The sequence below is a fragment of the Streptococcus sp. HMSC065H07 genome (genome assembly GCF_001837325.1).
Lineage (GTDB): Bacteria > Bacillota > Bacilli > Lactobacillales > Streptococcaceae > Streptococcus > Streptococcus salivarius_H.
Genome location: NZ_KV832013.1, coordinates 1 through 56,623 on the forward strand (window position 1 = coordinate 1; position 56,623 = coordinate 56,623).

Here is a 56,623-nt window from a genome sequence, read left to right on the forward strand (position 1 = left end):
CTACCCAAAATCGGTAAAATTGTTTATGCCATATTATTGTAACACCTTATCAAAAAAATCACTATGTAAGGTGTTGGTTTTGTGTACACTTTTTACACTAAACTTTAGCTCAAAAAAAGACAATTTCCTTCGTTTGACATATGGAACTCAAACTATTTTTCATCAAATACCTTGATATACTTGACAAATGGTAGAAAAGGACTTAGTCTTGTACAATAAAGAACTAAATCCCTTACTCAAATTATCTTTCTAACTTTTTAGGCTAAGTATAATAACCTCTGATAACTTTTATTTTTACCTACTTGTTAACTTTTATAAAATACAAATTACTTGGTCCTATCGACGAATCTATTTGAGAAATAGAAATCATACCTTTATTCAGATTAAATTTCGACGTAGAGTGGTATTCCCATTTATTTTTATTTTTCTCCGATCTACTATAAAAATAAATTTTTGAATTTTTCTTATTTATAGTTCCCTTAGCAGAGTACCAAGAGATGGTCTTAGAGCTTTCATCTACATTATAAAACTTATCCTTTTCATAATAATCTTTTTCCTTTTTAAAATCACTTTCTTTAAAATATTTAAGACTAGTAATCATCTGAAAAGAATTTCCCTTAATTACAAGTTCAACATTATATTCCCCACTTGGATAAGAGTACAATGATTTTCGGCTATTATCAGTTAGTGTCCACACACCATCTACACTATTCTTAATCGAATAGACATAATATGCTCCAAATGAAATTGCAGAGATTACTAGAACGACCAATAAACTACAGATTACCAATCTATTCTTTCGTTTAGTCTTAATTGGTACCTGAGAATTATATTTTGAGTAATTAGCCAAATTATTTTGATTGTAATCTTTTTCCATAGATATCTCCTTTGTTATATATTCTTAATTATAGCATAAACAATTTATCTAGAATGCAAACAATCAATACAGATTAAAAATAAATTTATTAATAATACATTCAATTATTCACAATTCTTTTAGAACTTACAATGTTTCTATCTCAAAAATAGATTTTAATAACTTCATACCAAGTAAATAATCTAACTGATAGTAAAAAATTAAATATTTAAACCAAAGTTTTTTAGTTTCGATTAGCTTCCTCGTAGTATGGTTTCAACTTATAGAACCCATCAGCGAGTTCTTCTACCAACTCTTCCATTGTTTCACTAGCAGTCACTGTCACATCATACTTGACTAACACCTTACGAACACGACCATCTCTAACTGCTTCTTTAAGCATCTGGCGATTCTCTTCAGTTCCTTCCACACGATGACTGACACCATCTTCTTGAGCAAAATAGTAAAGTGGAAAAGCAATCGGTAAGTCTAGGACCTTATGTTGCTTAGCTAGAGTGGTATCTGATTTTTTACGTTCGACAAAGCTAACTTCTACTGAAATCCCCCATTTTTCAGGCTGACCATAAAGTCGAATCGCCATAGCAACATCGTCTAAACTATCCTCAGGGGCCCTGTAATAGCACCAAAAGTGCGGGCGACATATTTGTGCCTGATTGGCCCAATTACTGACACGATCCATCTTAAAGGGTGCCAAACGCTCCTCTAGAAGTTTTGCTAAAGTCTGCATCTCCTTACGAGCTGCTTGACCAAGCGCCTTGAGGTCTTCCATCTCTTCCTGATGTGGACCGGCTTTTTCAGGTTTGATATACTTAACTCCCTGTTTTGACAAATAAGCTTGAACATTTTCTAACATCGTTTTCTCCTTACAATGATAAAAGACCAACCCATAAAGATTCTATTCTGGTTGGTCTCTTTTTTATTTACGTTTACGAGCAATCAAATGAATTGGTGTTCCCTCGAAACCAAAGGCTTGACGAATTTGATTTTCCAAGAAACGCATGTATGAGAAGTGCATAAGCTCTTCTTCATTGACAAAGATAACAAATGTTGGTGGTTTAACCGAAACTTGTGTACCATAGAAAATCTTAAGGCGTTTTCCTTTGTCAGTTGGTGTTGGGTTGATGGCAATGGCATCCATGATAACATCATTCAAAACAGCCGATGAAATACGACGATTTTGACTCTCACTGATGCGTTTAATCATCTCTGGCAACTTGTTAAGACGTTGTTTCGTCTCAGCCGATACAAAGATAATTGGTGCATAGCTCAAAAATTGGAACTGATCACGGATATCTGCTTCCCAGTTAGCAACGGTATGATTGTCTTTCTTAATCGTATCCCATTTGTTAACTACGATGATAATCCCTTTACCAGCTTCATGGGCAAAACCAGCGATACGCTTGTCATACTCACGGATACCTTCTTCGGCATTAATAACCATAAGGACGATATCAGAACGGTCAATAGCACGCATTGAACGCATGACAGAGTATTTTTCTGTGTTTTCATAAACCTTACCAGATTTACGCATACCAGCGGTGTCAATCATGGTATACTCTTGACCTTCACTGTCCACAAAGTTTGTATCAATGGCATCTCGAGTCGTACCAGCAATCGGGCTAGCAATCACTCGGTCCTCGCCCAAAATGGCGTTAATCAAGCTTGATTTTCCGACGTTTGGACGTCCAATCAAACTAAAACGAATGATATCTGTATTTTCTTCTTCAACTTCTGTTGGAAGATTTTCAACGATAGCATCGAGAACATCCCCTGTACCGATACCGTGAACAGATGAAACTGGATAAGGATCACCAAGACCTAGAGAATAAAAATCATAGATATCTGCACGCATCTCAGGGTTATCCACTTTATTTACCGCCAAGATAACTGGCTTGTTGGTCTTATAGAGAATACGAGCAACGTACTCGTCCGCATCTGTCACGCCTTCCTTACCTGAGACGACAAAGACAATAACGTCAGCTTCAGTCATGGCAATGTCAGCTTGGTGCTTAATTTGTTCCATAAATGGTGCATCAACATCATCGATACCACCAGTATCAATCAAGCTAAACTGGCGATTAAGCCATTCAGCAGAGGTATAAATACGGTCACGTGTTACCCCTTCAACGTCTTCGACGATAGAGATACGTTCACCCGCAATTCGGTTAAATAGGGTCGATTTCCCAACGTTTGGGCGACCCACGATAGCAACTGTAGGTAATGTCATATGTTTAAGTCCCTGATTAAATAGGGATTCCTTTCTTCATTTAGCAGTCTCACTTCCACCAAGGAAAGCAAACTCTCTTATTCTTTATTATTAATAGATTCAACTTAACGGCGATTAACACCCTTCAAGTGAACCTCTTTGGCAAGAAAACGAATACGCTCCATCACACGTTTGGCCTGCCAAGTCTCGTCTCCTTGACGTCCATTGGATAGCTTAGCTTCTAGATCCGCAAAACTATAGTTAGACGTAAAGAAGGTAGGCAGCTCCTCAATCATGCGATGCTGGAGTATAACTTGCAAAACATCATCTCTAATCCAAGAAGAGAATTGTTCTGCACCAATATCATCTAGAACCAAAACTTCCGCCTGTTTGACAGCATCAATTTGCTCCTTGACAGAACCATCCTTGATTCCATTTTTAACATCAATAGTAAATGATGGGTAATGAATAATGGTCGTCGCAACCTTCTTGGTCTCTGAAAGTTCATGAGCCATAGCAGCCAACATGAAGGATTTTCCAACCCCCATGTCTCCGTAGATATAAAGGCCTTTCTGGTCTGGACTAGGGTAATTCGCCACAAAATCCACGAGACTCTCAAAGGTATCAACACGAGCCACATCATCTAGAGCAATGTCCGCAAAGGTAATCTTACGATAAGACTGAGGCAGACTCACCAAATTAATCCGTTTAGCAATAGCCTGCTGTTCTTGTTGCTCTTTGAGCTGACGCGTCTCCTTATAGGTGACATCAGCGTAGCCTTCATTCATGGTCAGAATCGGTTCATACCCTTTGGCAATATACGAGGCATCACCTTCCTTTACCTTACGGCATTCCACCAGGAATTGATTAAACTTAGGAAGACTACGCTTGATTTCATCCTGGCTTAGGCTATGCTCTTGAATAAAGCTAGCCACTCTTGGATCCGCTAAAATTTGCTTCGTTAAATCTGTTGCATTGCCAGACCCATGATGCCCTGTTCGGTTTAGGGTTTGTCCAACTCTTTCCATAGGCTACTCCTTTCCTTTTTCTAGTTTTGCCAAAGCTCGACGTCTAATTTCATCCAACTTGGCCTGATCAGCCTGACTGGTTTGATTATCATAATCTGGATTACTCCAGCTCGGCACATTTGTTTTCTTCTTAGAATCAGCTTTTGCTTGCTGTGATTTCTTATCGTAACCACTACGCAAAGCTAAAAGCCCCTGTTCAGCAGTGACGATATTCTTAAAAGCAAAGTCGTTGGCAAGTTTAGAGATATACTCTCGATTCACATTCGTCGAACGTGTCCGTCCCAAACTGTAGGCAACCATAAGGTTAATGACCTCATCCATAAAGCCTCTTTGTGCCAAATCCGTGAGAATCTGCTTCTCAGAATTAGTCACAGTCCCGCTTGGGCCTTTAGCACTTTGCAAGTAATCTATAGGCTTTTCGGACCTAACCGCTTTAAGAATCTTTTTCTCCGTCTCCGTCAAAGCAGAATCACCACCCAATGTTTGAGCTTGAGCCTGTTCTAATTGCACCTGCATACGCTTGACAATAATCTGGTGGTTCACGGCTGTCTTTTTCGCTAAGAGATAGGTATCATACCAATTCATGCCATGAGTCTCAGACAATTTATAGATTTCTGGCACATCTGTCTTTTCATCTGTAAATACAAGCCCATCAGCCTGCATACGATTCCTGAAACTGGTTAAATCAAATGAATTTTTAGGCTTGATTTCAGACACAGATTTTTGAGCCAAACGCTCATCGGTAAAGACATCCGAAAAACGTTTAGATAAATCTAGCAAGCCTTGTAGACCTGCCGGTTTCAAAGCGTCTACTGCTGGTTCACTAATCTTTTGCTCGAGAAGTGAACTATAAACAGCATGTTTTAGAAACTGCTCAATTGATAAGGGAGACTTAAGCTCTATAACATAAAAACCTTGGGGTGACTGGTAAAAAGCCAAGAGATCTACTGCTGTCAGAACCGCCAGTGCTTCCTGAAGGGGCTGCATTCCAAAGTTAAGGTGGTTCAGAATAGCTGCAAACTTATGGCGGTGATTACCATTGTCATAAAAAGCCACGAAATACTGGTAGAGAGCATATCCCTCACTCCCAATAATAGGATAATAGCAACGCATCAAACTTGCCTGATCGGGAACGATAACCTGATTGCCAACATAGACAAATTCTTCAATAGGTCTCATTTTTTAGACTCTTTTTTCGCACGTACAGTTTTGGTGATTTCTTGAAGTAACTCTTCAATCTCATCAACATCTTTGAAAGAACGGTAGACACTAGCAAAACGTACATAAGTAATTTCATCAAGGTCAGCGAGTTCTTTCATCACTAAATTCCCAATGACATCACTATCAACCTCTCCATCATGGTTACGGCGAATATTTTGCTCAATACGGGTGATGGCATTTTCGATATCCTCACTAGAAACCGGACGCTTCTGAGCACTCATCAAGATACCATTAAAAATCTTATCGCGAGAGAATTGTTCACGAGTACCGTCTTTTTTGACAACCAAAAGTGGAACTTCTTCCACACGCTCAAAAGTTGTAAAACGAGCATGACAAGAATCACACTCACGACGACGACGAATGGTATTCCCATCCTCTGCCTGACGGCTATCGATAACACTAGATTTATTATGTTGACATTTTGGACAACGCATGCACTTCACCACCAATCTTTGAAATTCGGTACTCTATTTTACCATAAAAACACACAAAAAGCACGCTCTAAACGAGGCGTGCTCACGACCAAGAATCACTCTAAGACTCTTATAAATTGATTTAAAGCTCAAGTTGAGGTGTCGTCGTTTCTCCATCCGCAAATGGAATGTAAAGGTCGAAACGTGTTCCAACACCAAGTTCAGAACTAACATCGATACGGCAGCGATAAGCTTCCACAATTTGGTAAAGGATTGACAAACCAATACCGACACCAGATTGCGTTGTCGTACGATTACGTGCCTTATCTGAACGATAGAAACGTTCAAAGATATGCTCAATATCTTCTTTAGAAATCCCTTCACCATTATCTTGTACTTGTACCAACATTTCATCTTCTAGAGCCTTAATTGTAACCTGGATTTCCTTGTTAACAGGAGAATACTTGACCGCATTATCAATCAAAATAGTAATCGCCTGTTCAAAGTGTTGGCTGTAAATCTGTGCTGGACGCTCTGAGCTCTCAAAATCATTGAGATAGAATTGGTAATCTTCATGCAAGACACGGAAGTTACCAATAACCGTACGGATTGAAGAATTCAAATCACACGTATCATTTCTATGATTTTCAAATGATCCTTTGACACGGATAGAATCCAACATATCATTAATCATAATCGTCATACGGTTGGCCTCGTGACTTGCAGCCTCAAGACTCTCCTCAAGAATCTCAGGGTCATTTTTACCCCAACGTTGCAAGAGGTCCATATGGCCCTTGATAACCGCAATCGGCGTACGTAATTCATGACTGACGTCACTCAAGAAACGCATCTGCATCTGATTATTTTCTTGGATTTTATCCATCATACGGTTAAAGTTAACCGCCAAATCACCAATTTCATCGTGACTTTCAATCTTAGAACGAAGTTCCAAATCACTTGGCGAATCGGTGATAACTCCCATCGTTTCGTGCAACTGTCTCATCGGACGAAGAATAGATGTCAAGACAACCACAGTTGCTGCGATAACTAGGACCGTCATCCCCACTTCTAGGAAAATCAATAAGAAAATCAAACGCTCTTTCAGAGCATAGTAGAATTCCAAATCATGGAAAATCTGGGCATAACCAACGATGGTCTTTTTATCCTTACCGTAAATTGGAACTTGTAGTAAGAAACCACGCTTTCCTTTATAGGACACTGACTTCAGTTTGTTTACTTCAGACATGCCTGGAGGAGAGTCTGTGTTTTCCTCAGAAGTAAAGATAAACGTTCCCTTTTTGTCATAAACAAAAACAGATTGGTTAGAAAATAATTTATTAGAAATTGCAACTTGACCATCCAAAGAGTGCTTTTCAGAAAGCACACCATTAATGATTGATGCATAGATATTTTTAGGCGAATAAAGGGCCGCTAAAAGCGGTTCTGGACTCAACTCTTCATCAGAATCCCAGTCCTTTTCGATATAAGTAACAACTTTCGAAATTGTGTTATTTACATTTTGACGTTCACGTTGCAAAAGAAGCGTATTGGCCGAGAAAACAACAACCAGAGTGAACATCGACAATACAAGAAAGAAGACCACAGCAGTTGTCATGGTCAACTTTTTTCTAATGGTTACTTTACCAAATAATTTATCTTGTAATTTACTCATTTTTCACGGATAACGTAACCCATTCCTCGCACTGTTTGAATGTATGATTCCTTACCTGGAACATCGATTTTTCCACGCAAGTAACGAATATAGACATCTACAACGTTTGTTTCGATTGCATCATCATATTTCCAAACTTGAAGCAAGAGTTCCTCACGGGTCATCACTTGGTTCATATTGCTCAAAAGTGTGTTCAACAAATCAAACTCACGTTTTGTCAATGGAATTGCTTCATCACCACGAACAACTGTACGGTTTTGAACATCCAATTTCAAATCACGATAAGTTGACGCTTTAGCTGGTGCATTCTTAGCAGCTTCGATATCTTGGCGACGGAAGGTTGCTCGAATACGTGCCAATAGTTCTTCAATCGCAAAAGGTTTTACAATATAGTCATCAGCACCACGGTCCAAACCAGCAACAATGTCCATGATTGAATCGCGGGCTGTCATCATCATAATATAAGTATCTTTTTCTTGTTGGAGACGACGTGTTACTTCAAAACCGTCCATCTCAGGCAACATAAGGTCCAAGAGAATAAGATCGAAATCTTTCTCGAGTGCCATTTCAAGTCCTTCACGTCCGTTGTCTGCTGTCACAACGTCGTATCCTTCGTGTTGAAGTTCAAGAGAGACAAAACGAGCAAGGTTTTTCTCATCTTCAACAATCAAAATGCGTTTGCTCATAATAAGTATTTACCACTTTCTTAAAATTTTTTGACTTCTATTTCCCTTAAAAAGTCTGTAGATTTACCCTATAAATAAATCCGAAAATTAACTTCTAATGATATAATAATACAGATTTTTAAAATTGTCAAACATTTTTAGTTTATTTTTTTGAATTAATTTTCGTCAAATAGACCGTTCAATTGGGCAAAGGGATTACTTGCCTCTTTTTTCTCCTGTTGAAGTGCGGCAAAGTCCTCTTCTGACAAGACTTCCCAGTCATTCCCTGAGAGCGAAATTTTTCCTGATTCTTCCTCAGGTGTTAATACTCTCAAAGGAATATTAAGAAGAATATTATCTAGAATACTCTCATCAAGATTAATGGTATCCCCATCCAAGATAAGAACTAGATTTTCTTCGACTAATTCCTTTTGAAGAGCAGCATCTGCCTCTTGTATAAAGGTTTCTGAAACCGGATAGTTAAAGCTAAGTGTCACAGGTTCAAGTGAACGGCTAGATGGCAAGGTAATATCATAGCTAAGTTGATAGTCCAAAAGGTACAAGCCATTATCATAGGCTACCTGACCACTTGCTTGAATCTGTTCAAGATTTAAAACTTGATCATAGCGTTCTTTAATAGACTCCAACAAAGAAGGTGCTTCGGTAAAGGCGAGCCCCTCTGGAGACTTTCTAACTTCTGAAAGATAAATCATTCTTAATCCTCAAATTAAATTTCCCCATAGGGATCTATTTTCAATCCACAAGACCATAATCCCCTACATTCACTTTTCATTAGAGAGCATGATTATGATTTTAGACTTAATTAGTATTATATCAAATTTTTAAGAAAAAATAACACCTTTAATATTACATATTTCTTAAACTTAGAACTTTTTTCAAAGCTAATGAGAAACTTACTCAGACCCAGTTTCCATCTGTCCTATAGAGTTAGATGAAAGCTCTTAATTATGGTAAAATAAGAGCATTGAAACTAGATAAAAGGAATATATAATGACACCTGAAGATTTTTACAAGGCTCTGAAAGAACTGGGGTTCGATCTCAGCCAAAAACAAAAAGACCAATTCCAACGCTACTTTGAACTTTTGGTAGAATGGAACGAAAAGATCAACCTTACTGCAATCACAGAAAGAGACGAGGTCTACCTCAAACATTTCTATGATTCTTTGGCTCCTGTTCTTCAAGGGCATATTAAAAATCAAAGTATTCGACTTCTGGATATCGGAGCTGGAGCTGGATTTCCAAGTCTCCCTATGAAAATCCTTTGCCCTGAGCTTGATGTGACTATCATCGACTCTCTTAATAAACGCATCAATTTCCTCAATCTCTTGGCTGATGAACTTGAGCTCAGCGGTGTTCACTTCTATCATGGACGTGCAGAGGATTTTGGACAAGACAAGGCCTTCCGTGCTCAGTTTGATATTGTTACTGCCCGTGCCGTCGCACGCATGCAGGTTCTCTCAGAATTGACTATTCCTTTCTTGAAGGTTGGTGGACAACTTATTGCACTTAAAGCTGCAGCAGCTGATGAAGAGTTAGCCGATGCTAAAAATGCCTTGAACTTGCTTTTTGCCAAGCCTATTCTCAACGAGAACTACAGACTGCCAAATGGGGATGGACGTAATGTCACTATTGTCGATAAGAAAAAAGAAACCCCTAATAAGTACCCACGTCGTGCTGGAATTCCTAACAAGAAGCCGCTATAACGTTTATCCAAGGAGGTGTCTTACTCCTTGGATTATTATTTACTCTTATGATAACTCGGAGGTTTTCATTGATCAATCGTCTTTCTGTCACGCAAAAGCTTGTGCTCAGCTTTGTCTTTGTCATTATAGTGGGGAGTATTTTACTTAGCCTTCCTATAAGCCACTATGCTAATAGTCCAGAAACAAGCTACCTGGATCATCTCTTCAATACTGTGTCAATGGTCTGTGTAACTGGACTTTCTGTTGTCCCGGTCAGTAAGGCTTACAATGGTCTCGGTCAAATTTTCTCTATGCTTCTCATGCAGACGGGAGGACTTGGGCTCGTCTCTCTTATAGCCTTTAGCACCTATACCCTGAAAAATAAATTAGGACTGAGTGATCAAGATCTCCTTCAATCCGCACTTAGCAGGGATAACCAAAAAGATTTGAAAGCTTATCTTTTTAAGGTCTATAAAATTACTTTTTCTATTGAAGCTTTAGCAGCCCTTGTGATTATGACTGATTTCATTCCTCGTTTTGGACTTGGTCATGGCATTTTTAATAGTCTCTTTCTAGCTGTCTCTGCCTTTTGTAATGCTGGATTTGACAACTTAGGTTCTAACAGTTTACAGGATTATGCAACCAATCCAACCATTAACCTTGCTGTAGCTTTTCTCATTATGTCTGGAAGTTTGGGATTTGCAGTTTGGATTGATTTGATTCAACTATTGCGACGTTATATTAAAGATCGTCCTAGGAACTGGAAATTAGCTTGTAGGCCTTTCAGCAATCAAAGCCGTCTTGTTCTTATAAGTACAGGCTGTCTCCTCTTGGGAGGAACACTACTTGCTTGGTTACTGGAAATGGATAACTCTAAGACAATCGGTACTCTCAATGTCTGGCAACAACTTCTGGTGAGTTTCTTTCAGACTGTAACCATGCGTACCGCTGGCTTTGCAACTATTTCCTATACCAATGCCGATTTCTCCACAAATCTTCTTTTTATGATTCAAATGATTATTGGGGGTGGTCCTGGAGGAACTGCGGGTGGTATCAAGGTGACAACTGCCTCTATCATGTTCCTGCTTTTTAAGTCAGAGCTATCTGGTAACTCGAGCGTTGTTTTTCGAAATCGTATTATATCTAATAAGACTGTTTTGCAAGCATTCACAGTTATCCTCTTTTTCTTAACAATGCTATTTGTCGGCTATGTTATTTTGCTGGAGACTAATCCTACACTATCGCCCCTAGGCCTACTTTTTGAGAGTGTGTCAGCCATTGCTACCGTTGGTGTTTCAATGGATTTGACCCCTAATCTAAATACTCTAGGACGACTCGTTATCATGTCTCTGATGTTCATTGGCCGTGTTGGACCTATCACTGTTCTCTTGAGCTTGATGACAAAAAAAGAAAAGCATGTCTCTTATGCCCCAACTGATATTTCAGTTGGCTAAACAATTTTATTCATTGACAATATTCTGAAAGGATTTTATATGAAAACACAAATTATTGGGGTCCTCGGTTTGGGAATCTTTGGACAAACCATTGCAACCGAACTCTCCTCTTTTGGACAAGACGTTATTGCCTTAGATAATAACTCTACAACAATTGATTCCCTTGCTGATCAGGTGACTAAGGCCGCTGTTGGTGACATTACTGACATTGACTTTCTTCGTTCTGCTGGTATTGATACTTGCGATACAGTCATTATCGCAACTGGAGAACACTTAGAATCTTCTGCACTGGCGCTCCTGCAATGTAAAAAACTTGGCATTACAAATATTATTGCTAAAGCTATGAATAACAATTATGAGGAAGTCCTTTACGGAATGGGGGCCAACTTGGTCATCACTCCTGAGCGTAGCACAGCAAAAGACTTGGCTTCAAACATCCTCCGTTATAACATTTCAAATGTTTTTCATTTAGAGGACGACGTGGCTTTAATTGAACTTAAAATTCCAAAAGAATGGGCTGGAAAGTCCTTGCATACATTAAATCTAAGACAAAATTATAACGTCAACGTTATTGGTTTTAGAGATGAGCAAAATGGCAAGTTAAACACTCACTTTGACCCAAGTAAGAAACTACCTGACGAAGGAATCATCCTAGTTGTCGCCGACAATCGGACACTAGAAAAATTTGATTATTTAGGCTATTTGAAATAACAAAAAAACGTTCCAATCTCGTTCATCTGGACAAGACGGGAACGTTTTTTATTATGCTTAATGACAGATTTTCTCTGTGCTAAGAGCATTATCCCCATGGATTATAAAAACGACCATGATTGAAGAAAATTAATCCAATACTAATCCCCAATATAAGGATAGCTGATAGGATGACAAGGTAATCTTGTTTCATCAAAGATTTATGAACATACCATGTACGTTTTTTGTAGCGACCAAATCGTCGTAATTCCATAGCTGTCGATATGGTATCAATACGTTCGAGTGAAGAAAAAATCAGTGGAAGAACAATTTGAAGATTCCCGCGAATGCGTTTGACCAATCCCACCTTTTGCGACAAATCCAAACCACGAGCCTCCTGAGCCTTTCGAATCGTAAAGAATTCTTCTTGAACATCTGGAATATAACGCAAGGTTAAACTCACGGAATAGGCAAATTTATAAGGAACCCCAATTTGATTTAGGCTAGCCGCAAACTGACTCGGATGAGTGGTCATAAGAAAAAGAATGGCAAGAGGGACCGTTGAAAAATACTTGAGCAATAGATTTGCAAGGTAAAAAAGCTCCTGACTGGTTAGATAGAAACGCCACCAGCCTTCAATAATAACTGTCTTAGCCCCATAAATTTCTTCACCATAGCCAGGTGCGAAAAGGTAGACCATAAGTAAATTAAAGAGAGCAATCGATCCAATAATCTTAACAACGAATGAAATATCTCGCCAACGAATCTTGGCCAAATAAAAGAGATAAATAGAAAGTAAGCCTACTGCTAGAATAAAACGTGGGTCATAGGTTGCCATACAAGCAACTGAAACCAAGATAAAGAAAAGCATCTTACTTGCCCCAGACAAATCATAGAGGAAACCTTGACCTGACTGATAACCAATTAAACGATTAGACATTAGGGCCTCCTTTTTCGATATAATACTGGGTTACTTCTACTGGATCACTTGACAATTTCTGACCCAAAGTATAAAGAGATGTCTGCTTGAGATTAGCTGACTCAAGTAAATCCTTCTGATTAAGAATTGTAACAGGATTGTCGTCTGCAATGATTTTCCCCTCAACCACAACGAGACAACGATCACTATATTCCAACATGAGCTGCATGTCATGGGTAATCATCACAATGGTATGGCCTTGCTTCTGAAGACTGTCCAAGAAATTCATGATATCCGTGTAAGTCTTGTAATCTTGACCAGCTGTTGGCTCATCCAAGATAATGATTTCAGGTTTCAAGACCAAGATAGACGCAATGGTCACACGCTTTTTCTGACCAAAGGAAAGCGCAGAAATAGGCCATTTACGAAAACTATAGAGGCCACAAGTCTTCAGGACCTCATGAACACGCTCTTCAACCTCAGTTTCTTCGATTCCTCGCAAGCGTAAACCTAGAGCCACTTCATCAAAAATCATAGTTTGGCTAATCATCTGATTAGGGTTTTGCAAAACAAAGCCTATACGCTCTGAACGCTCAGCAATGCTATCCTGACTGATATCCTGACCCTTGTAAGTTAATTTCCCTTGACTAGGGACAAAACCGCATAGAGCTTTAGCAAGCGTCGACTTTCCAGCTCCATTTTTACCGACAATCGCTAGTCGCTCACCTTTTTTCAAGCTAAAAGACATATCCTCTATAATCGCTGGATTATCCCCATAGGAAACGCTAAGCCCCTCAACCTTCAAAATAGAATCACTTGAACTGTCTCTTTTATCTTTCAAAACTCTATCTGGCAGAACAAGGCCAGATAAGTCTAAAGCATCCAATTGACTAAGATTTTGTGCATCTCTTGTGTCAAATCCTAACTGACGTAAAACCGTCACATATAGAGGTTCGCGAATCCCATTTTCCAGTAAGAGAGTACTTGATAAAAGCTCATCTGGGCTACCGTTAAAGAGGAGAGTGCCATCATTGACCAGTAAAATCCGGTCAACAGGACGATAAAGAACATCTTCTAGACGATGCTCAATAATAATTGTTGTAGCTCCCACCTCTTTGTGGATTTTATCAATGAGGTCAATGGTTTCCTGTCCTGATTTAGGATCTAAATTTGCTAGAGGCTCATCAAATAAAAGAATAGGACTCTCATCAATCAAGACTCCAGCCAAACTAACTCGTTGTTTTTGGCCACCTGATAAGTCTTGAGGGCGGTGATTCAAAAGAGAAGTCAAGTCTAGACGTTCAGCCCAGAGAGCTACCTTATCCTTCATCTTACTTTGATTAGCACAATCATTTTCCAAGGCAAAAGCCAAATCCTCGGCTACTGTTAAGCCAATAAACTGACCATCTGGATCTTGCAATACCGTAGATACTAACTGTGACTTATCATAGATAGATTGCTTGAAAATATTCTGTCCAGCTATCCTTACCTGGCCTTGTGCCTGGCCTTTATGGATATTAGGTATGATACCATTGAGACACTGAGCCAGGGTCGACTTTCCGCTACCAGAAGGGCCTAGAATGAGCACTTTCTCGCCTTTGACAATATCAAAGCTGATATCTTTAAGCGTCGCTTCTGCTTGCGCATCATATTGAAATGTAAACTGATTAAAACTAATGTATTTATCCATGTTTCTACTAAAAAAGAGAGGAGGTATCAATGCAAACTGACAGTCCTACTCTCCTATGATTCATGCTAGTCTTTGGTAAGACTACCAGATTGTGTACGTGAGCCAGCATAGATTGCAAGAAGGAGGGTTCCTCCGATTGCAATTGTAATAAAGTTAGCTACGCCAGCTACAAAACTTTGTGCATAAAGATATGACCAGGCTTGTGCGAATTGGAGTCTATCACCAATAGGGGTAACGATACCATAGGCAATAAGGAGGGCCAATGCTTGTGCTAGGTTAAACCAAATCATACTCATCAAAGAAAACTTGCCAGTTGTCACATCATATTTTTTGTTGAATAGACCAATTACAAGACCTGTAATGGCACTTGCAAACACCCAAGCCCATGAGATATTTCCGTATTGAATACCATCTTTAAGCGCATGCCCAATAAAGCCCATAAAGAAACCTGTAATGGGCCCAAAAATTACTGAGAATAGGGCTTGAACAGCATACTGAAGTTGGATGCTGGTATTCCCAAAAATAGGAATATTAACAAACATACCAATGATAATAAAGAGTGCTGCACCAATACCTGTCGCAACTACTGTACGAATTGAATTATTTTTCATAATCTTACTTTAATCTCCTAAACGTTTAATTTCAATGTGCCAGTTAGACCCTACACCAACATTATAAGCCTTAGCAAAAGACCCTTGGTTAATGGCTAAGCCAACACGATAGAGGGAATTGATATAAATAATTGGCTGACCGATACGAACATCCGCAAAAGATTTCCCATAGGTAACTTGATTTTGGTAGACCAACATATCATTGTTAAAGATGGTCACCTCGAATCGATCACCAAAGTTTGGTTCCAAGGCATAAAAGTCATCACGTGTGATAGAGGTCCAAAGAGAGCCGAAACGGACGTCCAAAATGTCAATTGCACCACGAACCAAATTATCCTCTATGATGGTTTCAACCACTGGAAGCTCTAGAATTTTGTCCACAGGTAACTCAGGACCTACTTCTCCAAAACCGATATGACCAGAAGCTAATTTGGCACCTGTATAGGCATAAACATCACGACCATGGAAGGTATAAGATAGCTCCGTATTACTACGACGATTCTCAACTTCTGAAATTTCACGGACAGCAACGATACCGACATCCTTCTTGATATAAGAAAGTGTTCCGTTATCTGGTGTGACGATATATTGCCCCGTCTTTGTTAAGGCAACCACACTTTTACGTGATGAGCCTACACCCGGATCAACTACCGAAACAAAGGTTGTTCCCTTTGGCCAGTACTCGACAGTCTGAAACAGACGATAAGAAGCTTCAAAAGTGTTGTAGGGAGTAATATCATGTGTAAGGTGATGAACTCCCAAACTTGGTTCTTCTTGAAGGGCCACACCAATCATGGCTGAAACAGCACCGTCAACCAAACCAAAGTCTGATTGAAGCACCAATAAATTATTAGTCATAAATGTTTCACCTTTTCTCTTTGAACGGTTTATTTTACCATATTTTATGGGCTTTTTAAAGATGATAGATTCTTGAGCTAGCTATAGTCTTTGACTATGTTTTCTCCAAAATCAAAAAGCCAGCCAAATAGGCCGACCTTATACAATTAGCTATGCTTTCTTCCAACAGCTCTTTTCTGCTACTGCTGTAAAGAGAACGTCTGTTGAAGAATTAAGGGCTGTTTCACAAGAGTCTTGGATGACACCTACGATAAAGCCGACACCGACAACTTGCATGGCCAAATCATTTGAGATACCAAAGAGGCTACATGCTACTGGCACTAATAGGAGGGATCCTCCAGCAATACCTGAGGCACCACAAGCAGAAATAGCTGAAACCACGCTAAGAATGAGTGCTGTCGCAAAGTCGACCTGAATTCCCAAAGTCGTTACTGCAGCAAGCGTTAAGACATTGATTGTCACGGCTGCTCCAGCCATATTAATAGTTGACCCCAATGGGATAGAAACCGAATAGGTATCAGGATTCAAACCAAGATCCTTACAAAGCTGAAGGTTAACTGGAATATTGGCTGCTGACGAGCGAGTAAAGAAGGCTGTAATCCCAGAGTCTTTCAAACAACGGAAAACTAGTGGGAAAGGATTTTTGCCCATCATCACAAAAGCAATGATTGGATTAACAACCAAGGCAACAAAGGCCATTGTTCCCACTAAAACTAGGATTAGGACACCATAATCTGCCAAAACACCGACACCATTCTCAGAAATAGTATTAAAGACAAGACCAAGGATACCAAATGGGGCCAAGTTGATAATCCAACGAACGATTTGCGAAGTCACTTCTGCCAAGGTATTAAGCAAATCCTTCGTGTGATTGCTAGCTGTTCGCATGGCAAAACCAAAGACAACTGCCCATACCAAAACACCAATATAGTTAGCTTGAGCCAAGGCATTGACAGGGTTATCCACCATCTTAAGCAATAAATCTTTAAAAACTTCTCCCACACCTTGAGGTGCTGTCGCTTTAGTCGCTGCAGCTGCTCCCAACTTCAGAGAAATTGGAAAAATATAGTGAGAAATAACTGCCGTCAAAGCAGCCGCAAAGGTCCCAAAGAGATAAAGAACAATAACTGTCTTCATGTTGCTTTGTTGACCTTCTCGCGTTTGGGAAAGGGCATTGGCAACCAAGGCAAAGACCAAAAGTGGGGCAATTGCCTTCAAACCACCAACAAACATGTCTCCCAAGAGACCAATAACCGTAAACTTAGGAACAAGCAAACCAAGCACAGCACCCACTACCACACCAATGGCAATACGCTTAATTAGACTGGTTCTATTCCAAGTTGAAATAAAACGTTTCATAACTCATTAACTCCTTTTTTATGGTTAGCTCAACCATAAAGCATTCGATAGCTTCCATACTATGATAAATATCTGAAATCGTCAAGACATGAGAAAAGCCTGTAGCAAACAGGCTCTCAAATCCTATTTATGACTTAATTTACGAGTCAAGAAATCACCCAAGAATTGGATAAGGAAAATCAAAATCAAAATCAAGAAAGTTGCCAAAATGGTAACTGATGTACTTGAACGGTTATATCCATAGTAGATGGCGATGTAACCTAGACCACCTGCACCGATAGCACCGGCCATTGCAGTCTCACCGACTAGGGAAATCAGAGTTACGGTTGATACACGAACCAACTCAGGTAGACCTTCACCAAGGTAAACCTTAATCGTATCCCAAAGTGTTGCACCACTTGCTTGTGCTGCTTCAATAACGCCACGGTCAAGATCTGCAAGCACCACCTGTACTTGACGTGCAAAGAATGGGAAGGTTGCAGCTGACAATGGAACCAAGGCCGCTGTCATACCGAGGTTAGTCCCCACGATAAAGTAAGTGAATCCTTTCAAAATCGCCAAGAGGATAATGAAAGGAATGGCACGGAAGATTGAAGTGATTTTATCCAAGATTTGGAAAACAAATTTATTTTCAATAACTCCACGAGGACCTGTCAATACCAAGAAGAGCCCCATAACAAGACCAAGAAGTCCCCCAATGATGAAGGAAATAACCGTCATGTAGAGAGTCGCATAGATGGCGTCTGGCCAAGAGTTAACCCCCTGCATACCGATACGATAAATATCTGGAAAGTTTTGTTGAATCCAATCTGCCATTATTGGGCTCCTTTCTTAAGTACTTGCAAGCTGACACCTGCATTTTCAATCGCTTTTTGAGCAGCAAGAACCTGATCCGCTTCACCATCCAAGACAACGACCAATTCACCAACAGGAGTATCACCTAGAATCTCAACGTTACCATAAAGGATGTTACTTGAAACTCCGTACTCTTTGAAAAGTTCGGTCAAGAGTGGCTCATCTGTTGAAGAACCAGCATATTTAAGTTGAACGAGAAGGGCTGAGCTTGGTAAGTTTTTCACCAAAGGTTGTGCATTAATCTTAGCCAAGGCATCTTCAATCCCTGCTGCAGTTTCAATAAATTCTTGTGTCAAATCTTCTTGAGGATTTGAGAAGATATCAAGAACACTGCCCTCTTCCAAAAGTTGACCATTTTGCATAACGGCAACACGGTTACAAATATCTTTAACAATTTGCATTTCGTGAGTGATCATAACCACCGTCAAACCAAGCTTTTTATTCAAATCCTGCAATAGTGAAAGAATTTGCTTAGTTGTTTTAGGGTCAAGAGCTGATGTAGACTCATCTGAAATCAAGATTTCAGGATCATTAGCCAAGGCACGCGCAATCGCTACACGTTGTTTTTGACCACCTGACAATTGTGCAGGATAGTTTTCCGCACGATCAGCCAAATCAACCAATTCCAAAAGACCACGAATTTTTTTGTCTTTCTCTTCATTGCTTAGTTTAGAATGACGAAGGGCAAAGGCTACATTTTCATAAGCCGTCTTTTGAGCCATAAGGTTAAAGTGTTGGAAAATCATCCCAATCGTTTGACGTTTCTGACGTAATTCTTTTGTCGACAATTGGACCTTACCATCTGCAAAAGTCACATCTTTACCGATAGTGATTTTACCAGCGGTAGGCACTTGCAAAAGATTGATTGCGCGCACAAGGGTAGATTTACCAGCCCCTGAATAACCAACAATTCCGTAAATATCACCTTTTTCAATCTGGATAGACACATCCTTAACCGCTTGAATAGTGCGGCGTTTCTGCGTAAAGGTGATATCAATATTTTTCAAATCAATAATGACATTACTCATAACTTGCAATTAACTCCTTAATTAGTTCAATGTGGGTGTAGTAATCTGCTAAGCTGACATTTTCATCCCCACCATGGTCACGACTGTTAGCATTCCCTATACCAAAGGCTGCCATAGGAACACCCAAAGCTTGATGAATCATATGCATAGGCCCTGTACCTGCTGCTGTTGGAAGCACAGCAACGCCCTCTTCATAAAAGCCTTTTGCTAACTCAATAACATTGACAATAGCTGGATCAGACATATCACTACGATAACTTTCTTCACCAAGAGTGAAGGTCACCTTGATACGGTCAAATCCTTCTTTTTTGAGGTGTGCCTTGATACACTCCAAAACGTACTCAGGTGTCAAGCCAGGGACCAAACGCATCTCCATCTTAGCTCTGGCTTGAGCTGGTAAGATAGTCTTAACCCCTTGCCCCTGATAACCTGTTGAAATGCCTTCAATGGAAAGGGCAGGTTCAAAATAGTAAGTTTTTAAGAAAGCTCGGCGGTCACTTTCTAAAATGGGTAGTTTTAAGCCGTAAATCTTACGGAGACTATCTGCATTTTCAATGGCATAAGTTTCAATAAGATCCATCTCTCGTTCGTTTGGTTGGACAATCTTTTCATAGATACCGTCGATAAGAATACGTCCCTGATCATCTCTCATGCTTGAAATAGCATTGAGCAAGTACCATGAAGCCGATTCAATCACGGCACCAAATTTAGAATGAATATCAACGTCAGCACTCTCGACAGACAAATCAAAGGTAATAATTCCCTTGTTGCCCCCTGTGATTTCCACTTGACCTTTACTATTTCGATTTCCTTGCTCCCAAACCAATAGGTCTGCTGGAAGAAGGTCATCTCGGTATTTTTCCAAATATTTTTCAAGGTCGGTTGAAGCAGATTCTTCAGCTCCTTCCATCATAAACGTAATATTTACAGGAAGATCGCCAACCTCTCGAATATATTTCCGAAGAGCTGTCAAACGAGCCGTGATGTGGCCCTTATCATCATCAACACCACGACCATACATGTAGCCCTTACGAACTGTCAGACGGAAAGGTTCATCTGTCCATGGCTGATCATTATCCGCAGGAACCGTATCATAGTGTTGATAGAAAATAATTGTTTTCGCATCTGGATTTGGACTCTTGAATTTTGCCAAGACAAAAGGTGCCGTATAGGTCTCGTCAATTGTCACCTCTGCGCCAACACCAGAGAAAATCTCACCAAGGTAAGCAGCCACATCATAGAGACCAATATTTTGAGCAAAAATAGATTTTTTAGAAATCAAAGTCCGCAAGACTTCAAAATAGTGCTGAGCAATTTCATCGTTACGGAATTTTCGTAACTGCTCTTCTTCACTTGAAAATGCCATCAAATCGTCTCCTTCATACACGACAAAATGGCGTGCTCTCACACGCCCTCTGTCTTTAGCTTATTTCTTTGAATTAGCTTTCAATTGATCTTGTGTTGGGGCACCTTTCCATGCTGGAAGGTCAACCTTGTTAGATGCATCATAGATGATTTGTGCTACTTCATCGTTTTGGTAGGCTTTAATCAAAGTCTTGATAGCATCAGCTTTATTTGATTTTTCCCAATCTTTATTAGCTGCAATGATGTTAACCCAATCTTTCAAATCTTGACTTGGTTCTTCTTGGAAGAGAGTTGTATCATAGTTAACGTTTTGTTGTTGTGCGTATGAGTTATTAACAACCGCTGCATCTACTGATGAAAGCGTTTGGGCAGCTTGTTCAGCTGAGATTTCTTTGATGTCCAATTTCTTTGGATTCTCAGAAATGTTCTTGATAGTTGCCAATTCACCATCTTTAACATCCAATTTAATCAAACCAGCTGTTTGAAGAAGTGTCAAAGCACGGCTTTCGTTTGTACCATCGTTAGGTACTGAGATTGTAGCTCCTTCTGGAAGCTCTTTAACATCTTTATACTTAGCTTTTCCGTTTTCAGTACCTGAGAAAAGGTGGATTGGGCTAAGAAGTGTGTCAGCTGCCGCAACAACATCACCTTTATTTTCTTTGTTCCAGTTGTTCAAGAAATAAATGTGTTGGAAAGCATTAACATCGATTTCACCGTTTTTAAGGGCTTCATTTGGTTGGTTGTAGTCTGTGAACTCTTTCAACTCGATAGTAACACCCTTGTCTTTAGCCAATTCTTTGACTTTATCCCACAATGGCTCAGTTGTATCATCCAAAGTCATGATACCAACTGTCAAAGTTTTATCATCTTTAGCTGATTTATTACCACCAGCACCACAAGCAGCCAAAGCTACTGTTGAAGCGACTGCCAATCCCGTAATTCCAAGAATTTTTTTAAGTTTCATAATACTCTCCTTTGAGATTGATTGTTTTTATTGTAACAGAATTCACTAAGCTTAACTAATACTTAAACATAATCAAGGTGATAAGAAAATACTATCACCTCAAAATATCAATTGTTTGACAAAGAAAAAGTAGAAAACCAATAACGATTTTCTACTTATATTTGTTAATAATGTGACAAACGCTCAATTACTTGCTGGTTATTGAGCACTTCCTGGGCAGGAAAGAAATCAGCTTTGCCATCTTCAAAAAGAAGAACATCAGCCTTTTCATGATGAAGGTGCTTAAAGTGATGAGCAGACATGATAATGGTTTTCCCAGCTGAATGAAGCTCATGTAGAAGTTCCCTAAAAAATTCTTCATATTCTTTCGAGAGATTATTGAAGGGTTCATCAAGAATATAGACATCTGGATTCGTTACCATGATACTGGCAAAGGCCACTTTCTTCTTTTCTCCACCAGACAGTTGATAGGGAACGCGATCCCTTAAATCTTCAATTTTCAGTAGGGATAGTGTGTCTTGGACCCGCTGTGAGACTTCTTCTTCGGTCAGACCTAGCTGACGAGGACCAAAAGCAATCTCATCATAGACAGTACTATTAAATAATTGACTATCCACATCCTGAAAGAGGATTCCGAGGCGACTATAAAAATCTCGTTTTTGACGTTTGTCCTTCAGCCATTCTTTGAGGTCCTTCCCTAAGAAAAGAATACGTCCAGATTCTTCCTGCTTGAAGCCGGTTAATAAACTGATAAGACTCGATTTCCCAGTCCCGTTTTCTCCCATCAACATCACATATTGTCCTTGTCTAATCTCCAAATCAAGACCAGTAAAGACCTTTTTTTGTTCATAGGCACAGGCCACTTGATTCAATTGAAACATCTCATCCTCCTAACAGAATCTGTCCTAAAATCACTGCTACTAGACTTATCAAGGCCAGCCAGTCCTTCCATGTGAATGACTGTGATGACTTGACATACTCACCAACAAAGCAACGTGCTTCCATGGCTTGAGTCAGTTCCTCACCATAGCGTATGGCTTTAAGGTATAAAATTCCCCAGATATTACTTCCAATCCGGAAACGATGATTGCCACCAAAGCTTCGCGCTTCAATCCCTTTGAGCAAATCCATTAATTGTTTTCCAAAGACATCGATATATTTTATGGTGATATCTAACTGGAGCAGAACAAGATCAGGAAAATGCAACCCTTTTAATGCCGCTAACATCTCACTTATTGTACTCGTCTCTGAATAATAAGCAATGGCTACGGCAATCAAAGGAAGTCTAAAAAGAAAGAGTGATTGACCTCCACTAAGTAAGAGATGCGGTAGATAAAGAACTAAAGGAAAAATCAACAACACTACAGTCTTTTTCAAGGTTCTTACTAAAATAGAATGCGGTAAAAAAGCCACTCCAGCTCCTAAAAACAAGGCTAGAATCCACAAAACTGTGAGATTTCGGCTAATTCCTACTGAAATAAGTAAGAAAAAGAGAAGTAAAACCTTAGCCGTTGGATGAAAGACTGATGCTACTTTTAAAGGATGCGTTTCAAACTTTTGAAGAAGAGCTTCCAGATGGTGACGATTCCGGATAAGAAAGTTATTTCTACCGACTTTAGTGACTATCGGGCGCTCTTCCGACATCCATTCTGGCAGAATCATTTTTCAACCTTTCTACCGAAAATCAAGCGATAGAGGATGAAGAAAATCAAAACAGCAGAAGCAGCGCTCAAGACATAACCCAAGACTTCTGGAACGCCTGCGATACTATAATCTGGGAAGAGGGCATTAAATGAGAAACCATTCAACATTCCTTTTGGCGCTTGGGCTTCCACATGATAATGAGCCAATTTTTCTACCAACTCTTTGACATCCCATTCCGCAAAAGCTGTTCCCGTCGCCAATAAACCAAGTGGTGTTAGGATAATCAAGGCTAGGATAAAGAGCAATAAAGGACGTAGTTTTTTAGTCGTTAGTTCCTGAGTATTATCAATATTCAAACGTTCAATGAATTCTTGAACACCAGCTGTGAAGAATCCTTCTACCAGACCGATGAGGAGGTGAGTCAAGCCCATTACTGGAAGTGTCACTCTCAAAGGGTATGGATTGTAAAGCGGATTACCACTGCTATCTTTAAAGAGAATAGGCTGAATTCCAAGTAAAACTGCAACAGTCAGAGCCGCAGCTACAATCCCAATATAACCTCCAAAAAAGCTGGCAATTATCCTGTTCTTTGTCCACTTATTCAAGAGTTTATAAACAGCATAACCTACAAATGGCATAACAACGGCCATACAAAAGGCATTGGCACCAAAGGCCAAGATTCCACCATCACCAAAGAGCAAGGCCTGCATAGCCAGGGCTACACTAACTGCTAAACAGGAAGCCCAAGGTCCCAACAATATAGCAATTAGTACTGCCCCAACAGCATGGGCACTCGTTCCACCCGGAGCTGGAAGATTAAACATCATGATAAGAAAGGACAAGGAAGTCCCGATTCCCAACATAGGAATCGTTTTTTTATCCGTATCAACTTTAACCTTTACCTCCTTGACAGCCTTATACCAAATAGGCAACATAACTGCCCCCATTGCCGCACAAGTCATAGGGCTTAAGTAATTTTCAGGAATATGCATTTTTTATCTCCTCATATCATTTTTTCTCAAATTCAAAGGGGTTAATCCATGTATTTCTTGTCTAAAATAGTCTGCACAGGCATAAATGACGCGACGATTATCCTCGGCAGTTTTTCCTAAGATACGTAACACCAGACCCGGGATATCTAAGGATGAAATAGCAAAATCAGACTCTAAATTCAGATTTTCTAAGTGCTTCTGCAAAGCCTTAACAAAAGCCTCGTCAATATTTGGTGACACCATTACCAAACTATTGTAATTACGCCAGCCTTCAAAATAACCAAGTTTAAACATATCTTGTTTCTGAGGTTCTAAGAGAGTCTGATCGCTATAAACAAGCTCATTATCTTGGTAAATTTGTGTCAAATTACGAAAATAATGGTATTGAAACGGTAAATCCTCATGAGACCAACCTGCCGTTACACCATCTGAATAAATCAAGTGGGCAGACTTATCCATATCAATACGACTTGTTTGAAAATAGCGTGATTTTAAATAGGGAATAACTTCATCAGCCATGTACTCCAAATAACTATTTTCTTCAAGTGTGATGGACGTATTCTGTTGTGTCAACTGTCCTTTCTCACACTTGTAAACATAGGTAGGTGTTTGAGTTGTCACCAAGGCATGAGCATCTTTATTAACATCAATGGTCACTTGATACTGCTCACCCTCGACAAAGCCCCCACCCATATTAATTAGGAAATAGTAAGGAACGCCATTGGCATCTGAATTATCTGCCGATACTCGAGAGTTGCCTTCTTGGTATTTCTTGTGGGAAATTGTACGACCATTTCGGTTTGAAAATCCAAGATGGACAAAACCATCGTAAACTTGTGTCATCTTACAAGTCCTCTAGTAGGAAATTCTTACGAATCCATTCTTCTACTTCCTTAACATTGTCATCATTATTCAAATTTGTGAAAATGAAAGAATCTTCGTTACGGAAATGAAGGGTATCTTCACGCATACGGTCTAGGTTGGCTCCAACATAAGGTGCAAGATCAGTCTTATTAATCAAGAACAAATCACTCTTAATCATCCCTTGACCAGCCTTACGTGGGATTTTTTCACCCTGAGCAACGTCAATAATATAAATGGTAAAATCAACCAAATCAGGGCTGAAGGTCGCAGCCAAGTTGTCTCCACCACTTTCAAGGAAAATAACATCCAAATCATGGTTAAAGCGTTCTTGAAGAGTTTCAATCGCTTCAAAGTTCATAGAGGCATCCTCACGAATCGCAGTATGAGGACATCCACCAGTTTCTACACCAATGATACGGTCTTCGTCTAAGCTTGAATTTTTAGCCAAGAAAAGGGCATCTTCTTTTGTATAGATATCGTTAGTAATAACTGCTAAATTTAAGTCGGACATACGTCGTGTAAGACGCTCAAGCAAAAGGGTTTTACCTGAACCAACAGGTCCACCAACTCCAATAATTACAGTACGTTTTGTCATTGTTTTTTCCTCTCAACCTTGTTGATATTTTAGGACATGAATAGGCGGAATACCTGTGTTTCATGTTTCATCTGAGCTAATTCAAGACCAGGCGTATTGGCCCCAAGGTAGGACGCATCCAATTCTTGAATTTCTTGTGTCATTTTTTCTAATTGTGAAAAGCTACGTAAAACAATCTCTTGTCCAGCAAACTGTCCAAGTGGAATGGCACGAACAGCATTTTGAACCATCGTCGAAATCACGCTATAGCCGTAAAGTGCAATGGCTTCACTACATCCCAAGCCCTTGTTAAAGACATAGAGCGCAAAGACAATAGCTGGATTGCCAAAGACCTCACCCTTACGTATTTTGGACTGATAGTCATCCAATACCGGAATAGCATGGAGCCTTTGAATGAGTCGAAGCATTTGCTTAGCAATCATCTTAGTCCCCTGTCTTGTTTCACGCGCTTGCGTCGAAACTGTCAAGACCTTATCATAATGCCAAACCTGCTCTATGTTATCTGTAACCATAGCATCATAAACCAGTTTGATTACAAGACCTTCACCATATTTAAACTGACTAGCTAAATAGGCTTCTTGCCACTCTTCGTAACCTTTATCATCTGTTACAGTGTCTTCACGCAGATAATTTTCCATCCCAAATGAGTGGTTAAATGATCCAATTGGAAAGGTTGAATCGACAATTTGCACAATTTCAAGATAATCTTGCAAAGACACATTAGCAAAGGGATTAATGTTCATGGGCAGTTAAATTCACATGGCGTAGGGGTTTATCAAGGACCACTTCTTCAATCGTGTAGGCAATCTCTTTTTGAGTCAAGACTTGCTCTACAACTGGGTCAACCTCTAAATAAATCTTGGCATCTTTCACCTCAATCGGTTTATGAGTATTCCCAAGAATGTGAGCTGTGATTCCCATTTCATCCATATCTTTAGGTGAGATGACAATCAAATCCTGTGACTCAACACCAATAGCTAGGACATGGTGATCATCGATGAAAAAGGCAGATCCATTTTGCAATTTTTGTCCCTTATCAAGACGAATACCAAATTCATTCCCATGATCACTCTTCACACGAATAATTTTTTTGTTAAGGTCGTCACTCGAAAGAATGACTGTTTCAATATGGTATTTATCCACATCGATATCTTTAACAAGAGCATCTACTTTTGTAAAAATCATACTTTTTCCTTTTCTATTACATTTTAAAAGTCTAGCATCATACTCATATAGCAACTTAATAAAGTGCTAAAAACGTTATGGCTGTAAAATACAAAAGAGGTTGGAGGAAGAATTCCAGCCTCATGTATATAGCGTTTTCCTTAGAACAAGAAATAACGTTGAGACAATGATGTCGTATGGATTGGCTCACAAGTAACCAACTCATCATCAATAAAGACATCAAAGGTCTGTGGATCGATACGGATTGTTTTTGGAGCGTAGTCATTAAGCTTCATATCACGCTTAGTCAAGTTACGTGTATTCTTAACAGGAAGAACAATCTTATTCAAACCAATTTCTTCTTTGATACCGTGATCATAAGCATATTGAGAGACAAATGTAAGATTTGTTTCATGAACCGCTTGACCGTAAGCACCGTATAATTTACGCATGATACGTGGTTGAGGTGTTGGAAGACTTGAACCAGCGTCACCCATAACACCATAAGTTAACATACCACCCTTAAGCACCAACTTAGGTTTTGCACCAAATTGTGCTGGTTCCCAGATAACCAAATCTGCAAATTTACCAACTTCTACAGAACCGATATAGTCTGCAATACCATTGGTGATGGCAGGGTTAATTGTATATTTAGCCACGTAACGTTTGATACGGTTATTATCGTTAAACTCTGAATCCCCTTCAAGTGGACCACGCTGAGCCTTCATCTTATCAGCTAGTTGCCAACAACGCATTGCTACTTCACCGACACGTCCCATAGCCATGGCATCTGAAGTCATGATACTAAGGGCTCCCATATCGTGAAGAACATCTTCTGCAGCCACAGTTTGTTTACGAACACGTGATTCGGCAAAAGAGACGTCTTCTGGGATTTTTGGATCCAAGTGGTGACAAACCATAACCATATCTAACAACTCACCAATAGCATTTGTAGTATATGGGTTAGTTGGGTTAGTTGATGATGGCAAAATATTTTCCTTACCTGCAAAGACCATAATATCTGGAGCGTGCCCACCACCAGAACCTTCGGTATGGAAGGTATGGACGGTACGACCTTGGAAAGATTCCAAAGTATTTTCCATAAATCCACCCTCATTCAAAGAGTCGGTGTGGACCGCAAAAGAAACATCGTATTTATCCGCAACTTTAAGGGAATTATCAATTCCTGCGTAAGTCGCACCCCAGTCCTCGTGTGTCTTAATTCCTGCTGCACCAGCTTTAATTTGCTCTTCAACCACTTCAGTCTCAGAACCAACACCTTTGGCAAGGAAACCAAAGTTAGCAGGCATATCGTCAACAGCTTGCAACATACGAGTAATATGGAATTTACCTGGTGTACATGTTGTTGCATTACTACCGTCAGCGGGACCAGTACCACCACCAAAGAGGGTCGTAATTCCATTATCCAAACCAAATTCAGGAAGGTCAGCAGAAATATAATGTACGTGGAGGTCAATACCACCGGCAGTCACAATCAAACCTTCTGCTGCAATGGCTTCTGTACTAGCACCCACAACAAAATCCACATTGTCCATTGTATCTGGGTTACCACCACGACCAATAGCAACAATCTTACCATCACGAATACCGATATCTGCTTTAATAATACCTGTATAGTCAATGATGGTTGCACCTGTAATAATGGTATCAACAACTGATGGATTGTCACGTGTTTCCGTAGCACTAACACCCATACCATCACGCAAAACTTTACCGCCACCGAACTTAGATTCCTGTCCATAAACAGTAAAGTCTTTTTCAATGGCTGCAAAAAGATTGGTATCTCCAAGACGTACGCTATCACCTACAGTTGGTCCATAGTGTTGAGCATACTCTTCACGATCCATTTTAAAACTCATCGATTTGTCCTCTTTCTAGTCTAAGAAACCATTGACCTTGTTATTGAAACCAAAAATACGACGTTTCCCTCCAAAGTCAATAAGTTGTACTGTTTTCGTTTCACCTGGCTCAAAACGAATGGCTGTACCCGCTGGAATATCTAGACGTTTGCCTCGCGCCTTTTCACGATCAAATTGAAGACCAGCTTCGTTTGCTTCATAAAAATGGTAGTGAGAACCCACTTGAGCAGCACGGTCACCCACATTTTTCACTTCAAGACTAATGGCTTCGTAACCACCGTTATAATCAATTGGCTCACTCGCCACATGGTATTCACCTGGAATCATTACACTTCTCCTTACTGAATAGGATCATGAACAGTAACCAGTTTTGTACTGTCCGTAAAAGTAGCTTCAACTTGAATCATTGGAATCATTTCTGCAATACCTTCCATAACATCTTCACGTGTTAAGAGATTGCGAGCCTCATCCATCAGTTGGGCAACAGTTTTACCTTCTCTTGCACCTTCAAGCACATAGTCAGTGATTAAAGCAACTGCTTCTGGATGATTCAATTTGATTCCTTTGTCTTTACGTCGTTGAGCAATCATAGCCGCAAGGCTAATCATCATTTTTTCCTGCTCGCGCATTGTCAATTGCATCGTTTTTCCTCCTTAAATCAATGCTTACCACTTGCCCCAAAGCATCAAAAGCCCTGGAATCCAAGCTGTTACAATTCCTTCAAAAATAGCTAGGTAAGGGACAAATTTTCCTAGGTTCTTCTTAAGGTTAATTTCAATAAAGGCAGTTAGCCATAGAATACCCCACAAGAACCAAATAATACCATACCAAGCATTACCACCATATCCAGATGTTAAGCAAAGAATCCCTGCTGGTATCGTATTAATTGCCACAAACAAGCTAAACCAGCCGTACAAACGTTGATCAAAATCAAAGATTGTATTGATAGCTGAATAAAGATATGTAAAAGCAAACAAAAGACCTGTGGCACTACCATAAAACCATTCAGCGCCTTTTCCTGTGCAGGCTCCATAAGCAATGACAATAATGTTGAGAATCAATCCCAAACCACCTGTAAAGATATTCATAACAACATTTGATTTGTCGGGAATACCTTCCAAGCGATGAAATCCATTACTCATTAAAACCATGCCAACATAGAGTAGGATAACACCTAACATAAGAACCTCCTAAGTTTTTTATGTTAATATCATACTACTTTGACAACACATGTCAACGAATTTTCAGAAATTTTGCAACATTTAGATGGTAGTCAATCTAACATAAAGTGTCAAAAAATGACATCACCTTTAGTGATCCTCGATTGAAGTCCTTTGCTCAATCCCAGATAAACAAACAGTTAATCTCTAAAAAACTATCTTTAGCATTTGACAGTTTCTGACAATATAACCCGTACAATCTATCATTCAATGTGAGCACAATATTTTTTACTCACCTATTTTTCCAACTCAGTTCTCCAGACCTAAGTCCATAGACCTATTTTTAGTAATTTTACAGTTGGGTGACAAAATCGAACATTTTTTATGATAAAGTCTTTTTTGGACTAACATCCAAAAGGAGAATTATGATGGAAACAAATAACTATACTACTAATTTACAGCTAGTCTCCCAGGAATATTCCGACGAAAAGACTAGTCTTCAAACCAGAACCAAGAAACTCTTGGAATATTTTTCACCAAAAGACATTTGGAAAATTAAGGGACTGATTGTCGCCTGTCTCGTGGCCTGCTTCCTATATGTCACTTACTTGACCCATTTTTCCTTTGCCTTTCCAGCAACCCTTGTCTTAATCAGTACGATTGAACTGGGCTGTCGTCTATTAGGTGGAAAAGCAAAGGGAATGCGACTTAAATCGGCAATATTTATGGTCACTAGTCTACTACAAGGTTTACAAATTAGTCTTTGGGGTCTGCACGACAACTGGGGAAGCGCTCAGATTCTTTGCCTTTATGCGAGTATCCTCCTTTACTTAATGGCACGTACTGGACAAAGTAGTCAAGACCGTTTGGGAATTATGGTTTGGCTAGACCTCATATACACTAGCTGCATCTTCCCACTGAAATATTTCTTTATCGGAGCCTGGACACTACTCTATAAAACATCACCTAAACAAGAGCTCTCTGAAGAAGAAAAACATGCAGTTCAGAACCACAAATGGATGATTCTCATTAGTATCATGATTGCCTTGGTACTGACTGTATTCGCTGCTAGTCAGCTTAGTCAGGTCTTGCCTGCTTTCGGACAACTCTGGCAACAGTTCTTCCAGACACTTGCTACTCTACTTGATTTCACTATCACCTTCAAGGATAACGGATTATTGTTCTCTCGTTTAATAACCAGTATCCCTCTGGCTCTAGGACTTTTTGCTCAACTCATTGCAACCTATTTGGCAAAAGAAAAGCCACTTAGTCAAAAACGATTTGAAGGCCGTCTTAAAACAACCCGTCAGTTTCCAAAAGTAGCAGCTTATATCGTACTCGGAAGCCTCTGCCTTAATTATGCCCTATTCATATTAACTGCCACTAGTCAAATGGTAGAACTCCTTTCTCTCAACCAAGTCAACATTCCAGCCCATCAAGCCTCACATATTGCTGTTCAGGGCTTCTGGCAATTAGTTCGAGTCTCTACCCTTAACTTGGGAATCCTAGCTGGACTTTATATTTTTTCTAAAGAAAACTTCTTCACCCACAAGGGGCTTCGTTTGTTGAGTACCCTACTCTTTACTTTTGCTAGCCTCTTTGCCCTTATCGCCGGCTGGAAACTCTTTGGCGTTTATATAGCACTCTATGGTGTAACGCCACGTCGCTTACTATCAGGTTGGTTTGTCACAGTACTCTTTATTTGGTGTGTCCTAACACTTATTAGACTTTATAAGCCTATCCAGGCAACCCGTCTCGCTGTATTTTATGCAACTATCAGCTTCACCTTGGTTAGCCTCTTAGGTAGCTTTATTTTATAAGAAAAAAGAGTGGAACTAGATTAACTAGTTTCACCCTTTTTATATTGGAGTTATTTTGAATCTCTTGTGGGAAAGGCATACATCACCCAAAGAGCTACTGTTAATGGAGTTGCTTTTAATACAATCCAAGCAACATTGAAATTGGCATCACGCAGACGACGAATTTGAATAGAAATTGTAGGAAGCGCCGTTGCTGCTATAAATAGAATGAAAGCTGTCAATGTAAAGCCAGCAGCTCTTGTTTCCCCAAGTAAGTCCATCAGTAGGAAAATCAAACTACCGATAATTCCATTAATCAAGACAACCCACCAATAGTCTGATCGTTTTGTACGACCATAAAAATCGAGATAGCCTAACCAAAAATTTTTATATGCCTCTAACATGTTTACACCTCTTAATAGTCTGCTACCAGTATACTATATTAATAAGATAGGTGCAAGATGTGAAAATTTAGACTTCTTAAGTTTTCTACATATATAATAGGAAGATTATTTTAAATAAACTGGAATGGATTTAAATTAGGACTGTCTGACTCAATCTGGCCACTCACCATGGTCACTACACGACTGACATGTTGACGTACACTATTGCGGTGAGCAATAAAAATCATTGTTCGTTTAATCTTAGCAAGATTAGCCATGACCCTGCTTTCAGTATCACTATCGAGACCACTGGTAGCTTCGTCAAAAATCAAGATAGGCTGTTTGGACAAGAGAGACCTCGCTATAGCCAAGCGTTGTTTTTGACCACCTGATAGACCACCGTCTTCAGATACTTGGGTCTGAAAGCCTAGTGGCATTTTTTGAATATCCTCTAAGATATCAGCTTGTTGACAAACTTTAAGAAGTTTTTTCTCGTCAACTTCTCCTTCAAATCCTAATAGCAGATTTTCTAAAATGGTTCCCGTAAACACATAGGTCTGTTGTGGAACATAGGTTACCAACTGGCGCAACTCCGCATGGCTAATAGCATCTTTATCTAGGGTTACACGACCACTAGATTTCGTATAATAACCTGACAACATTTTAGCTAAGGTCGTTTTTCCAGATCCACTCTTACCCATGAGGGCGATTTTCTCACCCTTATGAATCGTTAAATCAATCTTACTAAGCGTCTCTTGCTGATAACTAAAACGGTGACTGACTCCTTTAAAAGCAAGTTGTTTAAAAGATAACTCTTTAAGTTTTCCTTTTTCTTCCTTGTCCACAACATAAACTTCTTGAAGACGATTATTGGCGACTTTGGCTTGCTGGATTTTAGATTGGAGATTGATGATATTAATTAAAGGAGTTGTAAAATAATTCAACAACATATTATAGGTAATCAACTGACCTGCAGATAGTTGCCCTTCCATAACCAATTGTGCCCCATACCAGAGGATAAAGACATTAGAAACTAACTGAACCCCTGTCTTTAAGCCATCCTGCGTTAATTGCCACTTGGCCTTAGACAAAGACTTCTTCAAATAGTCATGGAATTTCACCTCAATTTCCCGATAGCGTCTTTCCTCAACCCTCAAGGATTTTAAGGTTTCAATACCTCGCAAATCATCAATAACAGCGGTATTGACCTGACTATTTGCCTCCATCAATTGATAATTTTCCTTTTCAAAAAGCTTATAGAATGCCAGAATGATTAAAACATAAAGAGGAACTCCCGTGAGAGTCATCAAAAAAAGTGACTGATTTTGTACAATAAGAGCCACAGCTAGAGTCATCACAATGGTCACATCTAGAAAAATCGATAAAATCGTTGAAGCTAGAGCATCGATAATGGTGTTGGCATCTCCAAAACGTGACGTGATTTCACCAGTACGACGTGAACTAAAGAAACTAATAGGCAGGGAAAGGACATGCTTGATATATGGAAGAATGACAGCAATGGACAGGTAATTACCCAATCGATGTAGAAGATAATCTTTGAAAAAAGTAAAAACTTGTTGAGCAAGATAAGAGATACATAAGCCTAGTGAAATCATGGTCAGAAGATTATAGGCCCCCTGAGGAATCAAGCGGTCAATAATAGATTGCAAATAATAAGAACCAATAATATTAACTAGTGTCACTAGAAAACTTAACAAGACAATGACTGCAATCAATCCCTTACGACGAAACAAAATTGGTAAAAATGAAAGAAGCCCAGGCACATCTTCTTTGTATTTAGTGTAGGTTTCTCCTGGAACAAAAAAGAGAGCAACTCCCGTCCACTCTTTGGCAAACTCCTCTAAGGGCATTTTAATAACCTTCTTGCTAGGATCTGGATCACCAATAACAAGCTTCCCCTTGATTTGACCAAACACCGTATAATAATGTTGCAGTCCACCTTCTTTAACCACATGTGCAATAAAAGGATAAGATAGGCTTTCTTGTTTAAACAAGTCTAAATCCGCACGAATAGCCTGAGTTTCAAGACCCAACTGCTTGGCCGCTTCAACCAAACCAAGCGCAGAAGTGCCTTCACGAGAAGTCTGAGCCAACTCCCGCAAATAAGCTAAACTATAAGATGAACCATAGTGTTTAAGAATCATGGCCAAGGCAGCGACACCACAGTCACGCTGATCAACCTGTGAAATATATGGATATTTTGACATGGTAACCCCTTATTAAAGACAACCTGTGAAATAAGGCAAGATAGTGATAAGTAATGAGAATAGTGTAAATAATTTTAGTTTTTTCAAAATAAAACTCCTTTTAACTGTTATTTATGTTTCTATAGTAAACATTTAACCATTAAAAAAGTAGTGACATTTATGTCACCACCATTTCTATAAACCATCTGCCGCTTTCCCTGCTCTTATACTTTCTTCTAAAACCGAGTCTTCTAAAACGGAAGCAAACATTATGGCCTTATCGTAATTCTCTGCAGCCTTTTTCTTATTTCCCTTATGCAGAAGTTCATATTTAGCTTTGAGAACAAAAACACTAGGTTTATAGCTATAGAATTGTGATTTTTCTATAACGGCTAATGCTTTATCCACAACTGTTAAGAAGTCTGAAAAGGAATTGTGAAAAATCTTCAAAGCAGCGATAGCCATCAAATCATTAAATAAAACAATATTATAGACATCGTCTGTCCAAATTTCCTGATTTAATACTCTCTTTACAATCCTTTCAAAAAGTTTTTTGTCAAACTGTTTTCTTCCATAGAGATGGAAGAAATAATAGTCAATAACTAATAAATCGTTAGTTGAGAATTTCTTCTTCCTTTTGACTTGTTCAAACAAGTCTTCATATATTTCTTCAACCTTTGGGCTCTCCTCCCAATTAGTAAAACTCAAAATATTTTCCAAAATATCTAGAGTTAACAACTCTTCTTCTGGAAGAAGTTCAAAGAATTTCTCATAGACTTCCTCAATTAAGGCAAGTTTAGACTTTATTCTTTCTGGGTTTCTGTACGTTGGAAACTTAATCAAACGATTCTTCATCTCATAATATTCGTCAGGAATGGTAATATTGTCATGATCCAATAGATCAGACATATTTTTTCCTAGACGTTTTGCAATATAAGATAATTTATCCAAAGACGGGAGTGACTCCCCTTTTTCAATGCGAATTAACTGACGCACAGTTAATTCCGCACCATCTAAACATAGCACTTCACGTGACATCTGCTGACGTTCACGCTCAGTTTTGATTCTTAGTCCAATGCTGTCTTTTATGTTCAAGAGACTCTCCTTTATTTCAAAAATTTAAAAATATTATATCATAACTGTAATATAATTAATATACAGTTAATATGATTTTAACAGAATAATAGTCAAAAAAAGCTATTTTTATACATTTTATATATGAAGGCCCTTCCTTTGCATCAAAAAAACATGCAGTTCAAAACTACATGTTTTTTTATTTCTGTTTACTTTGGAATCGCCATTCAAAGCGAATGCGGTCATAAGTTGGATAAATCGCATTAAGCAACCCAAAGGCTAAGGTAAAGCCAGCTAAAACATCTGTTGGATAATGCACACCCACATAAATACGCGAAAGTCCAACAAGGAAAATAAGAAGTCCAGTAATAGCATAAACTACTATTTTAGATTCTTTTTTCTCCAAACGCTGAGCAAGGACAATGGCAATTGCTCCAAGAATCATAAAAGTTCCCAAAGAATGACCACTAGGGAAAGAATAACCACTAGCATGCACTAAATGCGTAATTGATGGACGCTGACGCTGATAAATATACTTCAAACTTACAATCAAGATACTAGCGAGAAGCCCACTGGCTCCCACAAAGATAGCTTCTGATTTATACTGACGTAGATAAAGCCAGATGACTGCTACGATTGCAATAATAGCCTGTACAGGCGTATTCCCAAGCATGGTAATAGTTTTAAAAAAGCGTGTCAATCCTGCTGGTAAGCCTCCTCGAACCCAAGTTTGAATGTTGCTATCAAATCCTGTCAAGACTTCAGGGTAGAACTTAACCAAATAACCGAGAGCAACAAATAACAATAAGGCAAAAGAAGCATAAATATAATGTGTGTGTGTGTGTTTCATATTTATAATTTTACTAGAATAGACTTAAGTGGAGCATAAATTAAAGCAAAGGCTACTGCAAAAATTAATCCTTCAAGTAAATTGAAAGGTACTACCATAGCGAAAAGGTATTTATAGAGACCTATAAATTGCGCAATATCAAAGTTGGCAAATTTAGCATAGAGTGGTACTGCATAAATATAGTTAAGAATAACCATAGCAACTGTAAGCAAAGCAGTTCCTAAAACAGAACCAAGAATATAATTCTTGCTTGTTTGATTTTTCTTCCAAAAATAGCTTAGGCCCCAAACAAAGACGCCTAGAGCAACAAAATTCATAGGAAGTCCAATCATTGATCCTGGTCCACCATTGTTTAGCAAGAGCTTCAACAATGAACGAAGCAAGAGAACACCGATGGCACTCTTAAAATCAAAGATGACCAAGGCAATAAGAACAGGAAGGATTGAAAAATCAACCTTCAAAAAATCTGCTGCTGGAATCAATGGAAATGAAAAATAAAGCAACAAGAATGAAACTGCAGATAAAATGGCAATGTAAGCCAATTTACGTGTGTTTATCATAAAAAAATTCCTCCAAATTTTAACAATTTGAAAGAAGTTCCCAATGGATTTGCCCATGCCAAAAAAAGCCTACGCAAAAAGACTGGTCTTCTTCCATCCAGACTATACTGTCGGTTGAGGAATCACACCTCATCAGCTTGCGCTCGCGGACTTATCCAAAGAATCACCGCCGGTCGGGAGTTTCACCCTGCCCTGAAGACCTTTTAAGGATAACATAAAAAAACCTTGGTGACAAGGTTTTCAAATTATGGATTTCTAATCTGTTGATAGTCAATGACTATAATTATTCTTTTAAAACAAAATGAAGTATCTATTTTAATTTATCGTGCTGATAACGGTGACTCAGCTCTAGCCCCTCGAACTGTTGCTGACGAAGCGCTTCATAAACAATCATACAAACAGTGTTGGACACATTTAGACTACGCACATGTTCATCATTCATCGGAATACGAATAGCTTTTTCAGGATGCTCACGCATAAAATCTTCAGGTAGGCCTGTATCTTCACGACCAAACATAAAATAGTGGTCCTCACCATCGGCATAGGCCTCTTCTGAATAAGTCTTATCCGCAAATTTCGTGACTAAATGCAAACGACCCTCTTGATTTTTAGACATGAAATCTGCCAAATTGTCATAATAAGTGATGTCAAGCTTATCCCAGTAGTCTAAACCTGCACGTTTCATTTTCTTGTCATCAATTGGAAAGCCCATAGGACGGATGATATGAAGAGGGCTATTAGTCGCTGCACAGGTACGTGCAATATTTCCGGTGTTTTGTGGAATACGAGGTTCAAACAAGACAATATGATTACGTGACATCTCAATTCTCCTAGACATAAAAAATACCATGTCGCCCGGAGTCAAGCTCAGCAGACGACATGGTTGTGGACGTTCATTAGCTTAAATCATGACAGGTTAGATTTAAAATAACGAATCTTTGAATATATTTTAGCACTTCTGGTCTAAAAGTCAATACTATTTAAAGAAAAATTTCACCTTTATTCACTTAAATAGGAATAGTTGATAAAGCTAGCTGAAAAGGATGATTTTTCCGCTAAAATAGAGTATCATAGTAATGATTATTTGGAGGTAACTCATGCGTATTATTGTCGTAGGTGCCGGTAAAGTCGGTACCGCACTCTGTCGTTCTCTTGTTGAAGAGAAGCACGATGTTATTTTAATTGAAGAAAAGGAAGAGGTCCTCAAACGCCTCAGCAAACGCTATGATGTTATGGGCTTTGCTGGAAATGGAGCTAATTTTAAAATTTTGGAACAAGCCGAAGTTAGCAACTGTGACGTCTTTATCGCGATGACTGATAAAGATGAAGTGAATATGATTTCAGCAGTTCTGGCTAAACAAATGGGTGCCAAAGAAACTGTTGTTCGCGTACGTAACCCAGAATACTCTAATGCTTATTTCAAAGACAAAAACTTTCTTGGATTCTCATTAGTAGTTAACCCTGAACTTTTAACCGCTCGCTATATTGCCAATACAGTTGAATTTCCAAACGCCCTATCAGTTGAAACTTTTGCTAATGGACGCGTTATTCTTATGGCATTTAAAGTTACTGAAAATAGCCAATTATCTGGTATGACAATGGAACAATTCCGTAGGAAATTCGGCAATATTCTAGTTTGTACGATTCACCGTCAGGGTGAACTCATCATTCCAGATGGAAATGCTACCATGCAAATTGGGGATAAGATTTATGTCACTGGTAAACGTATTGATATGGCACTTTTCCACAGTTACATCAAGCCAAAAAGCATCAAAAAACTCTTGTTGATTGGTGCTGGGCGCATCTCCTACTACTTGCTCAATATCTTGAAAAACAATCGTATTAAGGTCAAATTGATTGAGCAAAAAATGGACCGTGCGCAAACCTTTAGTCAGGTCTTCCCTGAAGTTTCTGTTATCTTAGGTGACGGTACTGCTAAAGACCTTCTTCTCGAGGAAAGTACAGCCAGTTACGATGCCGTAGCTACCCTAACCGGAGTCGATGAGGAAAATATCATTACCTCTATGTTCCTCGAAAGCCTTGGTATTCATAAGAATATTACTAAGGTTAACCGTACTAGTCTCTTAGAGATTATCGATCCACGTGAGACAACAACAATTGTCACTCCTAAGAGTATCGCTGTTGACACTGTAATGCACTTTGTACGCGGGCGTTTTAATGCCAAAGACTCTAGTCTGGATGCCCTTCACCATGTGGCTAATGGTCGTATCGAAACCTTGCAATTCCAAATTAAAGAAAATAACAAAATCGCCGGAAAGAAACTTTCTGAGCTTGAATTTGCTAACGGTGTCCTTATCGCTGCTATTATCCGCAATGGAAAATCTATTTTCCCAACAGGAGAAGACAGACTCGCTATTGGGGATAAAATCGTGGTTGTTACACTCTTACAAAATATAACTCACATTTACGACTTGTTGAAGAGGTAAGCTGCCATGAATCGATCTATTGTCCGTTTTCTTATTGCCAAGCTCCTACTGATTGAGGCTGCTCTCTTGGTTGTGCCACTTATCGTCGCTCTTATTTATCAAGAAGATGCTAAAGTATTTGCCAGCATCTTGGGTACGATGGGGATTCTCCTCTTTCTCGGGGTGCTTGGTACTCTCTTTAAACCAAAGAACTACCATATTTACACCAAAGAAGGAATGCTTATTGTAGCCCTCTGTTGGGTGCTCTGGTCCTTCTTTGGAGGATTGCCCTTCGTCTTTGCTGGTCAGATCCCAAGTGTCATTGATGCCTTTTTCGAGATGAGCTCTGGTTTCACAACCTCGGGGGCTACTATTCTTACAGATACTGGAGTACTTACCCACTCCCTACTTTTCTGGCGAAGCTTCGCCCACTTGATTGGAGGGATGGGGGTATTGGTCTTTGCCCTAGCCATCATGAACAACAGTAAAAATGGTCACCATGAGGTTATGCGTGCAGAGGTGCCTGGTCCAGTATTTGGTAAAGTCGTTGCCAAGCTCAAAAATACAGCTCAGATTCTTTACATCATCTATCTGACTATGTTTGTTATTTTTGCTGTTATTCTCTGGCTTTGCGGTATGCCAATCTTTGATAGTATCATCACTGCTATGGGGGGCGCAGGTACTGGGGGATTTGCTGTCTATAATGACTCTATCGCCCATTACCACAGTGATCTGATTACCTATGTGGTTACTGTTGGTACCCTACTCTTTGGAGTTAACTTCAACCTTTATTTCTATATCCTCCTTCGCAAAATCAAGTTTTTCTTCCAAGATGAAGAACTACGTACCTACTTTGCGATTGTGGCTATTTCAACAGGTTTGATTTTCCTCAATATTTTTGGGATTTACCACAATTTGGCTGACTCTTTCAAATACTCATTTTTCGAAGTGTCAACTATCATCACAACAACCGGTTTTGGTCTAACGGATATTACCAAATGGCCACTCTTTTCTCAGTATATCCTACTCCTCCTGATGTTTATCGGGGGATCAGCAGGTTCTACTGCCGGTGGTTTCAAGGTTATCCGTGCTATGATTATTGCTAAGATTGCACGAAATCAGACTCTGGCTAGCCTCTATCCTAATCGTATCCTGTCACTTCATATTAATGGAAGTGTTCTCGATAAAGAAACCCAGCACAGTGTTCTTAAATATCTAGCTGTATATGTACTCATTATACTAAGTTTAGTCACTGTTTTGTCACTGGATAATCAAGACCTCTTGATTGTGACAAGCGCTGCTGCTTCAACCTTTAACAATATTGGACCTTTACTTGGAACGAGTGATAGCTTTGCTATTTTCAGTCCTTTGTCTAAGCTTATCATGGGATTTGCTATGATTGCAGGACGTTTGGAAATTTATCCTTTACTACTCCTCTTCCTGCCAAAAACTTGGTCAAAAACTTAAGCATAGAAAAACTCCTTTGGATTCATTTATCCAAAGGAGTTTTATTACGTTTTAGACTAAAATAATCTGGCACCGGATCATCGCCAGTCTCTGATAAAGGGTGACATCTTAAGATACGGGCAACTCCCATAAGAACTCCCTTTAAACCGTGCATTTCTATTGCTTGGATCATATAAACCGAACAAGTTGGACGAAAACGGCAAGAGGGTGGAAATAGGGGAGAAATCCATCTCTGATAAGCCCTTACTAAGGCAATCAGAAATCTTTTCATTATTTAACCTTATTGACAGCAGCGTTATGAAGCTGACTGATTTCTTTCTTATTCAGACGGCGTGATTCACCTGGGCGAAGCCCTGTTAAATCAAGGGTACCAAAACGCGTACGTGACAACTTATCAACAAGCAAGCCCACTGATTCAAACATTTTCTTAACCTGGTGGTTACGCCCTTCATGAATTGTCAATTCAACAACTGAACGGTTCTTTTCATGGTCTACTTTGATAATATTGTAACGTGCTGGTTTTGTTTTCTTACCATCAATGACAACACCACGAGTCAAAGGACGAAGGTTCTCCTTGGTTGCAATACCTTTGACACGCGCCAAATAAACCTTGTCAATCTCATTACGTGGGTGAATCATCTTATCGGTAAAGTCACCATCATTAGTCAAAATAAGAAGCCCCGTCGTATCCCAGTCAAGACGACCAACAGGATAGATACGTTCCTTAACGTGGGGCATGAGGTCAATCACCGTCTTACGATTTTTCTCATCAGATACCGAAGAAATAACCCCTCGTGGTTTATTAAGAAGATAATAGACCTTCTCTTCATTATAAATTGGGCTACCATTTACCTCTACAATATCACCATTTTTGACAATTGTTGCCAATTCCGTAACGGTCTTACCATTTAGGGTCACACGACCCTCTTTAATCAGTTCCTCAGCCTTACGACGGCTGGCCACACCAGCGTGGGCAATATATTTATTAATTCGCATTCTTTTTCTACAGCTTAAGCTGTATCCTTTCTACCTAGCATCTCTGCTATGTTTCTTTATTTTTAATGATTAGTTTCAACAAGGTTTACTCTTAATTGTCCAAGTCCTCAAGCTCCTCTGAAGCATCTTCCCTAAAGAGACTCGTTTCTTGATCTTCAAGTTCTAGTTGATCAATCGCCACAAGCTCGTCTAAACTGTTAATGCCCATATAGTCTAGGAAATAATCAGTAGTCGCATATAGGTTAGGACGACCGACAGCATCCTTTTTACCAGCCTCTTGAATAAGATCGAAGGCCTGAAGTTTAGCAATAGCACCACTAGAATTAACACCTCTAATGTCATCGACTTCAGCGCGAGTAATGGGCTGTTTATACGCAACTATAGAGAGGACCTCAAGACTCGCTCGTGATAGACTCTGGTTAATGGGCGTTTTAGAATAGTCACGAAGGAGACTTGCAAAATCTGGTTTAGTCACTAACTTATAAGTATTTGATGATTCCAATAAACACAGAGCTGAATCCTCATCTGCCTCGTACTTAGCTTGCAATTTCTCCAAAGACTGAGTCAGACCCGTCACTGGCATTTCCAAAAGCTGTGCCATGGTACGTAGACTAAGACCATCTTCACCAGCCACAAAAAGTAAAGCTTCTAATCGTGCTAAGTGACTACTCATTCGTCCATTCCTTTCTTAGTGTGATTGTGCCAAAAATTGTTTCCTGTTGTACTGATATGCGATGTACCTTAATCAATTCAAGAGTTGCCAAAAAGAGGGTGATTACTTGATTCATATCTTTAGCATCTGTGAAAAGTTCATCCAGATATAGCTCATTTTTTGAGCCAAATGCTTCCTCAATAATCAGCATCATGTCTTCAATTTTATAATCGTCACGCGCAATGGTCGTGTGGTTTCGCCGAATTTCTTCTTGCTTTTCAGTCATGATTTTTGAAAAAGCCAAGAAAATGTCTTGAATGGTCTTATCCTGATTCAGTGTCACATCTTCATAAACTAATTCAACTTTTGGTTTTGAAAAATACTGAGCCCGCACTTCATGCTGCTTAGCCAACTCTTGACTAGCTGCTTTGAAGCGTGCATATTCTTCCAACTGACTCAAGAGCTCTAGTTCTGGATCATCTGCTTCTGGCTCAGCTTCCACCACTGTCGGCAGAAGCTTACGACTCTTAATCAGCATGAGCTGACTAGCCATAAGCATATATTCCCCAGCAACTTCAAGCTTCATGGCTTGCAAGGTTGCTAAATAAGCCAAGTATTGCTCAATAACCTCAACAATGGGGACATCGTAAATATCTACCTCATACTTAGAAACCAGATGGAGCAACAAATCCAGTGGCCCCTCAAAATCTTTTAACTTAATATCCATTAGATTTTATAGTATTTCTCCAAGGTCACTGGACTTTTTAGTCCCAGTAAACGAGCAAGTTCAAAGGCGCCCGTTCCCTTTTCAATTTGTCTAAGAATAAATTGCTGACGCAAGACTTGAGCAGTCACATTCGATAAGCCACAGTCAATAACATAAGTCTGGATTTGCTTATACAGCCATTGTCGAGTATAGACCTTACCCAAAAGCAATCCCTGACTGTTCACATCTTTAATAGCCAACAAATACTGTTTCAAATCTGCTTCAAGTCTAAGAACACGCTTAGTCGTTCCCTTGGCCACAGTTACAACACCAAAATCCAAGTCGATATCGGACCAGTCCAACTCCAAAATCTCTGAAGGCAAGAGCCCCAACTCTAGAATCAGCAGACAGGCCAGTTTCCCAGCCCCTTCACGTCCCTCGTAAAGCGACGAAAGATCCAGTATCTGCAACTTATCCTCCTGAGAAGGTAGCGTTACCATCTCTGATAGTTTGAAAAATTTCGCTAATTCACCCTTTTGATAGAGATATAGTAAAAATTGATTGACCGCAGAGCGCTTACGTTTTTGTACGGATGGTTTCCATTCCTTGAGTTGGTTTTCATAGAGCTTTAAAGTGGTTTGATCAATTTGTCCTGAAATCAAAGTTGTAAACTGCTTAAGATCATAAGCATAAGCTTGCTTTGAACTCTCTGAAATGACCTTAGTAGACAGAAAATCAGTGATCTGAGTTGTCAGTTGTTTTTGGAATGATGATATAGTCATGTGTAAAGTCATGTAAGAGGCTATTAACCGCCTTTAGAATCGATTTTCGTGTGATAATTCCTTTGAAAATACCTTGGCTATCAACCACAGGAAGGAAAGGATTATCAACTAGCTTATGCATTACCTCGTTTAGATTAGCATTATCTTCCACTGTTTCCACGACATCTGATGTCATCGGCCCGATATCATGGTTAACCATCTCCCACTCTTGCAAGTTATGTTCATCTTGATAACGCTTAATATCTGTCAAAGATATGGTCCCAAGATAATGCTTATCCTTAGTCAAAACGGGAACGCGCGAATAACCGTTACTCGTCAAAAGCAAAACCACATGATTAGCGTTATGACTATCAATAAAAATAGCAACCTGATCTGATGGAATTAAATAATTATCTAAACGAGCCAACAAAAAATCTTCAAATTCTTTAGCAATCATCGTTCAAATTCCTGTGTAAGTTCTGAATAAAGTTCATGGTCACGTGTGTAATATTCCACACGAATTTTTGCATCGTTTATAATCACCTTTGCATAAAGTTTCTCATGTATAGGCCCACGTGGCTGTAAAACAGAACCTGGATTGATAAACACTGTCTTACCATTTCGCCAAGCTGTTGCCGCATGCAAGTGGCCATAAAGACAAATATCAGCATCCTCTTGTTGCGCCCAAAGATCTAACTTGTCCCAGGTAAAATTAATGCCATAGAGATGACCATGTGTTTGTGCAATAATCACATCTCCAAGTTTAACGACCAAACGTTCTGGATAACCTGAATCATAATCACAGTTTCCTCGAACTACATAGATACCTTTCCAAACAGGATCACTTGATTCTAACTCCGAATCTCCGTTGTGGAAAATGGCATCCACCTTTCCTTGATAACGATTTTTTATATCTGCTACAATATCACGATCCCCATGGGAGTCGCTCATTACGATTATTGTTTGTTCTGCCATGCTGGGAAGACCTCCATAAGTTTCTTAACAGCTTGTCCACGGTGAGATTGTTCATTTTTCTCTTCTGCAGAAAGCTCTGCTGCTGTTTTACCCGTATTACCAACTAAAAAGAGAGGATCATAACCAAAACCATTGTCACCTTTAGGTTCTCGGCCAATATAACCCTTCCAGTCGGCATCAACAACCAAACTATCACGTCCAGGTGCTGCAACAACTAGGGTTGTATGGAAGTTCGCCGTACGTTTGCTATCATCAAGCACCATAGCGAGCTCGTGCAATAATTTAGCATTATTTTCAGCATCTGTGGCATCAGGGCCTGCAAAGCGCGCAGACCAAACACCTGGTAAGCCTCCAAGAACATCTACCTGCAAACCAGAGTCATCTGAAAGGACCATTTTACCAGTTAATTCAGAAATGGTCTCCGCCTTCAAGCGTGCATTTTCCTCAAAGGTCATACCTGTTTCAGCAACTTCAGGAAGGTCTGGATAATCATTAAGATTCTCTACCTTAATGCCTAGTTTTCCAAATAGTTTACGAAATTCCTTAGTTTTTCCTTCATTGCGTGTCGCAATCAATAGGATATCACCAAAATCTGATTTGTTATCAGAACCAAAGAAATCACTCAAGGTGACACCTTCTCTAGGCACATGAACATAGACAAGCTTATCTCCTTCACTAACTACCAAGGCCCCTTGATGTGGCGTAACAGCTAGGTCTCGACCAGTTTGCTCTTTCAAGCAATCCAAAATAAAGGATACCAAGCGAAGGTCTGAAGAATGTTTAGCAATATGTAACTGGAAACCACTAACAGCCAAAACGTTAGTCAAGGCTTGGAAAAGGTCAACAAATTGTTCATAGGCCTCATCACCACCAAAACAAGTCAAGTGATTGTAGCTTCCAAAACTAGCCAAATACCAGTCTTGTTCGTCTTTATATTCTAAAATTGATTTAGTCATTTTCTAACTCCTTGTCCAAATCGACATGTTGGACAGCAACTTCTTCACCCAGCCATTGTTCTGCGATTTCTTTAAAACCAAGCACACTAGCTGTGGTGTAATATTCTTCCGTCTTGTCTTCGACTTCACGGCTACGATTAATTTCAAAATAATTGAGCAAAACGGAAACATCACGAACTGTTTCAGCTCCGCTATCAATTAGCTTGACACTTGGCCCCATAACATTCTGGATGATAGGACGTAAAAGTGGGTAATGGGTGCAGCCCAAAACCAAGGTATCTACCTTGCCGACTAAAGGTGCCATGCTCTCATAAACAATCTTTTTAGCCACACTTGAGTTAATTTCATTGGATTCAACAATAGGGGCAAAGCGAGGACAAGATAAACTCAAGACATTCATTTGTGGTGCCAGATGCTTAATTTTTTGTTCATAGATGTTAGAGGCAATCGTCATAGGAGTCCCAATGACGCCAATATGACCCGATTGACTAGACTTAATGGCAGCACTAGAACCAGGCAAAACCACACCTAGCACTGGGATATCCAAGGCTCCTTTGATTTCCTCCCAAACTACTGCTGTTGCCGTATTACAAGCAATAACGATCATTTTTACATCTTTGGTCAGAAGAAATTTAACCAACTGCCAGGTATACTCTCTGATTTGTTCTGCTGGTCTAGGACCATACGGCGCCCTAGCAGAGTCACCAATATAAACAATAGACTCGTGAGGCAACTGACGTTTAAGTTCACGTACCACCGTCAGTCCTCCGACACCAGAATCTAAAAATCCTATAGGTCGATTATCCATCTTGCCTCCTTATCCCCTAGGTTACATGTAAAAAGCTGAGATTCACGTCCCAGCTCCCCACCATTATTTTTTCTTTTTCTTGCTATCTGCAAGTGCTTGTTTTTGTTGTTTGATAATTTGGTTATATGTTTGACGCACTTTTGCTTCATTTGGCTTTTGACCCGCAGCTGACATCATGGTACGAACAGCGTCCACATTCAAACGAGGATTTTCAGCCAATTCTTTCTCCATTTGTTTGCGGGCAAAGTATGCGCCTCCATAAAAACCACCCAAAAGGGCTACAAAAACAAGAATAATCCAAAGGACGGTGTTCATAAATTTAATTCTCCTATAACGTTGATTTACCTTATATTATAGCAAAAATGGACCCTACTGACAAATAAGACGTTGGTTCTTAAAAACGTATAGAAAAAAAGTTTTTTCGTTTAAAATATCGATAAAATGAGAGTTTCAGTATTTTTCACTTACAACTGTAAAGGACTTGTAAGATTTCTAGAAAAAAAATAGGTTATTATATAAGTTGTGGAATTATTATTATGTTTATATAAAGGGGTTTATTTATGCTCAAGGAAGCAACTATTTCCGAACGAAAAATTGTCAACGCATTTATTGAACTCTTAGAAGAGAGTTCACTCGAACAAATCAGCATCACAGACATCATCAAGAAGGCAAATCTCAGCAGACCAACTTTCTACTACTACTATTCAAATAAAGAAGATTTGGTTGAAACAACCTTCTCAAAGATTTTAGATAAAGTTTCAAGTATTCTTCAGGAAGACATGACCTACCAAGAGGGTGTTGTTACTGAAATGCTAAGATATCTTAAGGAAAATCAAAAGCTCTGTCTCACCTTAATGACACACATTCCAAACATCAATGAGATGATTCGTGAATTCATTATCGAGACCATCCTTAACTCTGATATCGAAAATGTTACAGAGCTCATGGAACAAAGCTATCATATTCCTGCCAAATATTCATTGGAAATTTATGTTAGCACTATTGTTACCATTTTAACACTCTGGCTCAAAGAAGGCTGTGTCGAATCCCCTGAGGAGTTAGCCGATATCATTCTTGAAGCTGTAATCATTAAAGTAAAATAAGCTAGGGCCTTTAAGGCCTAGCTTATTTTTTGTTAAATGTCAAAATCAAAACCATCAAGAGTAGCAAAGTAATCATTCATCGTCTCTGCACGGCGGATCATACGAGCCGTTCCATCTTCTTGGTAGAGAATTTCTGCAGAACGAAGACGTCCATTATAGTTGTAGCCCATTGAGAAACCATGTGCACCTGTGTCGTGGATAACCAAGGTATCTCCAATACGAGCTTCTGGCAATTCACGGTTCTTAGCAAACTTATCATTATTTTCACAAAGAGAACCTGTCACATCAACTACTTGAGTGTCACCATCTGGATTAGTCATATTCGTGATGTGGTGGTAGGCATCGTACATAGCTGGACGAAGCAAGTTAACCGCAGAAGCATCTACACCAACGTAACGACGATAAGTGTCCTTAATATGAAGAACCTTAGTAACAACAAGGCCATGAGGTGCTGTCATGAAACGTCCAAGTTCAGTGTAAATACTAATGTGTCCAAGATCATTCGGAACAAGAATCTCATCAAATTTAGCATGAACCCCTTCACCGATAACAGCAATGTCATTTTGCTTATTAGCCGGTGTGTAGTCTACCCCAACACCACCTGATAAATTGATAAAGTCAAGACTAACTCCAAGTTCATTCTTGATTTCTACCGCCAATTCAAAGAGTTGAGCAGCCAAGGTTGGGTAATACTCATTCGTTACTGTATTTGACGCTAGGAAAGCATGCAAACCGAATGATTTCACTCCTTTTTCTTTAAGGTAGGCATAACCTTTGAAGAGTTGTTCCTTAGTCATCCCAAATTTTGATTCTTCAGGATGATCCATGATATCAGTACCAAGAGAGAAGACACCTCCTGGGTTAAAGCGCAAAGAAAGGGTTTCAGGAAGCCCTGCAGCCTCTTCCAAGAAAAAGATATCTTCGTAAGCATCAAGGTTAATTGTCGCATTAATATCACGCGCGTAAACAAACTCTTCTGCACGTGTATCATTAGATGTAAAGCTAATCGCGCTACTATCAAAACCAATTTTCTTACTCATGACAAGCTCTGTATCGGTCGCACAATCGACACCACACCCTTCTTCTTTCAAAATTTTGAGGATTGCTGGATTAGGTGTGGCCTTTACAGCAAAGAATTCTTTAAAACCTGGATTCCACGAAAAAGCTGCATTAACTGCACGTGCTGTTTCACGAATCCCTTTTTCATCGTAAAGATGGAAAGGTGTGGGAAATTCTGCAGTGATTTGTTCAAGTTTATCAGCTGTAATAAAAGGTGTTTTTGTCATTTTATTCTCCATTTTTTTACAATAGTAATCCTATTATAGCATAAGAAAAGGCTTGAAACCCAATTTTCTAATAATCTCAAGGCATATTTCATGATACAATAGACCTATAACCTAAATAAAATAACGGGGGATTATTTATGAAAAAATATCTTTACTCTGGGGCTCTTGCTCTAGCAGCCATCTTAACACTCTCAGCATGTGCCAAGCCAAAACTTGATGCCAAGCTTTCTGTTAACGATATTGTCTATATGTCAGGAAGCGACCTCAAGCTCAAGGATGACCAAACCCTAGTCGAAGTCTCATTCAAACTCGAGAATACTTCGGAAGATATGGAAAATGAGCTCAACACATCTGCTAAACAATTCTACCTCAAAGATAAAGATGGTAAAAAAGTCACAGCAAGCAAGATCGACAAAGGTGATCTCCCTACTCTCTTCAACAAAAATAAGAACGTAGAGGATGCTACAGATGACTTTGGAAAGCTTGAAGCTGACGACTACAAAACTGTCTCACTCTTTTTCGAAGTTAACAACGACGAAAGCTATAAACTCTATTTTGAATCAAAGGATGAGAAGACAGAAGGACAAACTGTTTCTACTAACCTAAAAGATTTCGATGGTAAAACAACTACCAATGTTAAAAAGGCTGTTGATGCTTATTTCAACGCAGTTCTTCTAGGTGGCGAAAGCAAAGACTACAGCAAATTTGTTTCTAACGACTTGGACAAAGCTAAGGGCGAACTTAACCAATATTTCTCAGATAGCCTTCAATACAGCTATGATGCAACTGATAACATCAAACCAACCGGTGATGAAGTTCCAAAAGTTTTTGGTTGGGTTCAAACAGCTAACCGTGAACGCGGCAGCTACACTGTTGACAACATTATCGTCGCTAAAGATAAGGCAGAATTCAATGTCAGCATGTCAACTATCAGTATGAAAGCTGCAGACGATGCCTATGGTGCTAATCACCCAAATCTCACAGACGAACTTAAAAACTACCTACAAAGCAATGGTGCTAACGCTGGAAATGTCGACCAACTGACAAGACAATTCTACATGGAAACTTACCTACCGAATTCAATCAAAGAAGTAAGTCCATCAGCACCAAAGACTGAAGGTACAAATATCTTTGATAATTACTCAGTCGAGCTTACTAAAAAAGACGACAAGTGGGCTTTCCCAGATAAAGATAGCTATGTGGGAAAATGGGATTACTATCCACTCTTCTACGCTTACACAGGTCAGCAAGGAACACTCACAAAAAACTATTAGACAGTAAAAAAATCAGCCATCTGGCTGATTTTTTTTACTAATTACGTCTAGCAAAGAGTCGCAAGATATTCAAGAATAAGTTAATGAAATCCAAGTAAAGACTAAGTGCCATAGAAACTGCCCATCCATCTGTGACCTGACCATTGGTACCATAATAAACCTTCTTAATCATCTGGTTATCGTAGGCAATTAAACCTGAGAAAATAAGAATTGATACAATACTAATCACAAAACTCATCATGCTACTTGCAAAGAAAAAATTAATCAAGCTAGCCACAATAATCCCAATCAAGGCTGCCATAAGGAACTTGGCCATGCCTGATAGATCTCGCTTAATGGTAACTCCGATAAGTGCCATGATAAAGAAAACAATGGCAGTGCTAAGGAAAGCTTGGAAAACAATGGCTTGCGTATATTGTACGATGATAAAGCTAAGTGTAAATCCATTCAGAGCAGAATAAACCAAAAATAAAGGTAGAGCCGCAGGTGTATTCCTTCTTGCAGCACCGCTAGCCAAAAAGACCAAACCAAACTCTAAAAAGAGTGCCGCCATGTAAACCCAAGAATAATTCATGAGAATATTGACAAAAAGATGCGAAAGAGGGAAGAGCATCAGATAAGAGATGACTGCTGAAAGTCCCACTCCCATACCGACAAGACCATAAATCTTTCCGAAAAAGCGGTTCAAACCCGCATCACTAGTTGTATAAATTGCATTTGATTCCATAGTTATCTCCTAAAAATAATGAATTATTGGTGGTGGCTTTGTAGAGTCTTGCGACGGAAAAACTTACGATTTTTGATTCGGTTTCGTAAGGGTGTCGCTGCTTCTTTAACCGCCCAATACTTATCCACCATAGTAACAATATAAGATTCCTTATACTTCGGCGGCGCAATCGTTGCTCCCCACATATGCTTGAGAATAATATCCTCTTCTTTTTTGTTCAGATTAACAAGCTTTCTGGCATTACGAACAGCAATACGTGGATGTACCCAAGCATGACTCTTGTTAAATTTAGTCACTCGCCAATCATAATAGAAAAAGTCATGTAAGAGACCACCTCGAGCTGTACTCTTGGCATCCCAGCCAAATTTTTTAGCAATCTTATAGCTGGTGTAACTAACATTAACCGAGTGTTCTAAACGTGTCGAATGATGGTGCTGTACAATCCCATCCAATTTTTGAAAACGTGGATGAGAAATCAAATGTCCCACAACTTCCATGAATTCTTTATCATCTTCTGGTCGTTTCATAATAATACCTCATTAATGTTTCTAATGCTTCTTCATTATACCACTAGTACTTAAAATTACTTTAAAAGTCAGTTGTTTTCTCCTAAAATCATCCTTGAGACCTAGAGACTAAACATGAGAATTCCTGCTGCAACAGCAACATTCAGACTCTCCGCCTGACCTGGCATGCTAATATGTACGAGTTGATCAGCAGACTCAGCCATTTCCTGACTAATTCCCTGACCCTCATTTCCCATTACTAGGGCAAAATTGCCATCTGTCTTAACTGCTTTATAGTCAACGGAAACATCGGAAAGAGTCGTTGCTAAGACGGGTATACCTTGTTTTCTGCAAGCCTCAACCATGTCAAGAATTGGTCCACGATAGATTGGAAGGTGGAAATGACTTCCCTGCATAGAACGCAAGGTCTTCTGATTATAAATATCAGCTGATTTATCCGACAAAAAGACTCCGTCATAACCTGCGGCATCTGCTGTTCGAATCATTGTTCCTACATTACCAGGGTCCTGAACATCCTCCAAGAGCAGATATTTCCCTGAGAGAGACTTTGGCAAGGCTTGAGATTGTTTAGCAACTTCTACCACAATCCCTTGAGGTGTCTGAGTTTCACAGAGTTCCTTAAGCACCTCTGGACTAACCAACTTGACCTTAGACATATTAGCCACACGATCAGCCATTTCCTCAAGTACGAAAACTTGAAGAATCTCGGCACCGCTTGCCTTTGCTTCCTCAAAAAGATGCCATCCTTCTAAAAGATAGCTAGTTTTACGGTGCTTACGCTGCAATAATTTTCTAGCAGACTTAATGCTAGCATTTTGCTTTGATTGAATGATTTCCATACACTCATTATAGCAGAAATCCCCTGATAAATCTTGGACTTGACCGACTTTATAGCAAGGATTATACTAAAAGAAAGAGCTTTCAAAAGGAGGTCATGGACCATGCAAAAAGTACGATTATTAGTCTCAGGAAGAGTCCAAGGTGTTGGTTTTCGTTATTCAACCTATGCTCTAGCACTAGATATTGGAGATATATGCGGTCGGGTTTGGAATAACGACGACGGTACTGTTGAAATTCTAGCTCAGTCAGATAACCCTTCTAAGTTAGCTAAATTTATTCAAGAAGTTCGAAAGGGACCTTCAAAATGGTCTAAAGTAACCTATGTCGATGTGACCATGGCTAACTTCCCTAATTACAGCGATTTTCGCATGGCTAATTAAGGTTGGAGCTCCGTTTTTAACTTGTTCTCTTCCTTAAAAAAAGGTAAAATAGACAGGTATAACTAAAAAACAAAAGGAATGATATTGTGAATAAAAATCAAAAACGTCTAGCCCTGATGGGGCTTGCTGCCAGCATGCTTCTCTTTCTATCAGGATGTGTGAGCCTTGATAAGTCTGGTAATCCTACTGGTTGGGTTTGGAACCTACTTGGTCGCCCTATGAGCCACGTCATCACCTACTTCGCACATAATTTAAATCTGGGATTTGGTCTTGGCATTATCTTCGTAACCATCATTGTTCGTTTGATTATCTTGCCACTTGGTCTTCACCAATCTCGTAGCGCAGCCTACCAAGCAGCAAAACGTGAATACCTTGCGCCTATCTTAGAACCAATTAACGAACGTTTGCGCAACGCTGAAACTCAAGAAGAAAAAATGGCTGCCCAGTCTGAACTCATGCAAGCTCAGCGTGAAAACGGTCTAAGCTTGATGGGCGGTGTCGGCTGTCTTCCTCTATTGATTCAGTTCCCATTCTTCTCAGCACTCTACTATGCAGCACGTTACACTCCTGGTGTACTCAAGGATAACTTCCTCTGGTTTAACCTTGGTCACCGTGACTTCCCATTGATTATCATCATCGCAGCGCTTTACTACTTCCAATCTTGGTTGTCTATTCAACAAGTTCCTGAAGAACAACGTAAACAAATGGCAGCGACGATGTACAGTATGCCAATCATGATGATCTTCTTTGGTATTAGCTCACCTGCAGCTGTAATCCTCTACTGGTTCGTTGGTGGTATCTTCTCTATTATCCAACAGTTGATTACCAACTACATCATCAAACCTCGCTTAAAAGAAAAAGTTGCTGAAGAGTTTAAAAAGAACCCTCCAAAAGCACCTCGTACAACACCAAGCAAGCGTAAAGATGTGACACCAAAAAATACTCAAGCAATTGCGAGCAAACCAAAGAAAAACCGTAACGCCGGTAAGCAAAATCGTAAATAAGCTACAAAGCACTCTTGGAATTTTCCAAAAGTGCTTTTCTTATAAACTAATCCAGACTAACCTAATTCCTGATAGCGCCAACAACCAAAAAAGGAGTGCGACAGAACAACTGTTTTGTCTCACTCCCACTAGTTTCAAATATTGAACACCTTAATTCCAACAGTCGCTTAGGCTGTTTTTTCTACACTAAGGATTTCCACAGAGTAGCTACCTGCTGGTGATTCGATAGCGACTTTGTCGCCAACTTTCTTACCAATCAAGGCTTGAGCAATCGGGCTTTCATTTGAAATCTTACCTGAGAAGATATCAGCACCGGCTGCACCAACGATATGATAAGTATCTTTGTCGTTTGTACCAACTTCTTGAACAACAACAGTTTTACCAATTGCAACCTCGTCATTAGCAACAGCATCACTATCAACGATTTCCGCATAACGAATTTTTGTTTCAAGAATCTGAATTTGTCCTTCAACAAAGGCTTGTTCGTCTTTGGCTGCTTCATACTCAGAGTTTTCTGAAAGGTCACCATAAGAACGAGCAATCTTAATACGTTCTACAACTTCTGGACGACGGACGAGTTTGTATTCCTCCAATTCCGCTTCAAGTTGTTCTTTCTCCGCTTGTGTCATTACATATGTTTTTTCTGCCATTTTTTTCTCTTTCCTATTTTTTGAGCCCTTGGCTTTATTTTCAAAATCACTCTTTGTTTGCTTGATTTTAATGAGCCAATCAGACTATTTATCTTTTAGTTTGCTATTAATGTAAGTTTCAACGTTATGCTGATGCTCTTCATAGCTTTCAGCAAAATAGACATTACCAGTAGTTACATCTGCCACAAAGTACATGTACTTGGTTGATGATGGATTGATAACCGCTTCAATCGCAGACAGACTAGGGCTGTCCACAGGACCTGGCATCAACCCCTTATGAACATAATCATTATAAGGGGAGTCAATGTTTGTGTCAATAGTTGCATCTTCTTTCAAGGTCGTTTCCTGACCAAGTTTTCCAAGAGCATAAAGAACTGCAATATTACTTTGTAGAGCCATGTCTGAGTTAAGACGATTATAGAAGACGCTCGCAATATTTTTACGGTCGTCATCTGTAGCTCCTTCTTTTTCCACAAGAGAAGCTAGGGTCAAAATCTCATTAACATTGTGTCCGCTCGATGAAATCGTCGCATAGTAAGGTGATAGGTAGGTATCCATCGTAGACAACATTTCCTCTGCCAAAGATTCCACCGTCGTATCATCATGAATGTTATAAGTCGCTGGGAACAGATAGCCCTCTAGGACATACTTAGCATCCGTAGAATTCGGAAGGTTTGCCAACAAGGTTGGGTACTTCGCTTTCATCTTAGTAATGAAAGCATCATCCTTCATCAGCTTCAAGAAATCTTTTGCCTTAAGTCCAGTTGATGTATTTTTGCCTTTTTTCGCTGAGGAATTAACTTCAACTGCCTTAGCAATTTGATCAATGGTGTATCCTTCTTTGACCAAGACCGTACCAAGAGATGGCTCCTGAGGCTTATCACTTCCTTTTTTCTGAAGTGCCTCAATAATTTCATCCATGGTCATGCTAGCCTGAAGGTTGTAATAACCACTTTTCAGATTTGAGATGTTCTTAAACTTGGTATAGTAATTAAAGACCTTACCAGACTTAATGACACCAGCTGATTCCAATAGTTGACCAATATAACTGCTACCTGAATTTTCAGGAATTTCAACACTAACAAACTTAGTTGAATTAACATCTTTTGCGCCAACAGCATCACTAACATAACGATAACCAAAGAATGCAGCTACTGACAAGATAAGTAGCAAGAAGATAATAATATTTCTTGCAATTTTACCAGCACGACGGTTATTTTTATTGCGTTTGTGATTTCGGTTAGAACGTGAAATCGGCTCTTCGTCGACAATGTCAGCCTGTTTAACATCTTTTGGCAAAGACTTTTTCTTCTTCACTTTCTTACCTTTCTTTTTCTTAGGTTTTCCAGAGGGTTCTAGAGAAATACTCTCATCATCCTCATTACCATCAGCCACTATCTCTGATTGAACCTTTTCTTGCGACGCTTGGTCACTTGTTGCATGATGTTCCTGCAAGAATGCTTCTTTTTGACGTTCTGAGGTCAATTTGGCCTCCAATTCTTTAGGGTCTGTATAAATAGCTTCGTTAGACTTAGCTTCAATGAGCTCCTTGGCAACATCTGCAGGAATATACTCCTCTTCAGATGCTTCGTTAAGGCTAGTTTCCCAAACCGGACGTTTAAAACGGCGTTTCGACGTTTCAGTCTCCTGAGGAATATTTACCTTTCTCTCCTCCTCAATAGGTTCTTTAGAAATAGACGCTTCATTTGAATGAGCATCAGACACTAAAGACTCAGCTTGAGAAACAGAAAACAAGCCAACACTATCTTGTTGAGAATCTTGAGCTGTCTCAGAAGTCATAGATTTAGCGAAAGCACTGTGAGAAACAGAATGTGAACTAAAATCTTGGTTACTTACTTTATTGGACGCTGATGTACTATGTGTTGTAGCGCTCTCAGCTGACGTTGAACGTGGTGTCTCGGGCATAGTTGCACTTTTATTATGCTCCTCCTCGCGAAGAGAACGGAGCCGTGTTGCTTCTTGTAAATCTCGAAGAATCTGATCTTTAAAGCTTAGGCTATCTTCAGCAGATTCCGAGTGTTCATTAAACTTGTCCGTCAAGGCATACCTCCTCTATAGTAACAAACGCCATTATATCTTAAAAAGTCAGTTAATGCAAATCAATTGGTCCTTTGTCACAGTAACGTAACACTGAATTCAATGGGTTTCTGGATTCTCCCAAACCATATTATACCAAGTGCTACCGCCATGATTTGATTCTGATTCTCCTTCATCAGTGAAACCATTCATCTCATAATAGGCAATCAGGTAATCATGGCAAGTCAAACTAATACCTTGGCGTTTTTGGGCGATAGCCAGATCCTTAAGCGCTGC

Annotated in this window: 62 protein-coding genes and 1 riboswitch (1 of these 63 cut by a window edge); of the genes, 10 read left to right on the forward strand and 52 right to left on the reverse strand. The window is 39.4% G+C overall.

The features are described 5' to 3' along the window. Window positions 1-298 precede the first annotated feature (298 nt). The 9 genes from HMPREF2637_RS00180 to HMPREF2637_RS00220 form a co-directional block, all read right to left on the reverse strand. Entirely contained in the window at window positions 299-877 is a 579-nt protein-coding gene (locus HMPREF2637_RS00180) for a hypothetical protein (protein WP_064524941.1), read from the reverse strand. A gap of 223 nt (window positions 878-1,100) precedes the next feature. Beyond that, window positions 1,101-1,730: a hypothetical protein gene (locus HMPREF2637_RS00185; RefSeq protein ID WP_064524937.1), complete on the reverse strand. Its 630-nt coding sequence runs from the start codon at window positions 1,728-1,730 to the stop codon at window positions 1,101-1,103. 63 nt (window positions 1,731-1,793) lie between these two features. Next, window positions 1,794-3,104: a ribosome biogenesis GTPase Der gene (gene der / locus HMPREF2637_RS00190; protein ID WP_070838881.1), complete on the reverse strand. Its 1,311-nt coding sequence runs from the start codon at window positions 3,102-3,104 to the stop codon at window positions 1,794-1,796. A gap of 104 nt (window positions 3,105-3,208) precedes the next feature. Then, the gene (dnaI, locus tag HMPREF2637_RS00195; protein ID WP_002883792.1) at window positions 3,209-4,111 is read right to left on the reverse strand and encodes a primosomal protein DnaI; all 903 of its coding nucleotides are present in this window, start codon (window positions 4,109-4,111) and stop codon (window positions 3,209-3,211) included. A 3-nt stretch (window positions 4,112-4,114) separates the two neighbouring features. After that, window positions 4,115-5,290 carry a DnaD domain protein gene (locus tag HMPREF2637_RS00200; RefSeq protein ID WP_064524931.1) on the reverse strand — a complete coding sequence of 392 codons (1,176 nt, stop codon included), beginning with the start codon at window positions 5,288-5,290 and terminating at the stop codon, window positions 4,115-4,117. Then, the gene (nrdR, locus tag HMPREF2637_RS00205; protein ID WP_002883820.1) at window positions 5,287-5,766 is read right to left on the reverse strand and encodes a transcriptional regulator NrdR; all 480 of its coding nucleotides are present in this window, start codon (window positions 5,764-5,766) and stop codon (window positions 5,287-5,289) included. Before nrdR ends, HMPREF2637_RS00200 begins: the two co-directional genes overlap by 4 nt. Before the next feature lie 121 nt (window positions 5,767-5,887). Next, window positions 5,888-7,417: a HAMP domain-containing sensor histidine kinase gene (locus HMPREF2637_RS00210; RefSeq protein WP_002889963.1), complete on the reverse strand. Its 1,530-nt coding sequence runs from the start codon at window positions 7,415-7,417 to the stop codon at window positions 5,888-5,890. Continuing rightward, on the reverse strand, window positions 7,414-8,103 hold the full coding sequence (locus HMPREF2637_RS00215) for a response regulator transcription factor (protein WP_002883757.1): 690 nt from the start codon (window positions 8,101-8,103) through the stop codon (window positions 7,414-7,416). The genes HMPREF2637_RS00210 and HMPREF2637_RS00215 overlap by 4 nt, the downstream gene beginning before the upstream one ends. Window positions 8,104-8,258: 155 nt before the next feature. Then, window positions 8,259-8,795, reverse strand: coding sequence for a DUF177 domain-containing protein (locus HMPREF2637_RS00220; protein ID WP_064524925.1), 537 nt, complete (start codon window positions 8,793-8,795; stop codon window positions 8,259-8,261). Window positions 8,796-9,093: 298 nt separating this feature from the next. Here HMPREF2637_RS00220 and rsmG point away from each other — a divergent pair, with 298 nt between their 5' ends. The 3 genes from rsmG to HMPREF2637_RS00235 all read left to right on the forward strand — a co-directional run bounded on the left by rsmG (window position 9,094) and on the right by HMPREF2637_RS00235 (window position 11,951). Next, window positions 9,094-9,807: a 16S rRNA (guanine(527)-N(7))-methyltransferase RsmG gene (gene rsmG, locus HMPREF2637_RS00225; protein ID WP_002889960.1), complete on the forward strand. Its 714-nt coding sequence runs from the start codon at window positions 9,094-9,096 to the stop codon at window positions 9,805-9,807. 68 nt (window positions 9,808-9,875) lie between these two features. Next, window positions 9,876-11,240, forward strand: a complete 1,365-nt coding sequence (locus tag HMPREF2637_RS00230) for a TrkH family potassium uptake protein (protein ID WP_081260152.1) — start codon at window positions 9,876-9,878, stop codon at window positions 11,238-11,240. Between the two features lie 39 nt (window positions 11,241-11,279). After that, a complete protein-coding gene (locus HMPREF2637_RS00235; protein ID WP_064524923.1) occupies window positions 11,280-11,951 on the forward strand; it encodes a potassium channel family protein in 672 nt (223 codons plus the stop codon). 88 nt (window positions 11,952-12,039) lie between these two features. Here HMPREF2637_RS00235 and HMPREF2637_RS00240 read toward each other — a convergent pair whose 3' ends face one another. The 20 genes from HMPREF2637_RS00240 to HMPREF2637_RS00335 form a co-directional block, all read right to left on the reverse strand. Further along, entirely contained in the window at window positions 12,040-12,870 is an 831-nt protein-coding gene (locus HMPREF2637_RS00240; RefSeq protein ID WP_064524920.1) for an energy-coupling factor transporter transmembrane component T family protein, read from the reverse strand. Next, window positions 12,863-14,539 carry an ABC transporter ATP-binding protein gene (locus HMPREF2637_RS00245; RefSeq protein WP_064524918.1) on the reverse strand — a complete coding sequence of 559 codons (1,677 nt, stop codon included), beginning with the start codon at window positions 14,537-14,539 and terminating at the stop codon, window positions 12,863-12,865. Before HMPREF2637_RS00245 ends, HMPREF2637_RS00240 begins: the two co-directional genes overlap by 8 nt. A gap of 65 nt (window positions 14,540-14,604) precedes the next feature. Beyond that, complete coding sequence (locus HMPREF2637_RS00250) at window positions 14,605-15,150, reverse strand: ECF-type riboflavin transporter substrate-binding protein (protein WP_002889953.1); 546 nt, start codon at window positions 15,148-15,150, stop codon at window positions 14,605-14,607. Between the two features lie 9 nt (window positions 15,151-15,159). Next, window positions 15,160-16,008, reverse strand: coding sequence for an SAM hydrolase/SAM-dependent halogenase family protein (locus tag HMPREF2637_RS00255; RefSeq protein ID WP_064524915.1), 849 nt, complete (start codon window positions 16,006-16,008; stop codon window positions 15,160-15,162). A 150-nt stretch (window positions 16,009-16,158) separates the two neighbouring features. Further along, a complete protein-coding gene (sstT, locus tag HMPREF2637_RS00260; protein WP_064524913.1) occupies window positions 16,159-17,367 on the reverse strand; it encodes a serine/threonine transporter SstT in 1,209 nt (402 codons plus the stop codon). A gap of 123 nt (window positions 17,368-17,490) precedes the next feature. Beyond that, window positions 17,491-18,183, reverse strand: a complete 693-nt coding sequence (locus HMPREF2637_RS00265; RefSeq protein ID WP_002883771.1) for a methionine ABC transporter permease — start codon at window positions 18,181-18,183, stop codon at window positions 17,491-17,493. Beyond that, entirely contained in the window at window positions 18,183-19,250 is a 1,068-nt protein-coding gene (locus tag HMPREF2637_RS00270) for a methionine ABC transporter ATP-binding protein (RefSeq protein WP_013990051.1), read from the reverse strand. The genes HMPREF2637_RS00265 and HMPREF2637_RS00270 overlap by 1 nt, the downstream gene beginning before the upstream one ends. Then, window positions 19,243-20,616 (reverse strand): M20/M25/M40 family metallo-hydrolase, encoded by a 1,374-nt coding sequence (locus tag HMPREF2637_RS00275; protein ID WP_037599003.1) that lies wholly within the window; start codon window positions 20,614-20,616, stop codon window positions 19,243-19,245. Before HMPREF2637_RS00275 ends, HMPREF2637_RS00270 begins: the two co-directional genes overlap by 8 nt. A 60-nt stretch (window positions 20,617-20,676) precedes the next feature. Further along, window positions 20,677-21,579, reverse strand: coding sequence for a MetQ/NlpA family ABC transporter substrate-binding protein (locus tag HMPREF2637_RS00280; RefSeq protein ID WP_014633605.1), 903 nt, complete (start codon window positions 21,577-21,579; stop codon window positions 20,677-20,679). A gap of 164 nt (window positions 21,580-21,743) precedes the next feature. Beyond that, window positions 21,744-22,460 carry an ABC transporter ATP-binding protein gene (locus HMPREF2637_RS00285; protein ID WP_014633885.1) on the reverse strand — a complete coding sequence of 239 codons (717 nt, stop codon included), beginning with the start codon at window positions 22,458-22,460 and terminating at the stop codon, window positions 21,744-21,746. Window position 22,461: 1 nt separating this feature from the next. Beyond that, on the reverse strand, window positions 22,462-23,241 hold the full coding sequence (locus HMPREF2637_RS00290) for an energy-coupling factor transporter transmembrane component T (protein WP_064524911.1): 780 nt from the start codon (window positions 23,239-23,241) through the stop codon (window positions 22,462-22,464). After that, on the reverse strand, window positions 23,238-24,215 hold the full coding sequence (gene cbiM / locus HMPREF2637_RS00295; protein ID WP_064524909.1) for a cobalt transporter CbiM: 978 nt from the start codon (window positions 24,213-24,215) through the stop codon (window positions 23,238-23,240). The genes HMPREF2637_RS00290 and cbiM overlap by 4 nt, the downstream gene beginning before the upstream one ends. A 3-nt stretch (window positions 24,216-24,218) precedes the next feature. Continuing rightward, entirely contained in the window at window positions 24,219-25,058 is an 840-nt protein-coding gene (locus HMPREF2637_RS00300; RefSeq protein WP_064524907.1) for an urease accessory protein UreD, read from the reverse strand. Window position 25,059: 1 nt separating this feature from the next. Further along, window positions 25,060-25,674: an urease accessory protein UreG gene (ureG, locus tag HMPREF2637_RS00305; protein ID WP_002889928.1), complete on the reverse strand. Its 615-nt coding sequence runs from the start codon at window positions 25,672-25,674 to the stop codon at window positions 25,060-25,062. A 29-nt stretch (window positions 25,675-25,703) separates the two neighbouring features. After that, a complete protein-coding gene (locus HMPREF2637_RS00310) occupies window positions 25,704-26,417 on the reverse strand; it encodes an urease accessory protein UreF (RefSeq protein WP_070838882.1) in 714 nt (237 codons plus the stop codon). After that, window positions 26,407-26,859 carry an urease accessory protein UreE gene (gene ureE / locus HMPREF2637_RS00315; protein WP_002949549.1) on the reverse strand — a complete coding sequence of 151 codons (453 nt, stop codon included), beginning with the start codon at window positions 26,857-26,859 and terminating at the stop codon, window positions 26,407-26,409. The genes HMPREF2637_RS00310 and ureE overlap by 11 nt, the downstream gene beginning before the upstream one ends. A gap of 140 nt (window positions 26,860-26,999) precedes the next feature. Continuing rightward, window positions 27,000-28,718: an urease subunit alpha gene (gene ureC / locus HMPREF2637_RS00320; RefSeq protein ID WP_002886560.1), complete on the reverse strand. Its 1,719-nt coding sequence runs from the start codon at window positions 28,716-28,718 to the stop codon at window positions 27,000-27,002. A gap of 15 nt (window positions 28,719-28,733) precedes the next feature. Further along, window positions 28,734-29,045: an urease subunit beta gene (locus HMPREF2637_RS00325; protein WP_002886559.1), complete on the reverse strand. Its 312-nt coding sequence runs from the start codon at window positions 29,043-29,045 to the stop codon at window positions 28,734-28,736. A gap of 11 nt (window positions 29,046-29,056) precedes the next feature. Further along, window positions 29,057-29,359: an urease subunit gamma gene (locus tag HMPREF2637_RS00330; RefSeq protein ID WP_002886558.1), complete on the reverse strand. Its 303-nt coding sequence runs from the start codon at window positions 29,357-29,359 to the stop codon at window positions 29,057-29,059. A 24-nt stretch (window positions 29,360-29,383) separates the two neighbouring features. Further along, window positions 29,384-29,899, reverse strand: a complete 516-nt coding sequence (locus HMPREF2637_RS00335) for an AmiS/UreI family transporter (RefSeq protein WP_070838883.1) — start codon at window positions 29,897-29,899, stop codon at window positions 29,384-29,386. A gap of 407 nt (window positions 29,900-30,306) precedes the next feature. On the opposite strand from HMPREF2637_RS00335, the gene HMPREF2637_RS00340 reads away from it, so the two are divergent. Continuing rightward, the gene (locus HMPREF2637_RS00340) at window positions 30,307-31,698 is read left to right on the forward strand and encodes a DUF4153 domain-containing protein (RefSeq protein ID WP_070838884.1); all 1,392 of its coding nucleotides are present in this window, start codon (window positions 30,307-30,309) and stop codon (window positions 31,696-31,698) included. A 50-nt stretch (window positions 31,699-31,748) separates the two neighbouring features. Here the strand turns inward: HMPREF2637_RS00340 and HMPREF2637_RS00345 are convergent, their stop codons facing one another. The 6 genes from HMPREF2637_RS00345 to HMPREF2637_RS00370 form a co-directional block, all read right to left on the reverse strand. Then, window positions 31,749-32,081, reverse strand: a complete 333-nt coding sequence (locus tag HMPREF2637_RS00345; protein WP_070838885.1) for a DUF805 domain-containing protein — start codon at window positions 32,079-32,081, stop codon at window positions 31,749-31,751. Between the two features lie 110 nt (window positions 32,082-32,191). Then, window positions 32,192-34,288, reverse strand: coding sequence for a peptide cleavage/export ABC transporter (locus tag HMPREF2637_RS00350; protein WP_070838886.1), 2,097 nt, complete (start codon window positions 34,286-34,288; stop codon window positions 32,192-32,194). Between the two features lie 174 nt (window positions 34,289-34,462). Next, the gene (locus HMPREF2637_RS00355) at window positions 34,463-35,362 is read right to left on the reverse strand and encodes a helix-turn-helix transcriptional regulator (protein WP_070838887.1); all 900 of its coding nucleotides are present in this window, start codon (window positions 35,360-35,362) and stop codon (window positions 34,463-34,465) included. A 178-nt stretch (window positions 35,363-35,540) separates the two neighbouring features. Next, window positions 35,541-36,191, reverse strand: coding sequence for a phosphatase PAP2 family protein (locus tag HMPREF2637_RS00360; protein WP_064525570.1), 651 nt, complete (start codon window positions 36,189-36,191; stop codon window positions 35,541-35,543). A gap of 2 nt (window positions 36,192-36,193) precedes the next feature. Beyond that, a complete protein-coding gene (locus HMPREF2637_RS00365) occupies window positions 36,194-36,751 on the reverse strand; it encodes an ECF transporter S component (RefSeq protein ID WP_064525567.1) in 558 nt (185 codons plus the stop codon). A gap of 81 nt (window positions 36,752-36,832) precedes the next feature. Further along, a riboswitch (FMN riboswitch) is annotated at window positions 36,833-36,955 on the reverse strand. Window positions 36,956-37,061: 106 nt separating this feature from the next. Beyond that, on the reverse strand, window positions 37,062-37,571 hold the full coding sequence (locus HMPREF2637_RS00370; protein ID WP_021143543.1) for a tRNA (cytidine(34)-2'-O)-methyltransferase: 510 nt from the start codon (window positions 37,569-37,571) through the stop codon (window positions 37,062-37,064). A 277-nt stretch (window positions 37,572-37,848) separates the two neighbouring features. On the opposite strand from HMPREF2637_RS00370, the gene trkA reads away from it, so the two are divergent. Both trkA and HMPREF2637_RS00380 read left to right on the forward strand, forming a co-directional pair. Further along, window positions 37,849-39,198, forward strand: a complete 1,350-nt coding sequence (trkA, locus tag HMPREF2637_RS00375) for a Trk system potassium transporter TrkA (protein WP_070838888.1) — start codon at window positions 37,849-37,851, stop codon at window positions 39,196-39,198. 6 nt (window positions 39,199-39,204) lie between these two features. Further along, complete coding sequence (locus tag HMPREF2637_RS00380) at window positions 39,205-40,644, forward strand: TrkH family potassium uptake protein (RefSeq protein WP_064525561.1); 1,440 nt, start codon at window positions 39,205-39,207, stop codon at window positions 40,642-40,644. Between the two features lie 22 nt (window positions 40,645-40,666). Here HMPREF2637_RS00380 and yidD read toward each other — a convergent pair whose 3' ends face one another. From yidD to HMPREF2637_RS00430, 10 genes are all read right to left on the reverse strand, one after another. Then, window positions 40,667-40,915: a membrane protein insertion efficiency factor YidD gene (gene yidD, locus HMPREF2637_RS00385; RefSeq protein ID WP_002886534.1), complete on the reverse strand. Its 249-nt coding sequence runs from the start codon at window positions 40,913-40,915 to the stop codon at window positions 40,667-40,669. Beyond that, on the reverse strand, window positions 40,915-41,640 hold the full coding sequence (locus HMPREF2637_RS00390; RefSeq protein ID WP_002883686.1) for a pseudouridine synthase: 726 nt from the start codon (window positions 41,638-41,640) through the stop codon (window positions 40,915-40,917). The genes yidD and HMPREF2637_RS00390 overlap by 1 nt, the downstream gene beginning before the upstream one ends. A 91-nt stretch (window positions 41,641-41,731) precedes the next feature. Next, window positions 41,732-42,313: an SMC-Scp complex subunit ScpB gene (scpB, locus tag HMPREF2637_RS00395; RefSeq protein WP_064525558.1), complete on the reverse strand. Its 582-nt coding sequence runs from the start codon at window positions 42,311-42,313 to the stop codon at window positions 41,732-41,734. Further along, on the reverse strand, window positions 42,306-43,019 hold the full coding sequence (locus tag HMPREF2637_RS00400; protein WP_064525555.1) for a segregation/condensation protein A: 714 nt from the start codon (window positions 43,017-43,019) through the stop codon (window positions 42,306-42,308). The genes scpB and HMPREF2637_RS00400 overlap by 8 nt, the downstream gene beginning before the upstream one ends. Next, window positions 43,019-43,780, reverse strand: a complete 762-nt coding sequence (xerD, locus tag HMPREF2637_RS00405) for a site-specific tyrosine recombinase XerD (protein ID WP_064525551.1) — start codon at window positions 43,778-43,780, stop codon at window positions 43,019-43,021. Before xerD ends, HMPREF2637_RS00400 begins: the two co-directional genes overlap by 1 nt. Next, window positions 43,734-44,216 (reverse strand): cyclic-di-AMP-binding protein CbpB, encoded by a 483-nt coding sequence (gene cbpB / locus HMPREF2637_RS00410; RefSeq protein ID WP_037600258.1) that lies wholly within the window; start codon window positions 44,214-44,216, stop codon window positions 43,734-43,736. Before cbpB ends, xerD begins: the two co-directional genes overlap by 47 nt. Beyond that, complete coding sequence (locus HMPREF2637_RS00415; protein WP_064525548.1) at window positions 44,213-44,734, reverse strand: metallophosphoesterase; 522 nt, start codon at window positions 44,732-44,734, stop codon at window positions 44,213-44,215. The genes cbpB and HMPREF2637_RS00415 overlap by 4 nt, the downstream gene beginning before the upstream one ends. Beyond that, window positions 44,716-45,690 (reverse strand): nucleoside-triphosphate diphosphatase, encoded by a 975-nt coding sequence (locus HMPREF2637_RS00420; RefSeq protein WP_037598970.1) that lies wholly within the window; start codon window positions 45,688-45,690, stop codon window positions 44,716-44,718. The genes HMPREF2637_RS00415 and HMPREF2637_RS00420 overlap by 19 nt, the downstream gene beginning before the upstream one ends. Beyond that, window positions 45,683-46,498, reverse strand: a complete 816-nt coding sequence (gene racE, locus HMPREF2637_RS00425) for a glutamate racemase (protein ID WP_037598968.1) — start codon at window positions 46,496-46,498, stop codon at window positions 45,683-45,685. The genes HMPREF2637_RS00420 and racE overlap by 8 nt, the downstream gene beginning before the upstream one ends. A gap of 63 nt (window positions 46,499-46,561) precedes the next feature. Then, window positions 46,562-46,813, reverse strand: coding sequence for a YneF family protein (locus tag HMPREF2637_RS00430; RefSeq protein ID WP_002883695.1), 252 nt, complete (start codon window positions 46,811-46,813; stop codon window positions 46,562-46,564). Window positions 46,814-47,058: 245 nt separating this feature from the next. Between HMPREF2637_RS00430 and HMPREF2637_RS00435 the strand changes: the two genes are divergently transcribed. Continuing rightward, window positions 47,059-47,601 carry a TetR/AcrR family transcriptional regulator gene (locus HMPREF2637_RS00435; protein WP_037598967.1) on the forward strand — a complete coding sequence of 181 codons (543 nt, stop codon included), beginning with the start codon at window positions 47,059-47,061 and terminating at the stop codon, window positions 47,599-47,601. Between the two features lie 32 nt (window positions 47,602-47,633). Here HMPREF2637_RS00435 and HMPREF2637_RS00440 read toward each other — a convergent pair whose 3' ends face one another. Next, window positions 47,634-48,887, reverse strand: a complete 1,254-nt coding sequence (locus HMPREF2637_RS00440; protein ID WP_037598966.1) for a diaminopimelate decarboxylase — start codon at window positions 48,885-48,887, stop codon at window positions 47,634-47,636. Window positions 48,888-49,024: 137 nt separating this feature from the next. Here HMPREF2637_RS00440 and HMPREF2637_RS00445 point away from each other — a divergent pair, with 137 nt between their 5' ends. Further along, on the forward strand, window positions 49,025-50,161 hold the full coding sequence (locus HMPREF2637_RS00445) for a DUF5105 domain-containing protein (RefSeq protein ID WP_051411988.1): 1,137 nt from the start codon (window positions 49,025-49,027) through the stop codon (window positions 50,159-50,161). Window positions 50,162-50,198: 37 nt separating this feature from the next. Here the strand turns inward: HMPREF2637_RS00445 and HMPREF2637_RS00450 are convergent, their stop codons facing one another. The 3 genes from HMPREF2637_RS00450 to HMPREF2637_RS00460 all read right to left on the reverse strand — a co-directional run bounded on the left by HMPREF2637_RS00450 (window position 50,199) and on the right by HMPREF2637_RS00460 (window position 52,254). Beyond that, window positions 50,199-50,888 carry a Bax inhibitor-1/YccA family protein gene (locus HMPREF2637_RS00450; RefSeq protein ID WP_037598964.1) on the reverse strand — a complete coding sequence of 230 codons (690 nt, stop codon included), beginning with the start codon at window positions 50,886-50,888 and terminating at the stop codon, window positions 50,199-50,201. 23 nt (window positions 50,889-50,911) lie between these two features. Then, on the reverse strand, window positions 50,912-51,415 hold the full coding sequence (locus HMPREF2637_RS00455; protein WP_002883682.1) for an HD domain-containing protein: 504 nt from the start codon (window positions 51,413-51,415) through the stop codon (window positions 50,912-50,914). 101 nt (window positions 51,416-51,516) lie between these two features. Continuing rightward, the gene (locus tag HMPREF2637_RS00460) at window positions 51,517-52,254 is read right to left on the reverse strand and encodes a TrmH family RNA methyltransferase (RefSeq protein ID WP_037598963.1); all 738 of its coding nucleotides are present in this window, start codon (window positions 52,252-52,254) and stop codon (window positions 51,517-51,519) included. A gap of 102 nt (window positions 52,255-52,356) precedes the next feature. Between HMPREF2637_RS00460 and HMPREF2637_RS00465 the strand changes: the two genes are divergently transcribed. Then, window positions 52,357-52,635 (forward strand): acylphosphatase, encoded by a 279-nt coding sequence (locus HMPREF2637_RS00465; RefSeq protein ID WP_037597401.1) that lies wholly within the window; start codon window positions 52,357-52,359, stop codon window positions 52,633-52,635. Window positions 52,636-52,721: 86 nt separating this feature from the next. Beyond that, entirely contained in the window at window positions 52,722-53,639 is a 918-nt protein-coding gene (gene yidC / locus HMPREF2637_RS00470) for a membrane protein insertase YidC (RefSeq protein ID WP_037598962.1), read from the forward strand. 167 nt (window positions 53,640-53,806) lie between these two features. Here the strand turns inward: yidC and greA are convergent, their stop codons facing one another. The 3 genes from greA to HMPREF2637_RS00485 form a co-directional block, all read right to left on the reverse strand. Then, window positions 53,807-54,289, reverse strand: a complete 483-nt coding sequence (gene greA / locus HMPREF2637_RS00475; RefSeq protein ID WP_002883697.1) for a transcription elongation factor GreA — start codon at window positions 54,287-54,289, stop codon at window positions 53,807-53,809. A gap of 84 nt (window positions 54,290-54,373) precedes the next feature. Then, window positions 54,374-56,350 (reverse strand): endolytic transglycosylase MltG, encoded by a 1,977-nt coding sequence (gene mltG / locus HMPREF2637_RS00480; RefSeq protein ID WP_070838889.1) that lies wholly within the window; start codon window positions 56,348-56,350, stop codon window positions 54,374-54,376. A 96-nt stretch (window positions 56,351-56,446) separates the two neighbouring features. Continuing rightward, window positions 56,447-56,623, reverse strand: the 3' portion of a protein-coding gene (locus tag HMPREF2637_RS00485) for a GNAT family N-acetyltransferase (RefSeq protein WP_037598959.1). Its footprint extends 318 nt past the window's final position; 177 of the gene's 495 nt are visible here — the last part of the coding sequence; its start codon lies off the right edge, out of view; the stop codon is at window positions 56,447-56,449.

Excerpts from the sequence above, each read along its gene's own strand:
- HMPREF2637_RS00420 (WP_037598970.1), bottom strand. The coding sequence starts at position 45,690 with ATGACTAAATCAATTTTAGAATATAAAGACGAACAAGACTGGTATTTG.
- HMPREF2637_RS00390 (WP_002883686.1), bottom strand. The coding sequence starts at position 41,640 with ATGCGAATTAATAAATATATTGCCCACGCTGGTGTGGCCAGCCGTCGT.
- HMPREF2637_RS00400 (WP_064525555.1), bottom strand. The coding sequence starts at position 43,019 with ATGGATATTAAGTTAAAAGATTTTGAGGGGCCACTGGATTTGTTGCTC.
- HMPREF2637_RS00325 (WP_002886559.1), bottom strand. The coding sequence starts at position 29,045 with ATGATTCCAGGTGAATACCATGTGGCGAGTGAGCCAATTGATTATAAC.
- HMPREF2637_RS00255 (WP_064524915.1), bottom strand. The coding sequence starts at position 16,008 with ATGACTAATAATTTATTGGTGCTTCAATCAGACTTTGGTTTGGTTGAC.
- trkA (WP_070838888.1), top strand. The coding sequence starts at position 37,849 with ATGCGTATTATTGTCGTAGGTGCCGGTAAAGTCGGTACCGCACTCTGT.
- HMPREF2637_RS00460 (WP_037598963.1), bottom strand. The coding sequence starts at position 52,254 with ATGGAAATCATTCAATCAAAGCAAAATGCTAGCATTAAGTCTGCTAGA.
- HMPREF2637_RS00245 (WP_064524918.1), bottom strand. The coding sequence starts at position 14,539 with ATGGATAAATACATTAGTTTTAATCAGTTTACATTTCAATATGATGCG.
- cbpB (WP_037600258.1), bottom strand. The coding sequence starts at position 44,216 with ATGATTGCTAAAGAATTTGAAGATTTTTTGTTGGCTCGTTTAGATAAT.
- rsmG (WP_002889960.1), top strand. The coding sequence starts at position 9,094 with ATGACACCTGAAGATTTTTACAAGGCTCTGAAAGAACTGGGGTTCGAT.
- HMPREF2637_RS00280 (WP_014633605.1), bottom strand. The coding sequence starts at position 21,579 with ATGAAACTTAAAAAAATTCTTGGAATTACGGGATTGGCAGTCGCTTCA.
- HMPREF2637_RS00240 (WP_064524920.1), bottom strand. The coding sequence starts at position 12,870 with ATGTCTAATCGTTTAATTGGTTATCAGTCAGGTCAAGGTTTCCTCTAT.
- HMPREF2637_RS00445 (WP_051411988.1), top strand. The coding sequence starts at position 49,025 with ATGAAAAAATATCTTTACTCTGGGGCTCTTGCTCTAGCAGCCATCTTA.
- racE (WP_037598968.1), bottom strand. The coding sequence starts at position 46,498 with ATGGATAATCGACCTATAGGATTTTTAGATTCTGGTGTCGGAGGACTG.
- HMPREF2637_RS00250 (WP_002889953.1), bottom strand. The coding sequence starts at position 15,150 with ATGAAAAATAATTCAATTCGTACAGTAGTTGCGACAGGTATTGGTGCA.
- HMPREF2637_RS00380 (WP_064525561.1), top strand. The coding sequence starts at position 39,205 with ATGAATCGATCTATTGTCCGTTTTCTTATTGCCAAGCTCCTACTGATT.
- HMPREF2637_RS00220 (WP_064524925.1), bottom strand. The coding sequence starts at position 8,795 with ATGATTTATCTTTCAGAAGTTAGAAAGTCTCCAGAGGGGCTCGCCTTT.
- HMPREF2637_RS00435 (WP_037598967.1), top strand. The coding sequence starts at position 47,059 with ATGCTCAAGGAAGCAACTATTTCCGAACGAAAAATTGTCAACGCATTT.
- HMPREF2637_RS00465 (WP_037597401.1), top strand. The coding sequence starts at position 52,357 with ATGCAAAAAGTACGATTATTAGTCTCAGGAAGAGTCCAAGGTGTTGGT.
- yidD (WP_002886534.1), bottom strand. The coding sequence starts at position 40,915 with ATGAAAAGATTTCTGATTGCCTTAGTAAGGGCTTATCAGAGATGGATT.
- HMPREF2637_RS00345 (WP_070838885.1), bottom strand. The coding sequence starts at position 32,081 with ATGTTAGAGGCATATAAAAATTTTTGGTTAGGCTATCTCGATTTTTAT.
- HMPREF2637_RS00330 (WP_002886558.1), bottom strand. The coding sequence starts at position 29,359 with ATGCAATTGACAATGCGCGAGCAGGAAAAAATGATGATTAGCCTTGCG.
- HMPREF2637_RS00180 (WP_064524941.1), bottom strand. The coding sequence starts at position 877 with ATGGAAAAAGATTACAATCAAAATAATTTGGCTAATTACTCAAAATAT.
- der (WP_070838881.1), bottom strand. The coding sequence starts at position 3,104 with ATGACATTACCTACAGTTGCTATCGTGGGTCGCCCAAACGTTGGGAAA.
- nrdR (WP_002883820.1), bottom strand. The coding sequence starts at position 5,766 with ATGCGTTGTCCAAAATGTCAACATAATAAATCTAGTGTTATCGATAGC.
- HMPREF2637_RS00265 (WP_002883771.1), bottom strand. The coding sequence starts at position 18,183 with ATGGCAGATTGGATTCAACAAAACTTTCCAGATATTTATCGTATCGGT.
- HMPREF2637_RS00340 (WP_070838884.1), top strand. The coding sequence starts at position 30,307 with ATGGAAACAAATAACTATACTACTAATTTACAGCTAGTCTCCCAGGAA.
- HMPREF2637_RS00370 (WP_021143543.1), bottom strand. The coding sequence starts at position 37,571 with ATGTCACGTAATCATATTGTCTTGTTTGAACCTCGTATTCCACAAAAC.
- ureE (WP_002949549.1), bottom strand. The coding sequence starts at position 26,859 with ATGATTTTTACAAAAGTAGATGCTCTTGTTAAAGATATCGATGTGGAT.
- sstT (WP_064524913.1), bottom strand. The coding sequence starts at position 17,367 with ATGAAACGTTTTATTTCAACTTGGAATAGAACCAGTCTAATTAAGCGT.
- HMPREF2637_RS00285 (WP_014633885.1), bottom strand. The coding sequence starts at position 22,460 with ATGTTTCAATTGAATCAAGTGGCCTGTGCCTATGAACAAAAAAAGGTC.
- HMPREF2637_RS00310 (WP_070838882.1), bottom strand. The coding sequence starts at position 26,417 with ATGAACATTAATCCCTTTGCTAATGTGTCTTTGCAAGATTATCTTGAA.
- dnaI (WP_002883792.1), bottom strand. The coding sequence starts at position 4,111 with ATGGAAAGAGTTGGACAAACCCTAAACCGAACAGGGCATCATGGGTCT.
- HMPREF2637_RS00210 (WP_002889963.1), bottom strand. The coding sequence starts at position 7,417 with ATGAGTAAATTACAAGATAAATTATTTGGTAAAGTAACCATTAGAAAA.
- HMPREF2637_RS00455 (WP_002883682.1), bottom strand. The coding sequence starts at position 51,415 with ATGAAACGACCAGAAGATGATAAAGAATTCATGGAAGTTGTGGGACAT.
- HMPREF2637_RS00300 (WP_064524907.1), bottom strand. The coding sequence starts at position 25,058 with ATGACACAAGTTTACGATGGTTTTGTCCATCTTGGATTTTCAAACCGA.
- ureC (WP_002886560.1), bottom strand. The coding sequence starts at position 28,718 with ATGAGTTTTAAAATGGATCGTGAAGAGTATGCTCAACACTATGGACCA.
- HMPREF2637_RS00235 (WP_064524923.1), top strand. The coding sequence starts at position 11,280 with ATGAAAACACAAATTATTGGGGTCCTCGGTTTGGGAATCTTTGGACAA.
- HMPREF2637_RS00365 (WP_064525567.1), bottom strand. The coding sequence starts at position 36,751 with ATGATAAACACACGTAAATTGGCTTACATTGCCATTTTATCTGCAGTT.
- HMPREF2637_RS00360 (WP_064525570.1), bottom strand. The coding sequence starts at position 36,191 with ATGAAACACACACACACACATTATATTTATGCTTCTTTTGCCTTATTG.
- HMPREF2637_RS00415 (WP_064525548.1), bottom strand. The coding sequence starts at position 44,734 with ATGGCAGAACAAACAATAATCGTAATGAGCGACTCCCATGGGGATCGT.
- greA (WP_002883697.1), bottom strand. The coding sequence starts at position 54,289 with ATGGCAGAAAAAACATATGTAATGACACAAGCGGAGAAAGAACAACTT.
- HMPREF2637_RS00430 (WP_002883695.1), bottom strand. The coding sequence starts at position 46,813 with ATGAACACCGTCCTTTGGATTATTCTTGTTTTTGTAGCCCTTTTGGGT.
- HMPREF2637_RS00450 (WP_037598964.1), bottom strand. The coding sequence starts at position 50,888 with ATGGAATCAAATGCAATTTATACAACTAGTGATGCGGGTTTGAACCGC.
- HMPREF2637_RS00215 (WP_002883757.1), bottom strand. The coding sequence starts at position 8,103 with ATGAGCAAACGCATTTTGATTGTTGAAGATGAGAAAAACCTTGCTCGT.
- xerD (WP_064525551.1), bottom strand. The coding sequence starts at position 43,780 with ATGACTATATCATCATTCCAAAAACAACTGACAACTCAGATCACTGAT.
- HMPREF2637_RS00185 (WP_064524937.1), bottom strand. The coding sequence starts at position 1,730 with ATGTTAGAAAATGTTCAAGCTTATTTGTCAAAACAGGGAGTTAAGTAT.
- scpB (WP_064525558.1), bottom strand. The coding sequence starts at position 42,313 with ATGAGTAGTCACTTAGCACGATTAGAAGCTTTACTTTTTGTGGCTGGT.
- HMPREF2637_RS00275 (WP_037599003.1), bottom strand. The coding sequence starts at position 20,616 with ATGGCATTTTCAAGTGAAGAAGAGCAGTTACGAAAATTCCGTAACGAT.
- HMPREF2637_RS00440 (WP_037598966.1), bottom strand. The coding sequence starts at position 48,887 with ATGACAAAAACACCTTTTATTACAGCTGATAAACTTGAACAAATCACT.
- ureG (WP_002889928.1), bottom strand. The coding sequence starts at position 25,674 with ATGACAAAACGTACTGTAATTATTGGAGTTGGTGGACCTGTTGGTTCA.
- HMPREF2637_RS00200 (WP_064524931.1), bottom strand. The coding sequence starts at position 5,290 with ATGAGACCTATTGAAGAATTTGTCTATGTTGGCAATCAGGTTATCGTT.
- HMPREF2637_RS00350 (WP_070838886.1), bottom strand. The coding sequence starts at position 34,288 with ATGTCAAAATATCCATATATTTCACAGGTTGATCAGCGTGACTGTGGT.
- HMPREF2637_RS00290 (WP_064524911.1), bottom strand. The coding sequence starts at position 23,241 with ATGATTCTGCCAGAATGGATGTCGGAAGAGCGCCCGATAGTCACTAAA.
- HMPREF2637_RS00335 (WP_070838883.1), bottom strand. The coding sequence starts at position 29,899 with ATGTTAGGTGTTATCCTACTCTATGTTGGCATGGTTTTAATGAGTAAT.
- HMPREF2637_RS00270 (WP_013990051.1), bottom strand. The coding sequence starts at position 19,250 with ATGAGTAATGTCATTATTGATTTGAAAAATATTGATATCACCTTTACG.
- cbiM (WP_064524909.1), bottom strand. The coding sequence starts at position 24,215 with ATGCATATTCCTGAAAATTACTTAAGCCCTATGACTTGTGCGGCAATG.